Source organism: Stieleria sedimenti (genome assembly GCF_025060895.1).
GTDB lineage: Bacteria > Planctomycetota > Planctomycetia > Pirellulales > Pirellulaceae > Stieleria > Stieleria sedimenti.
Window position 1 is genome coordinate 17074 of the sequence record NZ_JANZKV010000149.1, and the last position, 41663, is coordinate 58736.

27 protein-coding genes are annotated in these 41663 nt (G+C 59.1%); 16 read left to right on the top strand and 11 right to left on the bottom strand.

What is annotated here, in order from left to right; genetic code table 11:
* The first annotated feature begins 100 nt into the window (after positions 1-100).
* From NZK35_RS19295 to NZK35_RS19320, 6 genes are all read left to right on the top strand, one after another.
* Positions 101-3307 (top strand): non-lysosomal glucosylceramidase, encoded by a 3207-nt coding sequence (locus tag NZK35_RS19295; protein ID WP_259634159.1) that lies wholly within the window; start codon positions 101-103, stop codon positions 3305-3307.
* A 177-nt stretch (positions 3308-3484) separates the two neighbouring features.
* The gene (locus tag NZK35_RS19300) at positions 3485-4786 is read left to right on the top strand and encodes a hypothetical protein (protein WP_259634160.1); all 1302 of its coding nucleotides are present in this window, start codon (positions 3485-3487) and stop codon (positions 4784-4786) included.
* 343 nt (positions 4787-5129) lie between these two features.
* Complete coding sequence (locus tag NZK35_RS19305; protein ID WP_259634161.1) at positions 5130-6197, top strand: hypothetical protein; 1068 nt, start codon at positions 5130-5132, stop codon at positions 6195-6197.
* A gap of 268 nt (positions 6198-6465) precedes the next feature.
* Positions 6466-7317, top strand: a complete 852-nt coding sequence (locus NZK35_RS19310) for a cysteine peptidase family C39 domain-containing protein (protein ID WP_259634162.1) — start codon at positions 6466-6468, stop codon at positions 7315-7317.
* Between the two features lie 206 nt (positions 7318-7523).
* Positions 7524-8033 carry a cytochrome c nitrite reductase small subunit gene (gene nrfH / locus NZK35_RS19315; RefSeq protein ID WP_259634163.1) on the top strand — a complete coding sequence of 170 codons (510 nt, stop codon included), beginning with the start codon at positions 7524-7526 and terminating at the stop codon, positions 8031-8033.
* 52 nt (positions 8034-8085) lie between these two features.
* The gene (locus NZK35_RS19320) at positions 8086-9657 is read left to right on the top strand and encodes an ammonia-forming cytochrome c nitrite reductase subunit c552 (protein WP_259634164.1); all 1572 of its coding nucleotides are present in this window, start codon (positions 8086-8088) and stop codon (positions 9655-9657) included.
* 20 nt (positions 9658-9677) lie between these two features.
* Here NZK35_RS19320 and NZK35_RS19325 read toward each other — a convergent pair whose 3' ends face one another.
* The 4 genes from NZK35_RS19325 to NZK35_RS19340 all read right to left on the bottom strand — a co-directional run bounded on the left by NZK35_RS19325 (position 9678) and on the right by NZK35_RS19340 (position 15298).
* Complete coding sequence (locus NZK35_RS19325; RefSeq protein ID WP_259634165.1) at positions 9678-10262, bottom strand: RNA polymerase sigma factor; 585 nt, start codon at positions 10260-10262, stop codon at positions 9678-9680.
* Between the two features lie 9 nt (positions 10263-10271).
* Complete coding sequence (locus NZK35_RS19330; protein ID WP_259634166.1) at positions 10272-12641, bottom strand: serine/threonine-protein kinase; 2370 nt, start codon at positions 12639-12641, stop codon at positions 10272-10274.
* 65 nt (positions 12642-12706) lie between these two features.
* On the bottom strand, positions 12707-13624 hold the full coding sequence (locus tag NZK35_RS19335) for a hypothetical protein (protein WP_259634167.1): 918 nt from the start codon (positions 13622-13624) through the stop codon (positions 12707-12709).
* Positions 13625-13807: 183 nt separating this feature from the next.
* Complete coding sequence (locus NZK35_RS19340; RefSeq protein ID WP_259634168.1) at positions 13808-15298, bottom strand: TlpA disulfide reductase family protein; 1491 nt, start codon at positions 15296-15298, stop codon at positions 13808-13810.
* 153 nt (positions 15299-15451) lie between these two features.
* On the opposite strand from NZK35_RS19340, the gene NZK35_RS19345 reads away from it, so the two are divergent.
* The 3 genes from NZK35_RS19345 to NZK35_RS19355 all read left to right on the top strand — a co-directional run bounded on the left by NZK35_RS19345 (position 15452) and on the right by NZK35_RS19355 (position 22606).
* Positions 15452-19036 carry a GEVED domain-containing protein gene (locus NZK35_RS19345; RefSeq protein WP_259634169.1) on the top strand — a complete coding sequence of 1195 codons (3585 nt, stop codon included), beginning with the start codon at positions 15452-15454 and terminating at the stop codon, positions 19034-19036.
* 199 nt (positions 19037-19235) lie between these two features.
* Positions 19236-20687, top strand: a complete 1452-nt coding sequence (locus NZK35_RS19350) for a sulfatase family protein (protein WP_259634170.1) — start codon at positions 19236-19238, stop codon at positions 20685-20687.
* Positions 20688-21274: 587 nt separating this feature from the next.
* Positions 21275-22606: a hypothetical protein gene (locus NZK35_RS19355; RefSeq protein WP_259634171.1), complete on the top strand. Its 1332-nt coding sequence runs from the start codon at positions 21275-21277 to the stop codon at positions 22604-22606.
* Between the two features lie 314 nt (positions 22607-22920).
* On the opposite strand, the gene argH is transcribed toward NZK35_RS19355, so the two are convergent.
* The gene (gene argH / locus NZK35_RS19360) at positions 22921-24318 is read right to left on the bottom strand and encodes an argininosuccinate lyase (protein ID WP_259634172.1); all 1398 of its coding nucleotides are present in this window, start codon (positions 24316-24318) and stop codon (positions 22921-22923) included.
* Between the two features lie 131 nt (positions 24319-24449).
* Between argH and NZK35_RS19365 the strand changes: the two genes are divergently transcribed.
* Entirely contained in the window at positions 24450-27206 is a 2757-nt protein-coding gene (locus NZK35_RS19365) for a hypothetical protein (protein WP_259634173.1), read from the top strand.
* A gap of 50 nt (positions 27207-27256) precedes the next feature.
* Here the strand turns inward: NZK35_RS19365 and NZK35_RS19370 are convergent, their stop codons facing one another.
* The 3 genes from NZK35_RS19370 to NZK35_RS19380 all read right to left on the bottom strand — a co-directional run bounded on the left by NZK35_RS19370 (position 27257) and on the right by NZK35_RS19380 (position 30653).
* Entirely contained in the window at positions 27257-28234 is a 978-nt protein-coding gene (locus NZK35_RS19370) for a type II secretion system F family protein (RefSeq protein WP_095742354.1), read from the bottom strand.
* Positions 28235-28292: 58 nt separating this feature from the next.
* A complete protein-coding gene (locus tag NZK35_RS19375) occupies positions 28293-29264 on the bottom strand; it encodes a type II secretion system F family protein (protein WP_259634174.1) in 972 nt (323 codons plus the stop codon).
* 72 nt (positions 29265-29336) lie between these two features.
* A complete protein-coding gene (locus NZK35_RS19380; protein ID WP_259634175.1) occupies positions 29337-30653 on the bottom strand; it encodes a CpaF family protein in 1317 nt (438 codons plus the stop codon).
* Between the two features lie 319 nt (positions 30654-30972).
* Between NZK35_RS19380 and NZK35_RS19385 the strand changes: the two genes are divergently transcribed.
* A complete protein-coding gene (locus tag NZK35_RS19385; protein ID WP_259634176.1) occupies positions 30973-31227 on the top strand; it encodes a hypothetical protein in 255 nt (84 codons plus the stop codon).
* On the opposite strand, the gene NZK35_RS19390 is transcribed toward NZK35_RS19385, so the two are convergent.
* Both NZK35_RS19390 and NZK35_RS19395 read right to left on the bottom strand, forming a co-directional pair.
* Entirely contained in the window at positions 31214-32398 is a 1185-nt protein-coding gene (locus NZK35_RS19390) for a Gfo/Idh/MocA family protein (protein ID WP_259634177.1), read from the bottom strand. The two genes, NZK35_RS19385 and NZK35_RS19390, sit on opposite strands and share 14 nt — an antisense overlap.
* The gene (locus tag NZK35_RS19395; RefSeq protein WP_259634178.1) at positions 32398-32544 is read right to left on the bottom strand and encodes a hypothetical protein; all 147 of its coding nucleotides are present in this window, start codon (positions 32542-32544) and stop codon (positions 32398-32400) included. Before NZK35_RS19395 ends, NZK35_RS19390 begins: the two co-directional genes overlap by 1 nt.
* A 573-nt stretch (positions 32545-33117) precedes the next feature.
* Here NZK35_RS19395 and NZK35_RS19400 point away from each other — a divergent pair.
* From NZK35_RS19400 to NZK35_RS19410, 3 genes are all read left to right on the top strand, one after another.
* Complete coding sequence (locus NZK35_RS19400; RefSeq protein WP_095742359.1) at positions 33118-33519, top strand: thioredoxin family protein; 402 nt, start codon at positions 33118-33120, stop codon at positions 33517-33519.
* A 323-nt stretch (positions 33520-33842) separates the two neighbouring features.
* The gene (locus NZK35_RS19405; RefSeq protein ID WP_259634179.1) at positions 33843-34721 is read left to right on the top strand and encodes a UDP-N-acetylmuramate dehydrogenase; all 879 of its coding nucleotides are present in this window, start codon (positions 33843-33845) and stop codon (positions 34719-34721) included.
* A 76-nt stretch (positions 34722-34797) separates the two neighbouring features.
* Positions 34798-35709: a cell division protein FtsQ/DivIB gene (locus tag NZK35_RS19410; RefSeq protein WP_259634180.1), complete on the top strand. Its 912-nt coding sequence runs from the start codon at positions 34798-34800 to the stop codon at positions 35707-35709.
* A 167-nt stretch (positions 35710-35876) separates the two neighbouring features.
* Here the strand turns inward: NZK35_RS19410 and NZK35_RS19415 are convergent, their stop codons facing one another.
* Positions 35877-38909, bottom strand: a complete 3033-nt coding sequence (locus tag NZK35_RS19415) for a choice-of-anchor D domain-containing protein (protein WP_259634181.1) — start codon at positions 38907-38909, stop codon at positions 35877-35879.
* Between the two features lie 356 nt (positions 38910-39265).
* Here NZK35_RS19415 and argC point away from each other — a divergent pair, with 356 nt between their 5' ends.
* Together argC and NZK35_RS19425 are read left to right on the top strand one after the other, a co-directional pair.
* The gene (gene argC, locus NZK35_RS19420; protein WP_259634182.1) at positions 39266-40327 is read left to right on the top strand and encodes an N-acetyl-gamma-glutamyl-phosphate reductase; all 1062 of its coding nucleotides are present in this window, start codon (positions 39266-39268) and stop codon (positions 40325-40327) included.
* Between the two features lie 7 nt (positions 40328-40334).
* Positions 40335-41387, top strand: coding sequence for a type II CAAX endopeptidase family protein (locus tag NZK35_RS19425; RefSeq protein ID WP_259634183.1), 1053 nt, complete (start codon positions 40335-40337; stop codon positions 41385-41387).
* Positions 41388-41663 lie beyond the last annotated feature (276 nt).

Genomic DNA, 41663 nt, shown 5'->3' on the forward strand with positions numbered 1-41663 from the left:
CACACCAACGTTTATACCCGCGTCATTCCGATCAGACGCTTTTATTCCGCACGATCCTTTGATCGCAAACTCCAACGTGCCGAGCCAACCAGAGCAAATCATGAACAAGAAACCCGACTCCTTCAGCAACGCCTGTTGCGGTGGCACCACTTCCTGCGGTCCGGCCGCGACGGGGCGGCGCGATTTCGTCAAAGCGTCCGGGCTCACCGCCGCGATGCTGATGGCCGGGCGGATGAATGTCATGGCGGGGCCGTTTGCCAACGAAGACTTTGAGCAGATCATTCCCTCGGACAAGAAGCTCAGCAAAGAGTGGATCGAAAGTCTGTACGCCCGGGGCGAGCCGCTCCGCGCAACCGGCGCGGACTTGAAATTCATCGGCATGCCCATCAACGGCATCTGCACCGGTCAAGTCTATCTGGGAGGTGACGGCCGGCTTTGGTACTGGAATCTGGACGGGAACAGAGACGCCAAACAGATCGGCAGCGGTCCCCGGTTCACCGATCCGGACACGATGCATTCCCCCATGGACCAGGGGTTCGCGTTGGAGGTCGACTCCGGCGGTGAAAAGCGGATCATCACCCTGGATTCCAACGGCTTTGAAGACGTGGTCTTCACCAATCGGTATCCGATGGCGCAGGTGACATATGCCGATGCGGCGTGTCCGGTGCGCGTCGAACTGGAAGCCTACACCCCCTTCATCCCACTCAACCGCGACGATTCCAGCTACCCCGTGATCGTGATGCGTTACACGATCAAGAACATTTCCGATCAAGTCCAACAGACGGCGATCGCGGGTTGGGTTGAAAACTTCTCCAACTTCAGAAGCGGACAGGGAAAGAACGCGATCCGGTTGAGCCGGTATCGTCAACGGGATGGACTGTCCGCCGTGGAATTGTGGGCGAAACCGGCCGCCGAAGACAGTCGCCCCGAACAATCCGTCGTGTTTGCTGATTTCGAGGCAGGCGATTACGGCGACTGGAAAGTGCAAGGAGACGCCTTTGGCGAGGCGCCGGCGTCGGGCGGGCGTACGATTCAGAAATTGTCAGGATTCAAGGGCCAGGGCTTGGTGAATTCCTGGACCGGGAGCGACGAACTCCAGGGCAAACTGATCTCGCCCGAATTCAAAATCGAACAACCCTATCTCAATTTTTTGATTGGCGGCGGACGCGACGAGAAGAAGCTGAACATCAGCTTGTGGGTTGATGGGAAAAAGGTTCGGTCCGCGGCGGGCAAGCAATCCGACGCCATGGCCTGGGCCGGCTGGAATGTTGCCGGGCTGGTCGGCAAGCAGGCACACCTTGAAATCTTGGATGCCTCGTCGCACGGATGGGGACACATCGACATCGATCATATCGTGTTCTCGACCCATCCTCCCAAACAACAACCCGAGTCGTCGTTGGAACGTGCGACGGATTTCGGCTCCATCGCGTTGGGGCTGCTGGGGAATGAAGCACCGGACCTGGTGGATATCAGGCGATCCGAACCGGGCACATCGGGTCTTTTTGCTTCCAGCCGTCCGAACGCGAAACATGACGAGCTCTACCAAAGACCCTTTAATGAGCGTGGATTCGCCTCCATGGGACGTCGTCTGACGCTCCAACCCGGCGAAGAACAAACCGTTTGCTTTACGTTGTCCTGGCGTTTTCCGAATGCGAACTACGTCACGACGTTCGGACGCAAGCCGGGCGATCACGACATCAACTTTTATTCCACCTTGTGGCCGACCGCGGTCGATGCCGCGGGCGCGGTGGCGGTCCGGGAAACAGAACTGCATGAGACGACGCGGACGTGGGTCGAAACCTGGTACGATTCCACGCTGCCCTACTGGTTGTTGGAACGAACGTTCGTCACGTTGAATTGTATGCAGACCCAGGTGGCTGAGCGTTTGGCGCTGCAGGACGGCATGTACAACCTGGACGAAGGGGTGAATTGCTGTCCCGGAAACTGCACGCACGTCTGGCAATACGCCCAAGGGTTGGCGCGGGTCTTTCCGGTCATCGAACGCGAATCCCGCGACAAGGTGGAATACGGCAAGGGGTTCAGACCGAACGATGGTTCGATCAACTTCCGCCATTCGATCAGCCAGTTCAACGATGCCATCGACGGTCAATGCGGCACGATCCTTCGCGTCCTGCGCGAGAGTCAGATGACCACCGACTACCGCTTCCTGGAAAGCATTTGGGATCGCACCCGGCTTTCCATGGAATACGTGATTCGCAAATGGGACCCCGATGGTGACGGGCTGTTGGCGGGCGCCCAGCACAACACGCTCGACGAGCCCTGGTTCGGGCAGGTGCATTGGCTGATCAATCTGTACCACGCCGCGCTCAAGGCATCCGCAGTGATGGCACGACAAATGAAACAGCCCGCGGTCGCCGAGCGCTATGAGAGCATCGTCGCCAACGGCACACCGAAGATGGTCGACATGCTCTGGAACGAGCAGTACGGCCACTTCATTCACAAGCCGGGCCCGGGCAAAGCGGAACAGCACGGTTCCACCAACGGTTGCCATATCGACCAAGTCCTCGGCGAATTCTGGCTCTGGAATGTGGGCCTGGACCGAGTGCTGCCGCAAGACAAGATCCGTCGCACGTTGGAATCGCTCTGGACCTATAATTTTGCTCCCAACGTGGGCGATTTCCGAAAAGTCATGACCGATGGGCGTTGGTACGCGGTCGAGGGCAATGCGGGACTGATCATGTGTTCGTTTCCGCATGGGAAGATCGAACCCAAGAGCGGCAAGAAAAACTATGCCGGATATTTGAATGAATGCATGACCGGATTCGAGTGGCAGGTCGCCGCCCACATGATCTGGGAAGGGTTGGTCGAAAAGGGCCTGGCGATCGGCAAGGCGATCTACGATCGATATCTGCCGAAAGACCGCAACCCGTACAACGAAATCGAATGCAGCGACCACTATGCCCGCGCGATGGCGAGTTACAGCGCGTTCATGGCCGTCTGTGGATACCGCTACGACGGACCGGAAGGCAAACTCGCCTTCGGGCCACGCATGCAGCAGGACAACTTCCGTGCCGCATTTACGACCGCGGAAGGCTGGGGCCGCTTCCAGCAAACCGTCGTTCGCGGCCTTCAAACCGGATCGATCGAACTGCGATACGGACAGCTTGAACTGCGGGAACTGGCGTTCGATCAGGTCGACCGAACCAGTGCCAGTCGAGCGGAGGTCACGCTCGACGATCAACCAACGACCGTTCGCTTTCATCCCGAGTCGGGACGGTACGTGGTGCGTTTCCCGGAAAGTCTCCGCATGAAAGCAGGTCAGCACTTACGCGTACGATTTCTCTAGAAGCCTCATCCTCGTCGCCGGGCCAAACCGCCTATTCCCCCAAAAAGGTGTCGGACACCTTTTTCGCTCGGTGGACTCCTCTGGATGGGCTCCCGTCGGGTTTGCTAGTTTCGCGAAGGTGCAGTGTTGCAGGACGCACCAGTGCGGCGATTTCTCGCGGACCGGAGGAGAAACCTATTGGGCGATTACGATCAACATCCCGGTGGCGGCTTCAGCAGCGTCGATGGGTACAACGACCCGGCGGGCTCGCAAGCCGAAGCAATGCGGCAGATGCAGGAAGACGAGCTGCGTCGGCAGCAGCAGGAACAAGCCGCATGGGATGCCGCTGCGCAGTCGGAGGCCGCGTGCAGCCAACCCGACTTTGGCGACCAGAGCGACGCCGGTGGCCGACCGAAGGCGAACGCGAAACAAACCAAGGCGGCGAGAACCAAGCCCAAATCGAATCCGCCCCCGGCGACGCCAACGGACCCGGTGAGCCCCGGTTTTGCAATCCTTGGATTCGTCCTGGCGGGCGGCTGGGGGATGGGGCTGCTGGAAGACGACGGTCGCTGGTTCGGCGGGCTCGTCACCGGTCTGATCGGAGCCTACGTCGCGGGCCATTACCACAAGGTGCTGATCGCAGCATCCATGGTCGGAGGCGGCTGGTGGTTCTTGAGTCAGTACGAACCATCCCATCCGCAGCGGGCCGAAACCGTGTCCACGGTCGATACCGCTCCTGCCGTACGGCCCAGCCGCCCAGCTCGAGAAATGGTCCAGACGCCGCAACCCCAAACGCCGGAGCAGGAGGTCGCGGCGCTGCCCCCCTATCCCAAAACACCGACGATCTTGCTTCGCCCTCACCAGACCTTGAGCACCGACCCGTCGCGGATGCGTGCGTTGCAAAACGCAATGTTCGACTTCGAAGCGCGGACCGGCAAATCATTCTTGAGTGAGCATCGATCGATGAAACGGGCCACGCGAACGCACTATGACTACTTTCCACGGTATTCCGGCGGCGAGCTCCAGGAGGGCAGCGAAACGATTCCCCAGCTCCAGCCGATCCAAGGGGTTTGGGAGTACCAAAGTCCGCAGCTATGGGAACTCGATTTGATCGCCACCGTCGATCAACACTTTCTCTTCAACACCACGCGCGCTGACGGCACCGTTCGCGAAGGGGTCTTCCGCACCTACTCCGGTGACGGACTGTGCTACAAGCCGATGACACGTCCGCTTCGCCGCCGAGGAGACAAGCACGAAGTGTTTCAATTGCCGGTGCGGGGCGGTCAGGTTTGGCGTGACTTCGCGAGATCGGTCTACCATGCCAAAACCGACGCAGAACTATTAGCGCTCGACCCGTTTAACCAGACGATCGCACACACGCACAAGAAAACCGCCGAGGCGAGAGCGATGTACGAATCGAACAAACGCATGGTCGATGGTCTGCGCCAAGCCTCTCTGCCGGTCGCCCGAGCGGCATGGAAATTACGATCAGACCGATAGTATGTTCAGACCAGTAGTCTCTTGTTGGTAGCACCCAGCTCTTTCCCAAAACTTCTCTCAGGTCTTCTATCGCCAGGGGCGCGATTCGCCATGCGGCGAACACTGTCCGCTCAACGGTCAACTTGACCGCCTCTCCATCACGATTGTCTCCAAACGACGTTTGCCAGCGGTTGAAAGAGGAGCAGCCGTGGATGCGTTCGATATCGGCATGCCCCCGCAAAACGCGGCGCCTTTGACGCCGCACTGGCGTGATGCACTCCGTTTTGGCATTCACTTTGCATCGTCTCCTGTTACCGGAATTACAGCGGGCGATTCCGTTTCCATCCTCAAAAAGGAGACCAAAATGAATACTACCAAGAAACGCATGCTCTTTTCTGCCGCACTCGCCGCCGCCTTTGCGATCCCTGTCGCAGGCGCCCGCGCCGATGAATTCGGTAGCAATACACCGCATTACGAAGATGACGCATGGTACGACGTCAGCGAATGGTTTGACGGCAACGACTACAACCCCACCGATGAAGCGATCGGCCGCTGGGATGATGAGGTCTTCGACTTCGCCGACAACGCAACCAGCACTGACTCGGACAACGATCGCGGTCTGTTCTATGGTGACTACGGTTACAACGACGACACCGAATCCGATTGGTTCTACGACTATTACGACGACGGGTACAGCTACTGGGGCAACCGTTACTTCGCCAACTATTACGACATGAACGATGATGGACTGTACGACGCATACGCCTCGTACGTTGACACCGACGGTGACGGGTTCTACGAGGAGTTCAATTACTACGCGTTTGAATCAGAATCCGATGGCCAAGACAACTCAAAAGAGCAGGCCAAGAATCAGCAGAAGGAACTGAAATCGGATCAAATGAGCGTTTCTGGCAACGTCGCGGAAACCAAGACGGTGCAAGTGCGAGACCGCGAACACCTGGTCGCGATGGTCAATACCAAGCAAGGAAATTCACTCGCGGTTGACCTTGGACCGGCCCAAAAAGAAACCTCGCTTCAAAAGGGCGACCCTTTAACCGCGTCCGGTCATCGATTGAAGGTCGGCGACAAGTCGATCCTGGTGGCCAGCGATGCGTCGACGAAAAACGGTAGCGTGCAGATCGATCGCCACGGCAAAAAGTACGAGGGAACGATCGAAAAGACGAAGACCATCGACATCCGCGGAGTCAAGCACACGTTGGCCAAGGTCAATACGTCTGACGGAAAGACGATGATGGTTGACTTGGGCCCCGCCCAAAACCGCCAGTCAACATTGACGAACGGTGCTCAGATCACCGTTCAGGGCGTGCCGCTGAAGGTGAACGATCGAGTCGTCTTGATGGCCCGAAAGATCACGCAGAATGGAAAATCGACCGAAATCGATCGCCAGATGCCCAACTCCAGCACCAGCTGATTTAAAACTCGTTGACGAACATCCGCTTCGAATCGCTTGCGGTGACACCCGTCACTCGATTGGAAGCCACATCGATACAGGACGTGAAATCAACACGTGTCGCCGTTCGCTCTCGCGAAGCGAGTGCTCTTTCGCGATGTTTGTGGAGCAAACGGCGACGACGACTCAGACCTGGGTCACGTCGTAAAGAGGACGCGATCCAGTTCGTTGTTTCGGCTTAAACGACTCGATTTCTTCTCTACCGAATTCCACCTACCGAACCGGGTCGATGGCAACTGATCTCTTCGTCGCGATTGTGGTGATGTCCGTTGTCTCACTCGGCAGCGGCTTGCTGGCGGGTCTGTACGCCTACTCAGACAAAGGGCAACGGACGACCGCAAGCCTTGCGATCGCAGTCCTGGCGACAGTGATTTTTCTCTTTTATGCTTCGGGGCAACTGTTCTGGGCACGGTTTGTTCCATCGTCGGCGGCCATCATCTACACGAACCTCGCCGCCATCTTTGCAGCTCTGGCAGCCGGGTGGGCTTGGCGATTACCGAACATGACCGCTTGGCGGCAGATGATCATGTCGGTCCTTCTCGCCGCCGGCTCGTTGTCGGCGATCACCTGGCCGCTCCTGTCGATCGCGCTGCGACCGCCACCCGCTGGAGGCGATCGATGGAAGAACGGAGTCGCGCTGCAAACTTCCTGGGCAACTTGTAGCCCGGCTGCCGTGGCAACGTTGTTTCGAGCGGAGGGAATCGCTGTAAGCGAGTCCGAGATGATTCCACTGTGCTTGACCGATTCCAGCGGCACACCGACTCTGGGCCTCTATCGCGGCGTCAAACTCATTGCCGCAGAAAACGATCGTGAATTGAAAATCGTTGGCGGCACGATCGATGACTTGCTGAGTGAAGACGACTGGCCGGTCTTGCTGGCCGTCGAATTGCCCTACGGCGTCGATGACCGTCGCTATGTCGAACAATGGGGCTGGATTCCCGGGATGGGGCATTCGGTCGTCGCGCTGGGCCGAGGCCCGACGGGCGGCCTGTTGATCGGCGACCCATCCGCCGGACTCGAGCAATGGTCCAAGACTGACCTGGATGTGCTCTGGCACGGTGTCGGGCTACGTGTCAAGTGACCGGTATGGATGGATTCGCCCCGAACACCGAAGCGAGTGACGTGGTTTCCTGGAAACGATGCGGGTCATTTTTCGCAATGACGGTGCTTGAACGAAAGTGATTTGTACGACAAACTCTATGCCGAGGTGCAGGATCGCATGAGCGTCTCTCCTGCCTCATCTTTTCTGGTTTGACGAATCAAGGCGGGCAAATGGAACACGCGAGCATGGATAACGAGAACGCGCCAGAACCCGTCGCCCACCAAACAGGGAAAACACGAACGCGGTGGCTTTCCTACGGATTGATCTTGTTGAGTGTGTTGGTGGGCATCTTGATCGGTGTCGGCAGCTTTACGTTCGGGTATGGCAAGGGCGCAAGTTATCTGAGCAACGACCCGCAGACCTGTGTCAATTGTCACGTGATGCAGGACCACTTTGATTCTTGGCAACACTCCAGCCACCACCATGTTGCCGTCTGCAACGATTGCCATTTACCCCACGATGCGATCGGTAAATGGGTGACCAAAGCGGACAACGGGTTCTTTCACTCGCTGGCGTTCACCGTCGGGGACTACAAAAACCCGATCCAAATCAAGCCCCGCAACAAACGAGTCACCCAAAGCACGTGTATTTCGTGCCATCGAGATTTCGTCCACTCGATGCTTCCGGTGGCTGCCGAAGCAGAGACTCAGTCTTGTGTTCACTGTCACGCCGACGTCGGGCACGTCCTTCGCTAACGTTCACCATCCACCTTTTACTTCCCGATCCTTTCCCCCCGGTCCTGTTGAGATGACGAAGAATCAATCGCGCGGCGTCGTTTGGCTGGTGACCCTCACCGTGTTGGTTGCATTGGCAACCGTGGGCGTCGTCTCCCTCTTGGTCAATATCTTTGAACGCAAACAGGAGGCACGTACGCCGTTCGTCCGTTTAGTCGAAGTCAACGAGATCAGCACCGATCCCAAGCCATGGGGCGTCAATTTCCCCCAGCAATACGACGCGTACCTCAAAACCGCCGATACCGAGCGAACGGAATACGGCGGCAGTAACGCGTTGCCGCCCAGCAAGCTCGAACAAGACCCCTGGCTGAAACGTTTGTTCGCCGGGTACGCATTCAGCATCGACTATCGTGAAGCCCGAGGTCACGCCTTCATGCTGAGCGATCAGGAGGTCACCAAACGCGTGACGGATGTCCAACAGGCAGGCGCGTGTTTGCATTGCCACGCGTCGATTGTGCCGACGTACCGGCGTATCGGGATGGAAAAACTGGGAGAACCAGTCTCCGCGGAAACGCTGGGCGAGTCGTTTCACCAAGAAGCGGTGATGGAGGGCTTTCGTGCGGTCAGCCGAATGAAGTACGAAGACGTGCATGCGGAAATCGAGCAGACGCCCGATGCGATCGCCGATCCAGAGTCGTCCGATCCACACTTGGGCGGCGCCCACCCGGTTTCCTGTATCGACTGTCACGATCCGGAAACGATGGCGATCCGCGTGACCCGTCCAGGTTTTGTCCTCGGCATCGACAAGCTTGCCAAGAGCGACGATCCGGTGCCGCACCTGCCCAGCATCCAAGCGTGGCGTGATGCCGGATCGAAGGGCAGCTATGACCCCAACGTCCATGCCACCCGCCAAGAACTGCGGTCATTCGTTTGCGGCCAATGCCACGTCGAGTATTACTGCGCCAACAAGATGACGCTGACGTTTCCGTGGAGCAATGGACTGAAGATGGAAGATCTTGAACAGGAATGGGAACAGACCGTGTTTCCCGACGCCGAAGACGGAAGCAAGGGTGGCGAGTTCTACGATTACGTTCACAAGGAGACCGGCACCAAGGTCTTCAAGGCTCAACACCCCGAATTCGAATTGTGGAGCCAAGGGATTCACGCCCGTGCGGGCGTCAGTTGCAGTGATTGCCATATGCCCTATGAACGACAAGGTGCGACCAAGGTCAGCAGCCACTGGGTCCGCAGCCCGATGCTGAATATCAATCGGGCCTGCCAAACATGCCACAATGTGCCCGAGCAAGAACTGCAGGCGCGGGTTGACATCATTCAGGGCCGCACGCGGTCGTTGATGGATCGTGCGGCAGCGGCGATGACGGACATGCTTGACGCCATCATCGAAGCCCAGGCGGCCGGTGCGAGTGAAGAGGAACTCGCCCCGATCCGAAAATTGCAACGCAAAGCGATGTGGCGTCTGGATTACATCAGTAGCGAGAACAGCAAGGGATTCCACGCCGATCAAGAAGCGGCCCGGATCCTGGCCGAATCCGCCGACTACAGCCGCCAAGCCCAAGCGGCGTGCTACAGGTTGACGGGAAATTCAAAACCCGCCAAGGAATCCGTCGCCGATACGACGGAGTGAACGCGTGCGGGTAAACGGGCTTAATCAACGAGCCCGCGAATCTCTTCGCGAATTCTGCGTGTCAATCGACTCTTGGCCAACAGAACGACGTTGACAGACACTCCCAATTCCTCGGCCACCGCAGGCGCACTTTTGCCTTCGATCGCATGTTTTTGGAACGCCTGCCAGGTGCTCGCCTTGACCTCGTTTTTGACGATGCTTGCGGCGTGGCGAAACACGGATCGGTCGTGCTGTCTGTCGAACTCGACCGAGAGTTGACTGTTCGGGTCGGCGAGCTGTTCGATCTGGTCGTTCAGCTTGTCGTATTGCCCAGCCACGAGCGGCGTCTTCTGGACTCGCCGCATGGCGTACCGCAATTGATTGAGGACGATCCCTCGCAGGAAGGCACGAAAGGAACCCGCCCTTTGTCGCTGGAACGTGGGCAACTCGCGCACGAGCACGACCAACACTTCTTGCACGATATCTTCCGCTTGATTGACCAGCAGGGGGTACGTGGAGATGCGTTGATACATGAACGGCCGATAGATCTCGAGCAGACGTTGCCAATCGTCGTCGGTCCCCTCATCGGCGATCCGCTTGAGCAGACTGATTGAAGTTTCTTGCATCGTTCCGCTTTAGTCCTGTGCCAACGCCAATGCCATGGATCTCGCGTATTCCTCGGCGGTCGCATCATCACCCAGTTCGAGGAGCGAAAACTCGCGGAACGCATCGGATGCTTCGGCAGACTTGGCCAACACAATCGAGCCGCGATTGGCGCGGTCCAATTCATCTTTGGCCGAAAAAACGAAGCGGCCGTCAAGGAAACCGTCAATCGTTTCCCCATGCAGGATGTATTCCACGGTGTGAAACTCGTCCCGCGTCAAGCTCGATTGGGGTGCGGCTTGGTAGTACGAAAGGCGGTTCTCCCGAAAGAAAGGAACGCCGATGTTGCCCGACGGATAGCCGCGAAACGGCCGGACCTTGATGCCCATCAACCCGAACGGCGCGACCTGGTGCAAGACCTCCGAATGCGGCCGATTGCCTCCCAGCATCACACGCCATCCGATCGTGTCGGAACCGCTTTGTCTGGCGCGCAACACGAAATGTTGATTCCAGTGAGATGATTCGTGGGTCGATTGGATCATGATCTCCATTCTTAGATGAAAGTTTCTCAGGTCATCGCGTTTCAGTGAAAGCATTTCACCCGCATGGTCATTGCCAAGGAAATGGACGGCGCCGGTTTGCGGATCGATTCGGTACTTTTCTCCATGGGTGTCGAAGTTGGCCAATAGCTCTGCTTCTCCGGCCAACAGATTGGCAAAGGTATTCTGGTTGGGAAGTTTGTGTCGCAGATCCGGCAGCCTCGCCCTTGTGACCTTGATCGGTTCGGCTGGCGACGCGGCTTCAGCCTTGGCCATTTTCCGATCCAGGTCGAGGGTTTCCTCGTCGCCGGCGTGAATTTCGATCCTGGTCTTCAGAAGCGTCGTGCCTGTCAGTGTGATCGTGATCTGGCGGTCGCCTTGTTTCAAACGAATCGTCCCTTGACCGCCCTCGCGGCGGACCGACACCGACTGGCCATCAACGAGCACGACCGCATCGGAGGGTAAATCACGGATCACGATGGTGCCCATCGGGGTGACGATGATCAGCTGGGCGACCAGGTAAATCATCCCGGCAATGAACACCGCGGCTGTGACCCACAGTTTCCGACGGGGGAGATTCCGCGTGGGTTCCGGTTTGGCTTCCGCACTGCACTTGAGTTCGACGGAGGTATCGGCTTGATTGCGTGGTTCGACGGCTGTGTCGATCGATTCTTCAGGCCTCAAGTTCGAATCCGGAATCTCGGCGGTCGACTTCGACTTCATGGCGAGCGGTTTCAAGGCTTCCGCGACTAGCTGTGGTGTCGCGTAGCGCTCGTCCGGATCTTTGGCGAGCATTTTGGCGACGACGTCTGCCAATGGCTTGGGAACCTCTGGGCGAACGAGGTCGATCGCGGGCGGAGACGCCTGGGAATGAGCAAGCACGAGCTCCCCGGTGGACCCTGAAAAGGGCGGATGACCGGCCAGCATGTGATAGAGACTGCAACCGAGTGAATAAATGTCCGATCGAATATCCGCCGATGCCGCGTCCAGGCACTGTTCCGGAGCAATGTATTCGAGCGTACCCAGCAGCGTTCCGTCGTCGGTTAAGACACTGTCGGGTTCTTGTTTCTGGCCGCGACCGCCGACATTCAATCGAGCGAGCCCGAAGTCAAGAATCTTGGCCTTAATCTTTCCATCGGCCTTGTGGATCATGATGTTCGACGGCTTGATGTCTCGGTGGATCAAGCCGTTGTTCATCGCATGCTGCAGGCCGAGGCAGATTTTGATCGCAACACCACACGAAAACGAGACGGGCAGCGGTCCGTTGTTCGCGATCAGTTGGTGAAGATTTTTCCCCGGGACGTACTCCATGCATAGTACGACGGCATCACCCAGCTGCTTGACGGTGTAGCAACGAACAATCGACTCGTGGTTCATCGATGCGATGCATCGGATTTCCTGATCAAAACGCTTGCGGGCCTCGCTGTTGGAATTCAATCGTTCGTTCAGAACCTTCAGTACCTCCTTGCGCCCGGTGAGCACGTTTTCGGCAAGATAGACAACCCCCATGCCTCCACGACCGATTTCTCGGAGGATTTTGAAGTCCGACAGAGCTGACAGTTCACCCGGGATCTCGGCGGCGTCTTCCTTTGGCGGTGCCAACAACTCCGTTTCGTCGGGGGTTTGGCAGGAGAGTTGGCTTGACAGGGATTGGTCGGACACGACTTGGCGATGAGACCGCATCTTGGCGATCACCGAGTCGACAGAAATGGCAGCAACCTGTGCGGCAAGTTCTGGGTAAGTCTCCAGCAGCGCCATCACTTCGCATTCCGCGGCTTCGTCCAACTGTCCCTTGGCGAAGGCGCGCAATCTTTCTTGCGTGACCTTCAGGCCCGCGGTCGCAAAAGTTACTTCGTCGGTCATTGAACTGCCTGGCCGTCCGGCTTCGATACAAAGGTTGGAAATCGCTTCGCAAAATAGTCACCCGATTACTCTGCTTGGCGAACGCCGCGAAACGGAACGCCATTGGTAAACTTGCCGAAGATGCGATCTCCGGCAACATTGATGACCGCCGTTTGTCCGCGTTGGCCGGTGAAGCGAAACGTGCCTGTGGATTCTTGCTCCCACGTCGCCCGCTGACGACGTCCCTTCATGAGTGCGATTCCATCACCGCCACGGCGAAACTCCCAAACCAGACGTGGCCCGCCCTTGACGGCAACCGTCCACTTGCCAAGCAACAGGTCCTTTGCCGATGGTTCGATTCCGCCGGGACGGCTGTTCTGTTTTCGCACCTGTTCGGCATCCTCAAGCCGTTTGATCCATACGGTGATATCCTGCCCCGTCTCCGCCGCTGCATTAAGCTCCGCGCGGGCGACGCGTGTGTCGGGATAGCGATCAAATGCTAAGAAGATTCCTGTCACAAACTGCTTGTCGGGCCAACTTTCTAGCTCCGGTTTGACGATTTGCAACCAAGTCGCTGAATCGAGTCGGCTGAGCGGATAGGTGACCTCGGCTCCCCGGGCATTGGTCAAGACGAGTGACGTACCCGCTGGCTCCGACTCCGGCCGATCAAATCGATAGTCCGTCGACAAGACCGTCAACGGCGTGGATTTCGGCAATCGTCGCACAGCATAGTCAACCGACTCGGAAAGCTTTTGGAGTCGTTTGACGGCATCCAGATCCTGCTGAAGCCGACTGGTGTAACGAAACAGTTCGGAGTCGTCCAACCCGTCTTCGAGCAGTTGGATTGCCAACGAATACTCTCGTCGCTGCAGCAGCGATTGTGTCTGGTCCCAAATCGCCTGTTGAGGGTCCACCTCCTCGGCGAATCCACGGATCGGGGGCAATGGGGCAAGCGTGAAGACCAATAAAAAGTAGTGAATTGAAATGTAAAACGGCTTGACCATGGGCTCTATCGGAAGGCGGAGTGTCATCGGAAGGGTTGGCTGGGCGTCTCTAAAGGCGCTTGACGCCTCGAGCCTGTCGCGAGAAATCAAAAAATCTCTCTCAGCACCGTCACGCGATCGATTTCCTGTCGCCGGAACCGCCGTGGATGCCGTCAGGGAACGCTCAATGGAAGCGGCACTCGGCTACTTTTCTTGCCCCTGCCCTTTTTCCTCGTCCCCCAGCAACTCGCTGATCTTGGCGTGGATGGCGTCGGCGGTTGCTTGTCCGGCACCGGTCTTGACCAGTTGCACAATTCCCTGGCGGTCGATCAACACCACATGGGGAATCCCCCGGACCGCAAATTCACCGGGCATGTCACTTCCTTCGGGCGTCACCAGAACCGGATGCTTGAGATCGTGATGCTCCAGAAAGCGGGCGAGCGTTCGGCGTTCTTCTTCGGGCGTGACATCTTCCGAGGCGCGAGAGGCACGCTTCGTTTCTTCGTCCCATCGAAAGTTATAGTACTGCGTGACGCCGACAATTTCGAAACCGCGATCGGCGAATTCCTCGCGCCACTCACGCAGATGTGGAAACGTCGCAATGCACGGCCCACACCACATGGCCCAGAAGTCGAGCAACACGACTTTTCCCTTGAGTGTCTCTCGATCCAACTCAATGACGTTGACCCAAGCATCAACCTCCCAATCGGGCGAGGGTTTACCGACCAGCGACGCAACCGGCTTGGCAGCCGCCAACCGTTCGCGGTGCAGCTCGATTCGCCGCAGTGCCGCCTGCACCGATCGATTCTTGATCGCAAAACGGGCCAAGCTCTTCGACACTTTCTCAATTCGCTCTTGGGTCGCGGCGGGATCCTCTTGTTTCCAGATGGTGATCATCATCAGCTGCACGTCGGCGAAATCGTTTTGCAGAGCGATCGACTCGGGATAGTTTTCAAGGGCCATGCCGACCGCCGCGTCCAGTTGCTCGATGTATCCGTCACGCCAAGGATCATTGCCCCGTTCGTCGCCGGTTAGCTCTCGAAGTGTGCGGACGTACGTGGTCATCGACACTTCGTTCGCGCCGTCGGACTCATTGATGTCGCGTAAGCGTTTGACTTGCATCTCGACCAACTCTTTCGCGGCAGTCGCCTCACCCGCCTCCACCATCATCTGGGCTTTGAGCACCATCAACTGCGAGAGCGGCAACAGCAAATCGAAATTTGATTCGGCCGGTGCATCGCTAAAAGCCTTCAACGAGTCTTCAACGGCCAACCGCAATCCTTCATCGTTGCCGGATTGATCAGCGACTTCCCTGAGACTTTGGATCGTCATCCAGGCACCGAACAGGTTCCTGCTCTGGTCGGCGTGTTTCAGGTAGTAGTCGAGCAACTTGCGAAACTGTGCGGTCGCCTGCCGATAATCTTGCTGGTCTGAAAACCGGGATGCCAGACTGTGGCGAAGTACGTGATGGTCCTCTGAATCAGGATTCTCCGCGATCTTTGCGTCGAGAAACTCCACGGCGTCCTGCAAGTCGGCCTCCATCCGCTCCCGCAATTCGGCATGCAGCTTTCGAAAGGCTTCGAGCCCCGAATCCTGAGCTCGGAGCAACGCAACGCCCGGCAGCGTGACGCAAAGACAAATCGCGAAGCCGACAAAGGCCGCTGGCAGCATCAAACGAGTGCGGAAGCGAAGCATAACCATCCTCTCCTACCAGGCATCAGTGGGGTGAAGGAGTCATCTTAGGCCTGCGGTGCAGCTGAGAGCAAGCAGATTCCTTGGACGCCAACTATGCTAAACTGCCCCGCTTCGTCTCGTTGAGCTGCCGTATTCCGTGTTCGATCTTCTCGCATGAAAAACAAACAGCGTCGTCACCGTTCCAACCGAAATGCTCCGGCCGTGGAACGGTGTCTTCAGAATTCACTGTCGCTTGAATTACTAGAATCGCGACGTTTGCTTGCGCAATTGTTGTTGTCCACCCCGGATGCGATGGAAAACGATGACCGCGTGACCATCAATGTCTCGTTGGCGGAAGCTCAGGTTCAACCCATAGAGGTTCTCTTTGACACGATCGACTCCGACGCGATCGGAGGGCGAGACTTTGTTCCGGTGACGGGTCAGCGACTGACGTTTTCACCGGGCCAAACGGTCAAGTCGGTCGACGTCGATTTGCTGGACAATGCGCTGCGCGACGGGGATCTCAGCTTCGGTGTGCGTGTCTCGATCGTCGATGACGACGGGGGGCGTGTGGTCGCCGACCAGCAAGGGTTTTCGCCACCAGGGGATCTGTTTGTTGATTGGCTGGAAACGAGCCCAGACGGATCCCTGATCGCGTACGGCGCCCGACGTTCGACATCCAACGTGATCCTCTCGGTACCGACCGACGCTTCGAGGGCTCCCATCGAGCTGGCACGCTACGATGACGATTTTTTCAAAACCGTTCAGACACACCGATTTTCTGCCGACGGCCAGTGGCTGATCTATTCGGGTGATCTTGAGACCGACGGAAAAACGGACGTCTACATCGTCCCCGTCGACGGATCGATGAATCCGAGGCGCGTGCCGAGCGATCTCAGTACAGGCGTCTTGTCAAGCTTCACCTTGGCTCCCGATGGCGAACGCTTCGTGTACACCTGGACGCCCGACGGCGAAGATGCATCGACGACGTACTCCGCCCGGTTCGATGATTCCTCACCCGCAATTTCGATCAGCAACTTGCCCCCTTTCTACGGCACGATCGATTTCACGCCCGATGGCAACTCGATCGTGTTCCAGAACCGCGACGGTGACGACGTGCAGCATTATGTCGCTGCGATGGATGGTTCGTTCGAGCCGATGCAGGTTGCAACCGATGTACCAGGAAGCACCTGGGGTCTCGGCGGGACCATCAGCCCCGATGGCCAGACATTGGCTTTCACGAAACGAGACCCGAATTCCTCGAGGATCACCAATCTTTTCACATCACGATTGGATGGCCAAGGCGAATCGAAACGAGTCGCGTTTGACATCGGAAGCTCGTCCTATCAGTTTTCGTCCGATGGAAAATACCTCGTCTACCGAATGGACAAGGGAATCGAGGCGCCGCACGAGTTGTTCACCGTTCCCGTCGACGGTTCAGCTGAGCCCAAGATCTTGCATCCGGAATTGACCGGTTCGCAGTGGGTGGAACACGGTTTCCGGGTGATCGGCGAAGACGTGCTGTTTCGTTCCAATTTTGAAAATGAATCCGACGGGTATTCAACTTATCTGGTACCAAGCGATGGCTCCCAGCCTCCACGCAAATTGTTCGACCCCATCGAAGGCAGGGCGATCGACAAGATCACTCCATCACCCGACGGAAAACACATCGTCTTCCAAGCCATCGACTTCCGCGATCCGGAAGACGATCTCGTGGAGATTTTCAGTGTCCCACTCGATGGTTCCCAGCCGCCGAAAAAGCTCAACGGCGATTTCGTGGACGGCGGGACGATTTATCGCTTTGCACCGACCCTTTTCAGTACGGACGGACAAGATCTGTACTATTTTGCGGATCAATTGGTCGACGATAAGCTGGAGTTGTTTGTCGTCCCGGTCGACGGTCGTTGGAAAGCTTCGCGAGTCAACTCGTCGCTACCGAGAGACTTTGATGTCAGCTGGACAGCCGTCGGAGCCACCGATACCGGCATTGCCTACGGCGTCCGGCAAGGCTCGTTTGCTCCTTATGCCATCTTCAGCAGTCAGCTCCATCAATCCGTCGAGGTTCGGATTCTCGACGACGAAGGCGATGTCGCAGATTTCGGCGATGCCCCAGAACGATTACCCGACGGGCTCGGTCAATCCTATCCGGTGACGTTGTCACAAAATGGTGCTCGGCACAACGTCACCGAGCTTTTCCTGGGTGCGGGCGTCGATGTCGATTCCGATGGGCATCCCACCGCAACCGCCGACGATGATGACCAGGACGAGCCGGAAGAAAACCAGGGCGTGCGGTGGTTGAGCAATTTGCTCGTCACACAGACGGACACTCTGACGACCATGCAAGTGACGGCATCACAAGCAGGGAAAATCAGCATCTGGATCGACTTTGATCGCGACGGCGACTGGGGTGATCGAATCGATGAAGTCGTGATCGCGCAGGATGTCCATGCCGGCGACAACTTCATTCCTCTGACGATTCCAGCCGGAGCCATCGCGGGTCCGACCGCGGCCCGATTTCGACTCAGCACCGCCGGGGAGACTTCGCCAACGGGAGCAGCAGCGGATGGCGAAGTCGAAGATGTTTGGCTGGATTTGGTCGATGCCAAATCCGATCCGGTCCCGCTGGTCGTCAAACTGTTTCATCCAGACGGTTACCTGAGACTGATCGCCGACCACGTCATCGCCGGAAATGGTCAGGAACCGCCCCTGTTTCAGACCGAAGGCGATTTCTCACAGGTCGACGTCTCGCTGTCCCCAGCTGGCCACTCCTTGGCAATTGAACTTGGACAAACACCCAACGATAGGATTTCGATTCTGGGTAATGACGAAATCAATCGACTGGCCTTTCACGATCTTGATCGAGCCAATCTTCAGCCATTGGTCTTGGACTTTGGCGCGTCGGGTGATTTCCAAACCGACAACATTGAAATGGTGGACATTACCGATTCCGAGAGACTCCGTCTTCCCGTCGATGACTTGACGTCCATCTCAGCGGCACAGAACGTTACAGTTGTCGCTGCCTCCCGGGAACAACTGCAGTTCAACGACCGGTCGGCTTGGCGGATGGGAGACGCTTTTGAGCAGGAAGGAAAGTTCTATCGCCAACTCGTTTCCCCTGGGACGCTTTCGCCACCTATCGTGATCGACATGCCCAACCCGTGGCAGAATGTTGTGACGACGACCGATGTGGATAACGATGGCTCCACATCGATTCTTGATGCACTGATCGTGATCAATCAGATCGCCAGGCAAGTTGACGTTTCCGGCGTCACGTTGCCCGATCCGCTGAGCCTGCCTCAATGGCCCGGCAACTACTATGATGCCAACGGAGATCTGGGCATCTCTCCGCTGGACGCCTTGGTCGTGATCAATACCTTGGCAAGACAAGCCGAGGGGGAGCGAGCTGCCGAACCAGAACAAGTGACACCGGCCCTCAGCCTGAACTCCAACCTGATCACCGATCATAGCATTCTCCCCGCTGCTCCATCGGCAAAGGAGAGTGAAGCCAGCCCGGAGACGACTTGGTGGGGAATCCGTCGAACAGACAACCCAACAGTCAAGCGAACGGGGCCGGCACCGCCAACGCGCCACGAGGGTCGAGATCATCAGCTCCAGCCGCCCGGCGATCAACCGATCTCCGATGGAACCCACACAACATCCGAGACGGAATCCGAGACGGAGCGTCTGGCCCGAAAGCAATTGAGCCTTACCTGGGCACAGTCCGTCGATCGCGCGCTCGCGTCAAGCCTGCTGCACTAAACATTCGCGGCACCCAAGATGCAAGCAGGAATCCTCAGCGAGCGACGCAGTCATCACTTCGAGGCCTGACCGCGCCCTGGCCACCCCGCACCCCCAAGCCCCCCAATTTACCAAAAAGGTGTCGGACACCTTTTTCCGCGGCAGTTATGCTGTGGCATTGGATTTTGACGTTCGACTTGATGCACAGTGAGGACTGGAGATGCGTGATTGGTTGTTGTTCCGTCGGCTGGGTGCGGTCGCCGTGTTGCTGGCCGTTGCAGCTGGAGCCTTGGGAAATGATCGGCCGAACGTTTTGTTGATCACGGCCGACGACTTGGGGCTGCAGCTTTCATGCTACGGCGACTCGATCGCTCGCACGCCGAACATCGATCGTTTGGCCGATCAGTCCGTTCGCTTTAAAACCGCTTATGTCAGCCAGGCGTCGTGCAGCCCCTCGCGTTCGTCGATGTTCACCGGACTCTATCCGCACGGGAACGGACAGTACGGTTTACTGAACGCCAATGTCGGCTTCCGCGTTCACGAATCACTCGTCGACTCGTTGTTGCCCAACGTCCTCAAGAGCCATGGTTATCGGACGGGCATCATCGGCAAACTGCATGTCGGTCCCGAAAAAGCGTTCGCCTTTGACATGCGGCACGGCGAAGGTTTCGGCAGCCGAGACGTTCGACTGCAAATCGATTTCGCTCGCGAGTTTCTGACGCAGCCCGGCGACGAACCGTGGTTCTTGATGTTCAACCTGTTCGATCCGCACGTGGCGCGAAAGCCCCTGCCGGGCGGTCGCCGCGGACCACAGTTCTTTCCCGACTCGGTCAAGGGCTTGCCGAAGAATCTCCTCGCACCCGAGGACATCGTTCCCTGGCCGTGGCAACAGATCGACACGCCGGAACAGCGGCAAAAGATCGCTGGCTATTACAACTGTGTCCATCGCATCGATGCCGCGATCGGGATGCTGGAATCCGTGCTGCAACAGACAGACAACTGGAATAATACGCTGATCGTTTTTCTCGGCGATCACGGGCCGCCATTCACGCGAGGAAAAACCAGTTGCTACGAATCCGGCCTCCGCGTCCCGTTTCTCGTCCGCTGGCCCGGAGTTTCCGAGCCCCACGCGTCCGATCGCTTGGTCAGCAGCGTAGACATCTATCCGACGATCTTGGACGCAGCCGGCATTGAATTGCCGTCGCAACGGCACGGCCGCTCGCTCCGCACTGTCGTCAAGCAGCAGAACGAACCGGCCGATTGGCGCAGCACCTTGGTCGGCGAGTTTCACTACCACGGCGCGACACCGTTCTTTCCACGGCGAGCGATCACCGATGGAAGGCACAAGTTGATCCACAACCTGCGTGCGGGCGAAACGACCGCACCAGATTCGGTCGACGGGGACCGCGCCTACGCCGAAGCACAAAAACTGCCGGCAGGTCACCCCGCACGTGTGGCAATGGAAAGGCTCAAGAATCCGCCGGAGTGGGAACTGTATGATCTGGAAAACGACCCGGTTGAATTCCAGAACTTGGCCGGGGACACCGACGTTGCCGACATCCAATCGCGACTGCAACGCGCGTTGCAGCAGTGGCAAGACCAAACCGCAGACCCCTTCGTTGACGCTGAGTTCCGGAAATCGATTGAAGAACGCTACAAGCCGAGCCCGTAGAGGGAAGCTGGTGTGTACACGCAGCAGACGGAGAGACGGCAGAAAAATGGTGGGCAGCAAAATGAAGGGACGGCCGCCGGGGATCCGCTTGCGACCTACCGGTCGATGAAACCGGAACTGTGATCTCAGAGAATCACCCACGGATGGCAAGGCGCACCCAGGGATGTCATCCAGCACAGAATCGACCACTTTGACATCCGTGGGTACGCGCGGCCATCCGTGGATTCGACCTTTATGATCGATCGGATCAGTCGTATTGGACCGATCGGGACACTTCACTGGCGAGCACCGGTAGCCGACGCGGGGACAGGTTCGGCAGTTCGTGTTGCGTGTTTTTCATTGATCCTGAATTTGGAGTGTTGCGGAAGCTGAAGGACTGATCATCCAGAAGTGGCGCACGTTCGCGTTAGACGTTTCGAAAGTCGAAAAACCCGAGAAAGCAAGTGTAGAGCAACTCGCCGAAGTGATCATTTGTCGAAAAGATATGCATGGCCGGTGAAACCAACAAACAGGACCTGCAACGTGATAAATTCTGGCAACGATTTGTTTTGCGAGGCTTAAGGCAGAAAACCGAGGGAGAGACCCACATGAGAACACTCACAATCGCTTTGTTTGTCGGATTCTGCTGTCTACCTGTGTTTGCCGATGAGGCGGCCAGTGAAACCGGGGAGACCAAGCCAGACGATTCGCTCACTTGGCAGGACAAGTCGGTCAAGTATGCCCGCATCATGTCACGGGTGAAATGGACACCGGTGGCTGACGGCATGCCGAGACGAGGTGGGCACTTCACAGCCGGGCAGGAGTACACCGGAGTTCCTTACTCGAGCGTCAAGCACGTCGGCCGCTATATCGGATTCGATATCTTTCTCAAAACCTTCCTCGCCGCGGTGGAAAACCCGAAGAGCGTGCTCTACACCGAGAACCTCTACGGGCAGGTCAAGAATGCAGAATGCTACTACGGCAAGGTCTGTTCCTCTTACACCAGCTACGCACTGCAGTGCGGGATTTGGTACGTCAGCAAGGTTCATGGCCCCCGATTTCGCGACGGTGTCAGTCTCGTGGCGTTGCAGTCGGCTCAGGCCGCGCAGCCCGGAGATGTGATTTACACTCCGCCGGCCAGCAAGAACGGAGGCTCGCACGTGGAATTGGTGACGGAAGTCGTCCGAAGCGAAGACGGCAAGGTGACGCACGTCCGAATTGAGGAAAGTCGCCCGCAAACGACAAGCAACACACTCAGAAGCGCGAAGGCATTTGACGAGCACCTCGCTTCCAGAAACCGAGAGCTCTACCGCATTGCGGATCTGGACGCTTGGCGCGGGAACAACAAGGCGGAAGCGTTTCTGTTCCCCAACTACGAGGACGACTCGGCGACGCCGCAAATCAATCGTGTCCTGCTGCTGGATCGTGGCGACTGGGTTCCCTATCACAAAGGGCAAGCGGTGAAAATCAACCTCATGGATCGTGACGACCAAGGGATTCGGACGCTGGTGATCAAACGAGACGGCGAGATCGTCGAAGAGATCAAGCATCCTGGGAAGGGGGTCCTGGAACGCTCATTCACGATCTGCGGCGATTACACGGCGCACTGCGTGATGAACGATGGTTCGCTAAGCCAGGCCTGCGAGTTCGCCGTCTGCGAACTCGACTTCACGCTACCGACCGCAAACGTTCTGCGAGCAACGTCATGGGAGCTTGCACTCACGTCGGACAACATGGATGCGATCATCGTGTACTTCAAGAACTCTGCCGACGGCCATGACGAACACAACGTGTTCATCTCCGAAGAAGATCGTCGGGCAGGAAAGGTGACGATCCCCGCCAGCGTGACACGGAACGCTAACAAAATGCAGGTCTGGCTGATCGGAGAAAACCAATACGGGCGACTTAAAAAACGTCGCGATCTCCAGGTGACCGACTGAGTGCTTGCCGTCGCCGCGAATTCGCTGTGCATTGCCCAAATGGACACACGCTTCGGGTTGGCAGTCAACTGATCGGCAACGAGTTTCCCTGTCCGAAATGCAACGTCGGCCGACTCGAATCTGATCAAGCGTGACGTCACCGTCAACGGGAACACATTAGAAGCTCAGGTCAAATACTCCCACTGGTACGACGAGACCGCGAAACGCTGGCTCAGTGATCGCTGGAAAGACGTTTGTCATAGATCAGATCGTACAGGTTCGCAGACAAATGGAACGACACTGCGATCCCGAACTGCTAAGCCAAATGCCGGTTGCTATTCACTGGGAGCCTGCCCCACGTGAAGCCGCTTGGTCCAGGCGGTGATTTGGTCGCGGACTTGGGCGGGGGCGGTGGAGCCGTAGCTGGTGAAGGCGGCGATCGCGTTTTGGGTGCCCAGGACGTCCCGGATCGATGCGTCCACCTCCGGGGCATGTAGCTGCATCGTCTCCAGCGGCAACTCGGCCAGCGGGACGTCGGCGGCCATCGCGGCGCCGACGATCGCGCCGACGGCGTGGTGCGCCGTCCGCTGCGGCATACCTTTCTTGATCAACCATTCCATCAATGTCGTCGCGTCCAAATAACCTTCTTCGATCCGCGCCGCAATGCGTTCACGCTGCAACACGCTGCCGGCGACGATTGGGATCGCCAACTCCAGCATCGCGATGATCGTGTCAAAGGAATCGAACAGCGGCGGCTTGTCTTCTTGCAAGTCGCGGTTGTAGGCCAGCGGCAGATTCTTGACCAGCAACATCAACGTCTGCAGATTGCCCATCACCCGCGCCGACTTGCCGCGGGTGAGTTCCAAGGTGTCCGGATTGACTTTCTGCGGCATGATGCTGCTGCCGGTGCAGAACTGTTGCGGGATTTTGATGAAGTTGTATTCGACGGTGCTCCACAAGATCCATTCTTCCGCCCAGCCGCTCAGGTGGGACGCGATCATGGACAGCACAAAGGCCGATTCGAGGATGAAGTCGCGGTCGCTGCTGGTATCCAGGCTGTTGGCGGTGACGCCGTCGAACTCGAGTGCCGCGGCGGTTTGTTCGCGATCGATGGGCAGCGTTGTCCCCGCGACGGCGGCGACGCCCAGCGGCGATTGATTGACACGACGACGGCAATCGGCGATTCGATCGCGATCGCGCTGAAATTTTTCGATGTAGGCCAACCAGTAGTGCGGCGCGAGCACCGGTTGGGCGCGTTGCAGGTGGGTGTAGGCCGGCAGGATGACGTCCATGTCCCCGTCGCATCGGCTGAGAAACGAACGCTGCAACGCCTCCAGCAAGCCGTCGACCTGGTCGAGTGCTTCGCGAATCCACATCCGCGCGTCGGTGCTGACCTGGTCGTTGCGGCTGCGGGCGGTGTGTAGTTTTCGGCCCACGTCCCCGATGCGGTCGATCAGCGCCGACTCGATGTGCATGTGAACATCTTCCAATTCCAGCCGGATCGGGAAGTCGCCGGATTCGAATTCCGATTCGATCTGCTTCAAAGTGTCGCCAATGGCGGTGAAATCTTTGTCGCTGATCAGTCCGACGGTGCGCAGCATGTCGGCGTGGGCGATCGAGCCCCGAATGTCTTGGCGGAACAAGCGGCGGTCGAAGCTGATGGATTCGGCGAACGATTCGAGTCGGGCATCGGTGCTGGCCTCGAAAACACCGCTGCGAGAGGGGCTATCCACGGTCTGGCTATCCAAAAAAGGTCGTGTGGGAGATAATCAGTGCTGCGGGACAGTATCGCGAAGTCCCGGGTCGATGACGACCCGGCGGACGGATGCGAATCGCCGTGTGATTTTCTCCCAAGGATTTTCTGATGCGTTGTATGCGTTCCACGTTCGTGCTGCTGTGTGTCTTGTGCTCACAGACACTCGCTTCACCGGCGGCCGACGCGGTCGATGTCTTGGCGTCCGCCGTGCTCGCGCCCGGCGACCAACTGTACGGCATCGCGACGATTGAGTTGCCGCTGGCCACCCCGATCATCGGCCAAGCCCCCCGGCCGTTGACCGTCAGCAGCGATTCGGGGCGGGTTTTCTATCCGGTCAGCGAAGACGTGGAGGCGCGGATCGTCCCCCCCTCGGAGCGACCGGTGCCGCAACCGGGCAACGGCCGATTGTTGGGCCGGCTGGGGAATCTGCTCCGCGAGATCACCGACAGGAACGCGCCGACCAGCCAGATCATCGCGCGGCGGGCGACGTTTTTGTTCAAGGGCGACGCGCCGCTGCGGGTCCGCGTGGCCGATGGCTTGGGTGACGTGGGCGTGTATGAATTAAAACCGACCCGCGACGCGACGGTGTATCGCGCAGCGTTGGCCCGCTGGTGGAACACGTATGCGGCCGATGCGAAAGAACAAATCGACGCCGGCGATTATCCGCCTTGGGTGGAGAGCTATCTGGTCGCCATGCTGAGCGGCAGGACAGACAACGCGTTGCCGACGTGGTTCACCGAAACCAAGGAGCAGGGCGATCCGTTGTGGGCGACGCTGGAGTACCTAGGCGGCGCCGAAACGGTCACGCAAGAAGTCTTTCGTCGCACCGCCGCAGGGCTGACCGATGTCAATCTGCCGGCCAAACAACGTCACGATGCCACGGCGATGGTGGCCCTGCCCGACGGCCCCCAATGGAAAGCCCCGACGCTGGGGCCGATCGATGACACCGTGGTCACCGAACCGATCGCGACACGCGTGCCGCCGGAGTGTTTTTACCTGCGGTTCGGACAGTTTTCCAACTACCTGTGGTTCCTGGATTTGGCCGAAGAGTACGGCGGCGACGTCGGCCGCATGATCAAACTGCGTGGGACGGAAGTTCAATCGACAGCGCAATTCCAGCGACAGATTTCGGTCAAGATCAACCAACTTTCCAGAACGCTGGGGCCAACGGTCGTGCTGGACCAGGCGGTGATCGGACGCGACTTGTTCACCAGCGACGGCTCGTCGATGGGCGTGATCCTGAAATCGGCCAACGCGTTTCTGTTGCGTTCGTCGCTGTCGTCGGATCGTTCCAACCGCGCCCGCGGCGACGAGGCGGTGACGTTGAAGACGGTCAAGATCGCCGGGCGCGACGTGTCGTTGCTGTCCAGCGCGGACAATTCGGTACGCTCGTTCCTGGCCGAGGACGACGGCTATTTCTTGATCACCAACAGCAAGACACTGGTGCGACGTTTCTTCGAAGTCGGCCAGAGCGGTGAATCACTCGCCGCGACAGACTCGTTTCGATTGTCACGGTCGCTGGTGCCGACCACACGCGACGACACCATCTTTGCGTACTTCTCGCCCGAAATGCTGCAAGGTTTGGTCTCGCCGCAATACTTGATTGAACTGCGTCGGCGGTCCAGGGCCGAAAGCGATGTCGCCCTGGTGCACCTGGCACGACTGGCCGCGACCGCAGAGGGAGCCACCGCGGAAGGCGATTGGGGATTGGGCGTCGAAGCGCTGATCGAAACGGGATTCCTGCCCCTGTCGTTCGGCAACCGCAGCGACGGCAGCGGCGTGATCTCCGTCGGCGACCAAGTGATCGACACGTTGCGCGGTGTCCGGGGAACGTTCGTGCCGATCGCGGACATCGAAATCGAATCGGTCACCCGACAGGAGTTTGATTGGTACACTCGGATCGCCAACGAATACAGCGAACGATTCCCGCAGATCGACCCGATCATCGTCGCGCTGCGTCGCGAAGACATCCCGGGCGACGACACACTCGAACGAATCTCGATTCATGCCGAGATCGCTCCGCTGACGCCGGAAAAGTACGGCAAGTGGGCCAAGCAACTCGGCCCGCCGACGTCGGTCGCGATGCGATTTGCCCCCGACGACATCGTCTCCGTCCAAGCTCATGTGGCCAGCGCGCAGATCGGCCCGCCGACTCACCTGTTCGCGGGCATCAAAGACACGTTTCCGCCGGCGCCGGACCAATTCGACGGAATCCTGAAGACGTACTGGGCGCTGCGTGAGTTGCCGGCGTATCTGGGCGCATGGCCACAACCGGGGGCGTTGGACCGATTACCGCTGGGGCTGGGGCGTGGTCGACCGGTCGGCCCCGGAATGTCCAAACTGCTCGGCGGCCTGTACCGATACAGCGGCGGTGGTTTCAGCGTGCTGTCGTTTCAGCCCGAGATTCTCAACGCCACGCTCCCGTTCCTGGAAGCGACCGACGTCGGGCAACCGGCGACGGCGCGCGGACGCATCGGCAGTTTGCTGGGCAGCCAACTCGAAGGCTGGGTCAACAACGAACTGTACCAAAACGCGGCCCAAGCCAGCCGGGCGGGGGCGGAGTTTTTAAATCTGTTCTCCGAGCAACTGCACGTCGGTCCCGACGAGGCGATCGAGCAAGTCACCTTGGTGCTGGGCGTGCCGCTGCAATGCCCGTTGGGCGGCCGGTACGAGTATGACCCGATCGAAAAACGTTGGCGGAGCACGGCGTGGGGCGGCAACGAACCGCTGGCAACACCGCCGGCCGATTACGTCGCGCCGTTGTTGAATTGGTTCCGCGGCGGACGGTTCACGATGACGCAGTATTCCGACCGCCTGGTCGCCGACGTGGAGATCACCGTCGCGCGGGGACTGGGTACCGAGTAGGTCACGCTGTGCGTGACGATTGGTATGCACAGCATACCCAACACATCAGACTACTGGCTGAGCATGTTGCGATACATGCTGATGCCGGCCGGTCCGACGAGGACGACGAAGATACCGGGGAAGATGAACAAGACGAGCGGGAAGATCATTTTCACCGCGGTCTTGGCCGCTTTTTCTTCGGCGATCTGACGTCGTCGCGTCCGCATGGCGTCACTTTGGACCCGCAGCGCGGCGGCGATAGAGGACCCGAATTTATCGGCTTGGATCAAGATCGACGCGAGTTGTTTCAAGTCATCGACGCCGCTGCGAAAGCCGAGTGCTTGGAGTACTTCGCTACGTGATCGCCCGAGCTGAAGTTGCTTGTTCGCGATTCCAAATTCTTCGCCGATCTCCTTGTGGCTCTTTTCCATTTCGTCGGCGACTTTCCTGAGCGCCTGGTCCATCCCCAGACCGGCTTCGACACAGACGACCATCAAGTCGAGTGCGTCGGGCAGGCCGAGGAAGATTTTTTCCATCCGCTTTTTGGCCATCATTCCGAGCGCGAATTTCGGGATCATGAAACCGATGATCAGCCCACCGCCGACTTTGATGATCATGTCCTGGCCGAAGCCGTTGGCGAACAACCCGTAGGCGCTACCGATGAACAGTCCGAGCGCGGAAGCACCGAGCTGGATGGTTTTGTAGACGACCGGTGCGGCTTCGCGTCGGAAGCCGGCGTTCATCAAGATTTCGCGGAGCTGGCCCATCTCCTTTTCGTTTCCGCTGACCTTACCCGCCAGCGGCGTGGCCGCTTTTTCCAGGTAAGCGGTCAGGGCTTCGTTCTTTTTGCTGGCGGTGTCATCGCCCGCGGCGGCAGACGCTTGGCCGGCGCGACGCTTTCGCATCATGTCCAAACGTGCCTCGGCGCGAGGCTTGTCGTCTCCGGAGACGCGTGCCAAGACGAACCACATGCCCACGGTCACGAACAGAAAGATCGCACCGGCGGTGACGTAGATGGGATTGAACGAAAGGGCTAGCAGAAGGGTCATCGTAAGGATCCGGTTGGCCGGTAAAAGACGGGTCTGACGGTGAAGGGTGGGATTCGGGTTAGACTTTGATCGTGATGATCTTTTTGATCACCAGGGCACCGATGATCTGGGTGATCAACCCGAATCCGAGCATGTAGCGACCGATCTCGTCGGTGAACAACATCATCACGTATTCTCTGTTCAAATAAAGCATGACAATGAACAGCACCGGTGGCAGGGCCAGCAAAACGGCACCACTCATTCGGCCTTCGCCGGTCAACGCCTGGATCTGGCCGAGGATCTGCAATCGCTCGCGAATCAGGTGTCCGATCTTGTCCAGAATTTCGGCCAAGTCACCACCGGTTTGCCGCTGCAGCACGACGGCGGTGGCGAAGAACCGGAGGTCCATGTTGGGGACGCGGTCGGCCATGTCTTCGATCGCTTCATCGAGCGGGATGCCCAGGTTTTGCTCTTCGAATGCTCGTCCGAATTCGCGTGCCAACGGGTCTTCCATCTCTTTGGATACCAGACCGAAACCGGCATTGAGCGAGTGACCGGCACGCAGCGAGCGACCGAGCAGCTCGAGGGCTTCGGGCATCTGCTTGCCGAACTTGGAAAGTCGACGTTTTCGCTTGACCATCAACCAACCGACCGGGACGAGCGCAAAGATCGGGCCGACGAAGATAGCCAACAGTTTGAACGGACTGGCGATGCACAAGGCGACGCCGGCACCGAAGGCGCCCAAACAGATCATGGCGAATTGTGCTGGTGGCATCCGCACGTCAGCCTGGTCCAGATACTCGCCCAGACCGGGCAGGCTCTTCATGATGCTGCCGATGACCCCGGAGGCATCTTCGAAGCCGCCCTCCATCAGCAACGAACCGGTTTCTTCGGCTTGCTTCCCGCCGCTGACACGACGGCGCGACGCGATTTGCGCGAGTCGGTCTTCGGTCGCGGTATTGTCACCGCCGGGAACAAGCATGTTGGCAGCAAGTGCCACCAAGGAGGCGACAAAGATGCCGACGGCGATGATGATGACGGTACCGGTCATGTCAAATCAGGTCGTTGAGGTTGAGAGGAGTCGTTGAGTCGTAATCGGGTCAGGTCGTGGGAGCGGGCCGCCCTACGCTTGCATCATGGTTCGCTCACGGAACGCACTGGATGGCAACCGCACGCCGGCGGCTTCCAGTTTGTCCATGAAGGTCGGTCGGACGCCGGAACATTCGAAGGTTCCGTAAGCCTTGCCGTCTTCCCCAATGCCTTTCTGATTGAACTTGTAGATGTCTTGCAACACGATGGTGTCTTGTTCCATCCCGACCACTTCGGTGATCGCGGTGACACGTCGGGGTCCGCCCTGCAAGCGGTTGGCTTGGATCAGCACATCGACCGCACCGGCGATCTGTTGCCGGATCGCTTTGACGGGCAGCTCGAAGCCGGCCATCATGACCATCGTTTCCAGACGGGCGATGGCGTCGCGAGGCGTGTTGGCGTGCAGCGTGGTCAACGAGCCGTCGTGACCGGTGTTCATCGCCTGCAACATGTCCAGTGTTTCACCGCCACGACATTCCCCGATGATGATCCGTTCGGGACGCATCCGCAGGGCGTTCTTGACCAAGTCGGTGGCAGTCACGGCACCGTTGCCTTCGATGTTGGGCGGACGTGTTTCCAGCCGCACGACATGGTCTTGCTGCAACTGCAATTCCGCCGCGTCTTCGATCGTCACGATCCGGTCGCTGTGACCGATGAAGGACGAAAGCGTGTTGAGCAATGTGGTTTTACCCGAACCGGTACCGCCGGCGATGATGCAATTGAGCCGGGCTTTGATGCAACCTTCCAGCAACATCACCATTTCCGGGGTGAAGGCTTTGTAGTTGAGCAGGTCTTCCAGCTTCAACGGGTTGCTGCCGAAACGTCGAATACTGACCGCCGCTCCGTCCAGGGCGAGCGGCGGAATGATCGCGTTGACCCGTGAACCATCTTCCAAACGCGCGTCCACCATCGGGCAGGTTTCATCGACGCGACGTCCGACCTTGCTGACGATCCGGTCGATGATTTGCAACAGGTGCTTGCCGTCGCGGAACTCCACGTCGGTCTTCTGCATCTGGCCGCCCTTTTCGACGTAGATACTTTTGGGACCGTTGATCAAAATATCGCTGACCTTGGGGTCTTTGAGGATCAATTCCAGCGGCCCGAGCCCGAAGGTTTCGTCCAGCACCTCGTCGACGATGCGTTCGCGTTCTTGACGATTGAGCAGGGCATCATCGGCATCACAAAGGTGTTCGATGACGACGCGGATTTCGCGACGCAACGCATCACCCTTCATGTCACCGACGCGTGACAGGTCGAGCTTGTCGACCAACTTGCCGTGAATCCGAGTCTTGATTTCTTCGAATTGATCTTGGCGACTATCCGCTTTGCCGGGCATTGATCGAGTTGCCATATCTGTAGTCTCGTCCTTAGGATTGCGCGATCGCGAGGTGCGGGGTGGATGAAATCGTGTTGCCTCGCCGTGTTGGCAGGCAGACCGGCCAACTGTCCCGTGCGAGTCGTTTGGTTTGTGCGGGTCATCCGGGCCAGCAACCTCGGCAAAGACCGCCGAACGCTGGATGCGGGAATGAACCCTGGAAAAACATAGGATGCAAAACCGCGACATCGGCAATCCGATTTGATTTTCTTGCCGGCAACCAAACGGCCTGTCGGCAAGCAGTGGACGGACCGAGACGGACCAAACGTGTCCCCGGCGGCTCAAGAATTCGCGCATGACAGCCACCACCGAACCAACCCAACTGCGGACCGAACCCCCGTCCCCTCCAACCGCGCCACCGTCGATCGAACGCTGTGACGCCTTGATCGTCTCGCTGACCTCGCAACGTTTCGTGATCGTGCGTCGCGGGGACAAGATCCGCCTCTGGTCGGCCGAACAACTCTGCCGGCCGATCCGAGCGCTACGGCCAGGCGAGCGGGTGTATCACAACGGACGGCTCGAGACGGTCCGTGCGATCACGGTGTACTGACCGGACGGGCGTGCGTCTGGGGCGCGGGGAATGGCGGCTGGTTCCACCGACACAGCAGGGTATCGCGCTTGATGAGACGAATGGGACCCACGAGACGTAGGTGACATCTCTGTCCTGTCGGAAGGTTGCTCCATCGGGCGAGGTCCATGCGAAAGCAGCCGCACCACCCTTCACCCTTCACCCTTCCGCCGGGAAGCATGACGCGTTGTCCCGTTTCGTGGCTCTGGCGGGCCGCTTGAACCACGGCGGCGGCTTCGTAGGCATCGACCAGACCGCCCAGATCACGGACCAAACTGGTCACACTGCGATGAAACTGACGCAGCATGCGTTCGCCGACCGGCGATTCGGTCTCCAGCGATTCGACATGGCGGCCGGCATCATCGAACCACACCAGGCTGCTGGGCAGATCGATGAAGGCGACACCGTTTTCGCACTGGATCTTCATCGCCGCCGGCGACCGAAAGCTGGCCGCTTCTTTCCAACGACTCGGCAGCGTGCCGTCGGTGGCGATCTCCGCGATCACGCCTTGATCGGGCGAGCAGTCGTATTGAAGCATCAGCGATTGGAACGTGTTGACCTCGCAGACCGAGGTGACACAGTGCGGGGTTTTGCCGACGACATACCGGCACCAATCGACCAACTCGACCAATTCCGAATCGTCGGTGCGACAGGCCGTCGGCCCGGCGTCGCCGGGTGTCCGGTCGCTGATCGATTGACGATGCACGCGGATCAGCCGTGGCGGGCCCAGGCGTGTCGCGATCAACTCTTTCAGACGCAGCGTCGCCGGGGCGAATCGACGCGGCAATTCGGCCATGAACGAAACACCGCTTTGCTCGATCGCCCGCAGCACCGCGTTTTGACGATGCGGATCAAAGTCCAGGCCGGCGGCCCAGTAGACCGCCTTGCCCGCCTGGCAGGCCGCCAGCGCCGGCAGCCAGCCCAACCAACACTGTTTCAAAATCAACACCGCGTCGATGTCGCAGCGGTAGACCAGACTGCGATAGCCGTCGATCGGGTCCGCCTGGAACTCGGCGGCGGTGGATTCGGCTAATTTTGAAATCGTGCTGTAGACCGCACGGACATCGAACCGATCGTCCAGCATGCGGAGCGCCGGCCGGTAGCGTGTTTGCCACAGATCACCCAGCCCGATCAGTCCAATTCGAAGCTTCATCAGGTCGACGTCTCAAACGCGGCGGTTTCGTGCGGAAATCGGGATCGCCGTGCGCCGCACCGTTTGGCAATGAATCGTCCGGCAACAATTCCGTCGGCGATGATTCGTTCGGCGATGATTCGTTCGGCGATGAACAGGTTTTGCAAACAACGGCTTCCAACGGGGATTTCCAAACAAGGGCGTGCATCGTTCCGTTCTTGCGACAAATGCACTTGCGTACACCTGTCATTTCAACCGGTCGATCTTCTGATTGGCACGCCCCAACTTGTTATCTAACAGCAGCTTAGCGACTGGGCGACGAATTGGCTCTCGGGTGCTTCAATTTAGCACGCCGATCCGCAATTTGATAATCACAGAAATCTAGCCAGCACGGCTTGAAGCCGAACCGGGCAGCCATATACTCCGCCCAGTCTACCCGGACCCTGCCTTCGGAAGCCTTTCACCAGGCGTTCCAGAATGGTTCTGGGGAGGACGAAGGCGAGAATTCGTTTGTGAAAGACGATCTCACCTTAGGGACGATTGTTGGCCAGTTGGGCGCCGATCGAGACGGCGAGCCGGATCGATGCGGAAACCCGCCGGATTGACCAACAACGGGAAAACTAGCCCTCGGCGGTTCCTCGTCTGAATGAATCGACATCTTTTCATCGCTGTTCATTCAAATCACCGACATTGTGTCGCCATCGCCGAACGGTCATTTTGCTTGAAAAAAGGAGCTAGGAATGGTTTCGTTGCTGTTAGCTGTAGTGCTTGGTAGTGTCACGTCGGCGTCGCTGAAAACCGATTACGCCGAGGCCTACCGAGAATCGGTAGCACAGGACAAGCCGTTGATGGTCGTCGTGGGAGCACCCTGGTGCCCGGCCTGCAACGTGCTGAAACAGACCACCTTGGAGCCGATGGCCCAAACCGGAGAGTTGGACGAAGTGAGCGTTGCGGTGTTGGATCGCGATGCGAACCCCGAGTTGGTCAAGCAGTTGACCAAGGGCGAGCGAATGCTTCCCCAGATCATCATGTTCACCCGCACCGGCGGGGGAGAGTGGAAGCGTCATCAATTGAAAGGCTATCAAACCCAGCAACCGGTCCGCAATCTGATTCGTTCGGCCGTTTCATTGGGACGCGGTTGAACGCTGCCAGGCATTGATTCCCTGCGTTTCACCAGGTGTTAGCGGCAGGGCGCGAGCCCTCCGGTTCCTCATCGTTACCGAAACACCGGAGGGCTTGCGCCCTACCGCTAACCATTGCTTCACAGCGTTACGCGGTTGGCGGATTCCGCGGGGACGCCCCCCTTTCAGCCCCCCCAGTGCATTTCGCCGGTGAACCAGTGCACTCCGGCGGTGAAGTCGAGCGACTCCGCCTACCTGAAATGCGTCGCGGGCCGTTATGATTTGGCTTGGCCCGCGACCGTTTCTCGCGGGCGAAGTTTTCGATTCTGACGTGCTAGCCAACCATGACGATTCCCGAACACCTCCAGCACCTGATTCGCTCCGATGAGCCCCTCGCCCCCTTGGTCTGGCTCGGGATCGGCGGTCCGGCTCATTTCTTCGCCGAACCGGTCGACGCTGAGCAGATCGTCCAGGTGGTCACGTGGGCCGCGGAAAACGACTTGCCGACCCGTGTGCTGGGTTCGGGCAGCAATCTGCTGGTGCGTGAATCGGGCTTTGACGGTCTGGTCATCACCCTGGGTGCCGCCGCGACCAGCGCGTTGTCGATCGACGGAGATCGGCTGACCGCGGGCGCCGGAGGCAAGCTTTCGCATGCGGTGGTCAAAGCCGTCGGCGGCGGGCTGGGCGGACTGGAACACCTGGTCGGCATCCCCGGCACCGTGGGTGCGGCGGTCGTCGGCAACGTTTCCAGCGGGGGCCGCGACATCGGTTCGGCCGTCGAACGGGTGCGGGTGCTGCAGCCCGACGGCACGATCAAGCAGTTCGATCAGGACGAGGTCGGGTTCACGTACCGCAAGACGGCGCTGGACGGTTTGACGATCGTCGAAGTGGACTTCAAGCTCGAGGCCGCTGACCCGGTCGCGTTGACCAAACGGCTGCAAAAACTGTGGATCGCCCGCAATGCCGCTCGACCGGCAGAAATCGAGCGGATCGCGATGCCGTTTATCGACCCCGACAGCATGCCGGCGCGAGAATTGATCCAAAGCGTCGGGCTTGCCGGGATGCGCGAGGGCAATGTGGCGCTCGATTCGGCTCGCCCCCACTACCTGGTCGCCCATACCGGGGCGACCAGCGACGAGTGCTTGAAATTGATCGACCGGGTTCGGGAACAGGTCTTGCTGCAAACCGGGATCGACTTGCAGCTGAATCTTCAGATTTGGTAAGTCTGGGGGGACGTGCTGCGTGGCCGATCGGAATCGGCCGGCAACGGCGTGCTTTATCCAGGGAAGGTGCGGCCAGATGGCCAAGCAAAGCGAGCAAACCGATCATCGCCCGATCCGCAGCATTCTGCGCCGATTGATTCTGGCGCCGGCGGCCTGGTCGTTGATTTGGCCGATGCTGTTGTTGATCGGCTCGTACCTCGCCTATTCACGCTGGTATGCCGAGCATTTCGCCCAGGCCTACGGAAGCGTGGATCCGCAATCGATCACGATTTCCCCGCCGCATGAGTACGTGCGGACCGATTTGGTGGCAGAGGTCTATGACGAAACACGGTTGACGGAATTGTCGCCGGCCGATCGCAGCGTGACCGCGAAACTGGCCTCGGCCTTTGCCAGCCACCCCTGGGTCAAGCATGTCCATCGAGTTCGAAAACTGCCGTCGGGCAAGTTCGAACTGGACTTGGATTACCGCCAACCGGTGGCGGCGTTTCATGTCACCGGAGGCGAGAAATGGAAACAGATGATCGCCGAGCACCTTAAAAGTCTCGGCTATCCGGTCTCGGATGTGAACGGCTATCTGCCGCTCGATGGCGAGGGGATGCTGCTGCCGACCGCCGGATTGACGTACGACGATGCGATGGAGTTGATTCACATCGAAGTCTGGGAGCTGTACCCGACCGGCAACGAGGGCACGCCGTTTGGCGACCGCCGCGTGGAGTCGGCGGCGTTGTTGGCCAAGCTGCTTGCAGCCGTCCGCGATCAAATTCGGATCGCCAAAATCACCGTCAGCGGAGACTCACGGCTGAATCTGGTGCCCCAATTGGAAATCATCACCGGCGACAACACCCACCTGTTTTGGGGCAGCCCGCCGGGCATGGAACAACCACGTGAACGTGACGCACGGGCGAAGCTGACGGACCTATTGAGCGGGAACTACGTCCCCGGCGGCGACCTCAGCATCGCCGCAAGCAAGTCACCGCCGCTGCGCTAGTGCTTTGTTCCAGTTCAATTTAGTCGGGTGCTGAGTCAATGGTGAGCCGCCGGCCGTAAGGCCTCGGGCTGGCGTCGCGGTGCCCGGCCGCTGACGCGTCGCGGCTCACAAAAACGACAGACCGCGAGCCGTCCGATCTAACCCTAGTTTTCAATTGGAATCAAACATTAGAGCGTCTTCAGGAACCTGAGCCCGAACTGGCCATAGTCGAGTCCATCGACGTCGCCATCCCGATCGGCGTCAAATTGCTCGTTGAAATCCGGCGAGGAGTTGGGCCGCAGGAACGACAATCCGAAGCGTCCGTAATCTTGGCCGTCCACATCACGATCGCCATCGGAATCACCGAACAGGCGAAAGAACGCGTCGGCACGATCGACCGCCCCGGCGTCGCTGCCGAACAACAGATCGTTGCGCATCGGATAGGGCTCGACGGCCAGGGACATCGCCGCGAACGATCGCACGCGGAGTTCATAGTTACCGTCGTCGAGAACGACGGGGACGCCGGCGGCGTCTTCGAGGGTCAGCATGACTTCGGTGCGACCGTTGAAATCCTCCGGCGTCGCTTGGATCGATTCGACCGACTGGCCGGTGGTGACGTTTCGAATTTCAAAGGCCTCCGAGAGCGATTGGTGGTCGACGCGTTGGTTGTAGACGACCGTGACCGAATCGAGTTGGCTGCGTGATCCGGCACCCTGGTTGACCTCGACCCGCTCGACGCGGAGATCCGTCGCCAGTCCGGACACGGGAACGCTGAACATCGACTCATTGGCATCATTGCTGGAGACCATGATCGTGGCGTTTCGCCGTCCGGCGGCGGTCGGATCGAACGTGGCGTCGAACGTCGTCCAATCGCCCGGTCCGATCAAGACATCGGGGTACCGGGTGATCGAAAAGTCTCCGCTGTGGGTTCCGAAGATCCCGAGTGACGACAGGTACAGATCCATGCCACCGTTGTTTTCGATCATGAACGTTTGCGTGTGAGAGTCGGCTTGGACATCGACCAATCCCATGTCGGTCCCGTTGTCGATCATCGGCGGGGCACCGTCGACGATCGATAATCCCTGATTGCCGCGCAACGTGATTTCAGCAAGGACAGGATCATCGTTGATGATCTGGCCGTCGGCGGCCGGCGCGCCCGGGTCGACTTGATAGGTTCCGCCGGTCGGCACGTACAACTCGATGGTGTAGGATTCGTCAGGCTCCGAATCGGCGTCACCGCGAATCTCGATTTCCAGTGACTGGGACGTCTCACCGATCTCAAAGAACACCGATCCGGATGCGGGGGAAACGAAATCTTGAAGATCAGCCGACGTCGCGCTGCCGGCGGGGAAGATGCGTCGCCAATGGACCTCGTGGGCTCGCGTCGGCAGTCCGGTGCGTTGGACGGTGAACCGGTGCGTCGAACCGCTCCCGGCATCCCCTTCGTTGGCGATCGTCGCGGTCGCTTCGATGGAATAGATCGACACGATTTCTTCGACCTCCATGGCGGCAACGCGATCGGCCACGGCATACGTTGCCGCGTCCACGATGTGCACTTCAAAGAACTCGGGGCCTTCGCTGGTTGCGTCGTCGACGACCGGGATCAGCAACGTCCCACTGCCGTTGAGCATCGAAACGGTTTGCCGCAGCGGTCCACCGAAATCGGCGGGCTCGGTCGAATTGGGGGCCGGCTGGCCCGGCGCCGATTGACGCACCGAGCGGACTTCGACGATCACATCGCCGTCGCCGCCAGCGCTGTTGGTGAGTGTGAACTCCGCCTGTTCACCCTCGGCAACCGCTGCCGAGGTGGCGGTGATCGAGACCGATGCGACGCCGGGGTCGACGATCGTTCCGCTGATCCGATACTGTCCCAAGCTGCCGTAGTCGCTGTAACCGAGCGGGCTGGCCACGGTGTACGGCGCCGGCGTCGGCTCGACCACGGCGTCCCGTGCGGCGTCGTAGGTTCCGTCACGGGGGACGCCGTCGATCTTGAGGAAGTAATCACCTGCGGCAAGCGGAATGTCTAGCAGGGAAGCCGACAGCGATGTTTGGGGATTGGAATCGACGAGAAAGGTGCCCGAGGAATCGTACAGTCCCGCCCACACATCGAGGTTCGGTTTGTAATCGAGCACATCGATCTGCAGCGAGACGTTGCCACCACCGGTGGAGAATTGAAACCAATCGACGTCGTCGTTTCGTTCGATGATGCCGAACGCATCGACAGCGATCGAACCGGATTCGCGGAGCGGCGAAGCGGAGGAAGGATCGTTGGCGTGGTCGTCCGCGGTGTAAGGGAAATTTGAACTGCGGGTGATCCGTTGCAAGTCATCTTCGTCGGTCAGGCTGGCGTTGTAGTAGTCGCCGGCGCTCCACTGGGTGACCTGTTTGCTGAACGGCGATCCCATGATCGGCCCCCATCCGGTGGATCCGCTGCCGTGACCGCTGTAGTACGTTCTGCTGCCGGCCCCGTCGTGATGCAAACCCAGTTGGTGGCCGACTTCGTGGCTGGCCGTTTCGCTGCCCGTATTGAGTCCGTTGTTGTAGACCAGCGCGGGTTCGTCTTGTCGATCATCGAAGGAGCCCAGGTAGGCGTGACCGCCGCAACTGCAATCGGCAAAGGTGTCCTTCGTCATCACCACGCGTGTGCCCCAGCGGGTGTCCTGGCTGCCGTTGTAGCGAAGATCATCCAGATCGCCGGGTTCTTGCGTGGTGACGTTGACGTCGAACGGCGCGAAATCCTCGGCGACGATTTGCCAAATTTGCTGAATCAATTCCAGCCGTGCGGCGGAAAAGTCTGCTCCCGTTCCGCCCCAATAGTTCGGATGTTCGATGACCGACAGTCCGTAACCCGTGTTCCAGCTCGTGTCGGTCGTGGTGTGTCCGTCGAAGTCCAGGTAGATCGTGAAATTGGAATCCGGCCGACTGTGCAGCGTGAACGTCTCGTCCAAGGAAACCAGAGCGGACTCGCTGAGGCCGTCGTCGGCCTCGTCGGCGGCCACGGGGAAGTCGCCGTCGGGAATTGCATTGCCGGAACGTTCACCGACCAGCGGCGCGATGCCCTGGATCGGCGGGACCGGGCGACCGGGAGCCAGCGGGCCATAAAATCGCTCGATCAACCGGGCGTCGGTTTCGTAATCGCCCAGCGGGCCATCGCCAGCAGAATCCAGTCGGGCCGCCAACAGGCGACGCGATTCCAATCTCTGGTAGCTCAGGCGGCTCATGCAACCTTTGTGGGCCCGGCGCATCGTGGTTGATGATTTCGTGCGTGCGAATGACAAGTGGACATGCAGATTCCTGGTCGCGGACCGCGTCGCATTCGGCTAGCTTTGCAGGAAACCACGCACGTGCAAGCGCCCGAAAAAAACAGCGTGAACCGTTTCACAACCCCTTTAAAGTAATGCCTTTCCGGTGCCAAATGGTCATTTGTCTTGTCACCGGCGGTCTAAAACGCCGAAACGTGACAATCGGCCGTCGGCCCCCCCGTGCATCGCCATCCGTCTGCCCGTGGCATTGTTGGGGACGGGTGCGGCGAAATGACGTTTTTGTCCCCCTTTTTTCCCGAATCTAAAATCGCCCCATGTCGCTTTCTGTCGCCCTGATCGGCGCCACCGGATACACCGGATTGGAAGTCGCCCGATTGCTCACCCATCACCCCCACGCCGAACTGGCCATCGCGACGGCTCGGGCAGAAGCGGGCAACCCGATCGCTTCGGTGCATCCTTCGTTGGCCGGGCGTCTGGATCTGAAACTGGAAGAATTGGACCCGGTTCGGATCGGCAAACGCTGTGACGTCGCGATGTGCTGTCTGCCCCATGCGGCGTCGGCCGAGACCGTCAAGCAGCTGGTCGATGTGGGCGTCCGCGTGATCGATTTCAGCGCCGATTTCCGACTCTCCTCGCTGTCCGTTTACGAATCGTGGTACGGCGTGAAACACCCCTGGCCGGAGCGGGTGGGCAAGACGGTTTATGGATTACCGGAATTTTTTGCCGAGCAGATCGCGGGTGCGGATGTGGTGGCCAACCCGGGGTGTTACCCGACCAGCGCGATTCTGCCGTTGGCCCCGTTGATTCGCGAGGGACTGATCCGCGGCGACGACATCATCATTGACAGCAAAAGCGGGGTCAGCGGCGCCGGTCGCAGCGCGAAGGTCGGGACACTGTACTGCGAAACGAACGAATCGATCGCCGCCTACGCGGTCGGCTGTCATCGTCACCAACCGGAGATCGAGGATCTGGTGGGGCGGATTGCAGGGCACGAAATCGAAGTGTTGTTCACGCCGCACCTGACCCCGATGAGTCGCGGCATTCTGTCGACAATTTACGTCCGTCCATCGGAGGGGTTGGCGGCTGAATCGGCGGGCGGTTCGACCGCGGGTGGACCGACCGACGCTGCGGTTGACCGGGTCATGCAGTGTTGGCGCGATTGTTACGCCGACAGTCCCTTCGTGACCCCCGTGGATCATCTGCCCGCCACCGCACACGTGGCGGGAACGAACTATGTTCAGATGTCGGTGCGTCGCTCGGGCGAGCGGTTGGTGCTGTTGTCGGCGATTGATAATCTGTCCAAGGGCGCCAGCGGCGCTGCGGTACAGAACATGAACGTGATGTTCGGATATGACCAACAATCCGGTCTAGGCTAGATCAGCAATGCGAGAACCCTACGGCGAACAGCCGCCCAATCCTTACGCCGTCGACCCCGCGCCCGTGGAGGCTTCCGCGGGGGAACCATCGCTCGGAGAGCACGCGCCAAGGGAGTCCGCGTTTGGGGAGTCGCCGGGCGCGGCTGGACGAGAGGATTCGCCGCCATCGCCGGCCGACCGGGATCGACCGCGGATCTGGCCCTCGTTGTTGCTGCCGTTGATTTCGCTGGTCACGTTTCTGCTGTCCAGTCTGGTGATGATGGTGGTGGCGTTTTATGTCGTCCACGGCGAGTTCAGTCCCCGGATGATGGTCAGTGCCGAGGCGATGCAAACGGTGTCCGCGTCCCGCGTCGGATTGCTGTTGTTGGTCGTCGCGCCGCAGCTGGCGTTGGTTCTGCCGACGTTGATCGCCGCTGCGTTATCGCCGGTCGGTTTTTCTAAGCGATTGTCGCTGGTCCGCGGACACTGGCCGCTATGGGCTTGGGTTGCCGCGGCGTTGACGACGCCGCTGATCGGATTTATCTCGTCGATCGCGGTCGGTTCTCTGATGGAAGAGAGCGAAAGCCTGAAGATGATGTCTGATATTTTTCGCGGGCACGGAGAAACGGGATTTTTGATCCCGCTGGCGATCTTGATCGGCGCGACCCCGGCGTTCTGCGAGGAGTTTTTGTTTCGCGGCTATGTGCAAACGCGGCTGAACCGTCGTATCGGACCGGCGCTGGGGATTTTTCTCTCCTCGGCATTGTTCGCCGTTTTCCACATGGATTTGATTCACATCATCGCCGTGTTTCCGTTGGGCGTGTATCTGGGCGTGATCGCCTGGCGAAGCGCCTCGTTGATCCCGGCCATGCTCGGTCACTTCGTCAACAATTCGATCAGCGTGTTTGCGGTCGTGCTGGGGCCGGAGACTCAGGACCAGGACCCGTCGCCTGAAATGGCGCTGTTTCTGTTGATGGTGATCGGCTTGGGGCTGCTCGGAGCCCTGTTGACCGCGGTTGCGATGTGGCGTCTGCCCGTTCCACCGCCGGTGCGGCTGACGCCCGAACCGGCCGTTTCGTAACGGGCGGGGAACGACGGTTCCAGCACCTGGCGTCAGCCCAATGCCATCGACTTTCGCTCTAAAGGTGTTAGCGGAACGGCGCGAGCCGTCCGGTCGCGCTTCAAAAACACCGTGAAAGATCGGAGGGCTCGCGCCCTACCGCTAACAAAAACACCCCGCAAGGTGTTAGCGGAACGGCGCGAGCCGTCCGGTCGCGCTTCAAAAACACCGTGAAAGATCGGAGGGCTCGCGCCCTACCGCTAACAAAAACACCCCGCAAGGTGTTAGCGGAACGGC

Coding starts and splice junctions, on each gene's coding strand:
- NZK35_RS19295 (WP_259634159.1), top strand. CDS start 101: ATGAACAAGAAACCCGACTCCTTCAGCAACGCCTGTTGCGGTGGCACC.
- NZK35_RS19305 (WP_259634161.1), top strand. CDS start 5,130: ATGAATACTACCAAGAAACGCATGCTCTTTTCTGCCGCACTCGCCGCC.
- NZK35_RS19310 (WP_259634162.1), top strand. CDS start 6,466: ATGGCAACTGATCTCTTCGTCGCGATTGTGGTGATGTCCGTTGTCTCA.
- nrfH (WP_259634163.1), top strand. CDS start 7,524: ATGGATAACGAGAACGCGCCAGAACCCGTCGCCCACCAAACAGGGAAA.
- NZK35_RS19320 (WP_259634164.1), top strand. CDS start 8,086: ATGACGAAGAATCAATCGCGCGGCGTCGTTTGGCTGGTGACCCTCACC.
- NZK35_RS19325 (WP_259634165.1), bottom strand. CDS start 10,262: ATGCAAGAAACTTCAATCAGTCTGCTCAAGCGGATCGCCGATGAGGGG.
- NZK35_RS19330 (WP_259634166.1), bottom strand. CDS start 12,641: ATGACCGACGAAGTAACTTTTGCGACCGCGGGCCTGAAGGTCACGCAA.
- NZK35_RS19335 (WP_259634167.1), bottom strand. CDS start 13,624: ATGGTCAAGCCGTTTTACATTTCAATTCACTACTTTTTATTGGTCTTC.
- NZK35_RS19340 (WP_259634168.1), bottom strand. CDS start 15,298: ATGCTTCGCTTCCGCACTCGTTTGATGCTGCCAGCGGCCTTTGTCGGC.
- NZK35_RS19345 (WP_259634169.1), top strand. CDS start 15,452: ATGAAAAACAAACAGCGTCGTCACCGTTCCAACCGAAATGCTCCGGCC.
- NZK35_RS19350 (WP_259634170.1), top strand. CDS start 19,236: ATGCGTGATTGGTTGTTGTTCCGTCGGCTGGGTGCGGTCGCCGTGTTG.
- NZK35_RS19355 (WP_259634171.1), top strand. CDS start 21,275: ATGAGAACACTCACAATCGCTTTGTTTGTCGGATTCTGCTGTCTACCT.
- NZK35_RS19365 (WP_259634173.1), top strand. CDS start 24,450: ATGCGTTGTATGCGTTCCACGTTCGTGCTGCTGTGTGTCTTGTGCTCA.
- NZK35_RS19370 (WP_095742354.1), bottom strand. CDS start 28,234: ATGACCCTTCTGCTAGCCCTTTCGTTCAATCCCATCTACGTCACCGCC.
- NZK35_RS19375 (WP_259634174.1), bottom strand. CDS start 29,264: ATGACCGGTACCGTCATCATCATCGCCGTCGGCATCTTTGTCGCCTCC.
- NZK35_RS19380 (WP_259634175.1), bottom strand. CDS start 30,653: ATGGCAACTCGATCAATGCCCGGCAAAGCGGATAGTCGCCAAGATCAA.
- NZK35_RS19385 (WP_259634176.1), top strand. CDS start 30,973: ATGACAGCCACCACCGAACCAACCCAACTGCGGACCGAACCCCCGTCC.
- NZK35_RS19390 (WP_259634177.1), bottom strand. CDS start 32,398: ATGAAGCTTCGAATTGGACTGATCGGGCTGGGTGATCTGTGGCAAACA.
- NZK35_RS19400 (WP_095742359.1), top strand. CDS start 33,118: ATGGTTTCGTTGCTGTTAGCTGTAGTGCTTGGTAGTGTCACGTCGGCG.
- NZK35_RS19405 (WP_259634179.1), top strand. CDS start 33,843: ATGACGATTCCCGAACACCTCCAGCACCTGATTCGCTCCGATGAGCCC.
- NZK35_RS19410 (WP_259634180.1), top strand. CDS start 34,798: ATGGCCAAGCAAAGCGAGCAAACCGATCATCGCCCGATCCGCAGCATT.
- NZK35_RS19415 (WP_259634181.1), bottom strand. CDS start 38,909: ATGAGCCGCCTGAGCTACCAGAGATTGGAATCGCGTCGCCTGTTGGCG.
- argC (WP_259634182.1), top strand. CDS start 39,266: ATGTCGCTTTCTGTCGCCCTGATCGGCGCCACCGGATACACCGGATTG.
- NZK35_RS19425 (WP_259634183.1), top strand. CDS start 40,335: ATGCGAGAACCCTACGGCGAACAGCCGCCCAATCCTTACGCCGTCGAC.